This is a genomic window from Dactylosporangium sp. NPDC050588 (assembly GCF_040654975.1).
Classification (GTDB): Bacteria; Actinomycetota; Actinomycetes; order Mycobacteriales; family Micromonosporaceae; genus Dactylosporangium; species Dactylosporangium maewongense.
The window spans coordinates 1-57671 of the sequence record NZ_JBFAJA010000011.1; the positions used below are offsets into that span (position 1 = coordinate 1).

Annotated in this window: 46 protein-coding genes and 1 pseudogene (1 of these 47 running past the window's edge); 25 read left to right on the forward strand and 22 right to left on the reverse strand. The window is 68.2% G+C overall.

What is annotated here, in order from left to right:
• Positions 1 to 219, forward strand: a pseudogene (locus AB0I21_RS09240) (chitinase); the annotation flags it as partial.
• Positions 220 to 253: 34 nt separating this feature from the next.
• On the opposite strand, the gene AB0I21_RS09245 reads toward AB0I21_RS09240, so the two are convergent.
• Positions 254 to 1216 (reverse strand): LysR family transcriptional regulator, encoded by a 963-nt coding sequence (locus AB0I21_RS09245; RefSeq protein WP_360559844.1) that lies wholly within the window; start codon positions 1214 to 1216, stop codon positions 254 to 256.
• A 167-nt stretch (positions 1217 to 1383) separates the two neighbouring features.
• On the opposite strand from AB0I21_RS09245, the gene AB0I21_RS09250 reads away from it, so the two are divergent.
• Together AB0I21_RS09250 and AB0I21_RS09255 are read left to right on the forward strand one after the other, a co-directional pair.
• A complete protein-coding gene (locus AB0I21_RS09250) occupies positions 1384 to 2040 on the forward strand; it encodes a DUF998 domain-containing protein (protein WP_360559845.1) in 657 nt (218 codons plus the stop codon).
• Positions 2037 to 2840 (forward strand): SDR family NAD(P)-dependent oxidoreductase, encoded by an 804-nt coding sequence (locus tag AB0I21_RS09255; RefSeq protein ID WP_360559846.1) that lies wholly within the window; start codon positions 2037 to 2039, stop codon positions 2838 to 2840. Before AB0I21_RS09250 ends, AB0I21_RS09255 begins: the two co-directional genes overlap by 4 nt.
• Positions 2841 to 2863: 23 nt before the next feature.
• On the opposite strand, the gene AB0I21_RS09260 is transcribed toward AB0I21_RS09255, so the two are convergent.
• Positions 2864 to 3352 carry a helix-turn-helix domain-containing protein gene (locus tag AB0I21_RS09260; protein ID WP_360559847.1) on the reverse strand — a complete coding sequence of 163 codons (489 nt, stop codon included), beginning with the start codon at positions 3350 to 3352 and terminating at the stop codon, positions 2864 to 2866.
• 66 nt (positions 3353 to 3418) lie between these two features.
• On the opposite strand from AB0I21_RS09260, the gene AB0I21_RS09265 reads away from it, so the two are divergent.
• The 7 genes from AB0I21_RS09265 (at position 3419) to AB0I21_RS09295 (ending at position 13118) form a co-directional block, all read left to right on the forward strand.
• A complete protein-coding gene (locus AB0I21_RS09265; RefSeq protein WP_360559848.1) occupies positions 3419 to 3925 on the forward strand; it encodes a PaaI family thioesterase in 507 nt (168 codons plus the stop codon).
• Positions 3926 to 4187: 262 nt separating this feature from the next.
• A complete protein-coding gene (locus AB0I21_RS09270; protein WP_360559849.1) occupies positions 4188 to 5906 on the forward strand; it encodes a S8 family serine peptidase in 1719 nt (572 codons plus the stop codon).
• Between the two features lie 31 nt (positions 5907 to 5937).
• Positions 5938 to 8427 carry an EAL domain-containing protein gene (locus AB0I21_RS09275; protein ID WP_360559850.1) on the forward strand — a complete coding sequence of 830 codons (2490 nt, stop codon included), beginning with the start codon at positions 5938 to 5940 and terminating at the stop codon, positions 8425 to 8427.
• A gap of 11 nt (positions 8428 to 8438) precedes the next feature.
• Positions 8439 to 9134, forward strand: a complete 696-nt coding sequence (locus tag AB0I21_RS09280; protein WP_360559851.1) for an NRDE family protein — start codon at positions 8439 to 8441, stop codon at positions 9132 to 9134.
• A gap of 122 nt (positions 9135 to 9256) precedes the next feature.
• Positions 9257 to 11314: a glycosyltransferase family 39 protein gene (locus tag AB0I21_RS09285; RefSeq protein ID WP_360559852.1), complete on the forward strand. Its 2058-nt coding sequence runs from the start codon at positions 9257 to 9259 to the stop codon at positions 11312 to 11314.
• A gap of 189 nt (positions 11315 to 11503) precedes the next feature.
• Positions 11504 to 12721, forward strand: a complete 1218-nt coding sequence (locus AB0I21_RS09290; RefSeq protein ID WP_360559853.1) for a glycosyltransferase — start codon at positions 11504 to 11506, stop codon at positions 12719 to 12721.
• Between the two features lie 199 nt (positions 12722 to 12920).
• Positions 12921 to 13118, forward strand: coding sequence for a hypothetical protein (locus AB0I21_RS09295; RefSeq protein ID WP_360559854.1), 198 nt, complete (start codon positions 12921 to 12923; stop codon positions 13116 to 13118).
• A gap of 94 nt (positions 13119 to 13212) precedes the next feature.
• Here the strand turns inward: AB0I21_RS09295 and AB0I21_RS09300 are convergent, their stop codons facing one another.
• The 3 genes from AB0I21_RS09300 to AB0I21_RS09310 form a co-directional block, all read right to left on the reverse strand.
• On the reverse strand, positions 13213 to 13980 hold the full coding sequence (locus tag AB0I21_RS09300) for an enoyl-CoA hydratase-related protein (protein WP_360559855.1): 768 nt from the start codon (positions 13978 to 13980) through the stop codon (positions 13213 to 13215).
• Positions 13974 to 15443: a glutamate--cysteine ligase gene (locus AB0I21_RS09305; protein WP_360559856.1), complete on the reverse strand. Its 1470-nt coding sequence runs from the start codon at positions 15441 to 15443 to the stop codon at positions 13974 to 13976. The genes AB0I21_RS09300 and AB0I21_RS09305 overlap by 7 nt, the downstream gene beginning before the upstream one ends.
• A 207-nt stretch (positions 15444 to 15650) precedes the next feature.
• On the reverse strand, positions 15651 to 20021 hold the full coding sequence (locus AB0I21_RS09310) for an AAA family ATPase (protein WP_360559857.1): 4371 nt from the start codon (positions 20019 to 20021) through the stop codon (positions 15651 to 15653).
• A 355-nt stretch (positions 20022 to 20376) separates the two neighbouring features.
• On the opposite strand from AB0I21_RS09310, the gene AB0I21_RS09315 reads away from it, so the two are divergent.
• Positions 20377 to 21684, forward strand: coding sequence for a hypothetical protein (locus AB0I21_RS09315; RefSeq protein WP_360559858.1), 1308 nt, complete (start codon positions 20377 to 20379; stop codon positions 21682 to 21684).
• Here AB0I21_RS09315 and AB0I21_RS09320 read toward each other — a convergent pair.
• Complete coding sequence (locus AB0I21_RS09320) at positions 21681 to 22397, reverse strand: hypothetical protein (RefSeq protein ID WP_360559859.1); 717 nt, start codon at positions 22395 to 22397, stop codon at positions 21681 to 21683. The genes AB0I21_RS09315 and AB0I21_RS09320 overlap by 4 nt on opposite strands.
• Positions 22398 to 22730: 333 nt before the next feature.
• Here AB0I21_RS09320 and AB0I21_RS09325 point away from each other — a divergent pair, with 333 nt between their 5' ends.
• The 5 genes from AB0I21_RS09325 to AB0I21_RS09345 all read left to right on the forward strand — a co-directional run bounded on the left by AB0I21_RS09325 (position 22731) and on the right by AB0I21_RS09345 (position 26895).
• Positions 22731 to 23186 (forward strand): GNAT family N-acetyltransferase, encoded by a 456-nt coding sequence (locus AB0I21_RS09325; RefSeq protein ID WP_360559860.1) that lies wholly within the window; start codon positions 22731 to 22733, stop codon positions 23184 to 23186.
• 106 nt (positions 23187 to 23292) lie between these two features.
• Positions 23293 to 23580, forward strand: coding sequence for a GNAT family N-acetyltransferase (locus tag AB0I21_RS09330; protein ID WP_360559973.1), 288 nt, complete (start codon positions 23293 to 23295; stop codon positions 23578 to 23580).
• A 21-nt stretch (positions 23581 to 23601) separates the two neighbouring features.
• A complete protein-coding gene (locus AB0I21_RS09335) occupies positions 23602 to 24813 on the forward strand; it encodes a DUF4407 domain-containing protein (protein ID WP_360559861.1) in 1212 nt (403 codons plus the stop codon).
• 43 nt (positions 24814 to 24856) lie between these two features.
• Positions 24857 to 26446 carry a family 10 glycosylhydrolase gene (locus tag AB0I21_RS09340; RefSeq protein WP_360559862.1) on the forward strand — a complete coding sequence of 530 codons (1590 nt, stop codon included), beginning with the start codon at positions 24857 to 24859 and terminating at the stop codon, positions 26444 to 26446.
• A gap of 35 nt (positions 26447 to 26481) precedes the next feature.
• Positions 26482 to 26895, forward strand: coding sequence for a hypothetical protein (locus tag AB0I21_RS09345; protein WP_360559863.1), 414 nt, complete (start codon positions 26482 to 26484; stop codon positions 26893 to 26895).
• A gap of 60 nt (positions 26896 to 26955) precedes the next feature.
• Here the strand turns inward: AB0I21_RS09345 and AB0I21_RS09350 are convergent, their stop codons facing one another.
• Complete coding sequence (locus AB0I21_RS09350; protein ID WP_360559864.1) at positions 26956 to 27159, reverse strand: CsbD family protein; 204 nt, start codon at positions 27157 to 27159, stop codon at positions 26956 to 26958.
• Positions 27125 to 27739 (reverse strand): VTT domain-containing protein, encoded by a 615-nt coding sequence (locus AB0I21_RS09355; RefSeq protein WP_360559865.1) that lies wholly within the window; start codon positions 27737 to 27739, stop codon positions 27125 to 27127. Before AB0I21_RS09355 ends, AB0I21_RS09350 begins: the two co-directional genes overlap by 35 nt.
• Before the next feature lie 188 nt (positions 27740 to 27927).
• Between AB0I21_RS09355 and AB0I21_RS09360 the strand changes: the two genes are divergently transcribed.
• Positions 27928 to 28629, forward strand: a complete 702-nt coding sequence (locus tag AB0I21_RS09360; RefSeq protein WP_360559866.1) for an RluA family pseudouridine synthase — start codon at positions 27928 to 27930, stop codon at positions 28627 to 28629.
• Here the strand turns inward: AB0I21_RS09360 and AB0I21_RS09365 are convergent.
• The gene (locus AB0I21_RS09365) at positions 28613 to 28969 is read right to left on the reverse strand and encodes a YciI family protein (RefSeq protein WP_344501422.1); all 357 of its coding nucleotides are present in this window, start codon (positions 28967 to 28969) and stop codon (positions 28613 to 28615) included. The two genes, AB0I21_RS09360 and AB0I21_RS09365, sit on opposite strands and share 17 nt — an antisense overlap.
• A gap of 152 nt (positions 28970 to 29121) precedes the next feature.
• Between AB0I21_RS09365 and AB0I21_RS09370 the strand changes: the two genes are divergently transcribed.
• Complete coding sequence (locus tag AB0I21_RS09370; protein ID WP_360559867.1) at positions 29122 to 29511, forward strand: CPBP family glutamic-type intramembrane protease; 390 nt, start codon at positions 29122 to 29124, stop codon at positions 29509 to 29511.
• 21 nt (positions 29512 to 29532) lie between these two features.
• On the opposite strand, the gene AB0I21_RS09375 is transcribed toward AB0I21_RS09370, so the two are convergent.
• From AB0I21_RS09375 to AB0I21_RS09390, 4 genes are all read right to left on the reverse strand, one after another.
• Entirely contained in the window at positions 29533 to 30585 is a 1053-nt protein-coding gene (locus AB0I21_RS09375; RefSeq protein ID WP_360559868.1) for a hypothetical protein, read from the reverse strand.
• A complete protein-coding gene (locus tag AB0I21_RS09380; RefSeq protein ID WP_360559869.1) occupies positions 30582 to 31190 on the reverse strand; it encodes a SigE family RNA polymerase sigma factor in 609 nt (202 codons plus the stop codon). Before AB0I21_RS09380 ends, AB0I21_RS09375 begins: the two co-directional genes overlap by 4 nt.
• 202 nt (positions 31191 to 31392) lie before the next feature.
• On the reverse strand, positions 31393 to 33213 hold the full coding sequence (locus tag AB0I21_RS09385; RefSeq protein WP_360559870.1) for a DEAD/DEAH box helicase family protein: 1821 nt from the start codon (positions 33211 to 33213) through the stop codon (positions 31393 to 31395).
• Between the two features lie 173 nt (positions 33214 to 33386).
• Positions 33387 to 33764, reverse strand: a complete 378-nt coding sequence (locus AB0I21_RS09390; RefSeq protein WP_360559871.1) for a hypothetical protein — start codon at positions 33762 to 33764, stop codon at positions 33387 to 33389.
• Between the two features lie 59 nt (positions 33765 to 33823).
• Here AB0I21_RS09390 and AB0I21_RS09395 point away from each other — a divergent pair, with 59 nt between their 5' ends.
• Together AB0I21_RS09395 and AB0I21_RS09400 are read left to right on the forward strand one after the other, a co-directional pair.
• On the forward strand, positions 33824 to 34132 hold the full coding sequence (locus tag AB0I21_RS09395; RefSeq protein ID WP_360559872.1) for a calcium-binding protein: 309 nt from the start codon (positions 33824 to 33826) through the stop codon (positions 34130 to 34132).
• Between the two features lie 3 nt (positions 34133 to 34135).
• On the forward strand, positions 34136 to 35290 hold the full coding sequence (locus tag AB0I21_RS09400; RefSeq protein ID WP_360559873.1) for a hypothetical protein: 1155 nt from the start codon (positions 34136 to 34138) through the stop codon (positions 35288 to 35290).
• Between the two features lie 257 nt (positions 35291 to 35547).
• On the opposite strand, the gene AB0I21_RS09405 is transcribed toward AB0I21_RS09400, so the two are convergent.
• Positions 35548 to 35703, reverse strand: coding sequence for a hypothetical protein (locus AB0I21_RS09405; RefSeq protein WP_360559874.1), 156 nt, complete (start codon positions 35701 to 35703; stop codon positions 35548 to 35550).
• A gap of 69 nt (positions 35704 to 35772) precedes the next feature.
• A complete protein-coding gene (locus tag AB0I21_RS09410) occupies positions 35773 to 35982 on the reverse strand; it encodes a DUF2191 domain-containing protein (protein WP_360559875.1) in 210 nt (69 codons plus the stop codon).
• A gap of 106 nt (positions 35983 to 36088) precedes the next feature.
• On the opposite strand from AB0I21_RS09410, the gene AB0I21_RS09415 reads away from it, so the two are divergent.
• Positions 36089 to 36562 carry a hypothetical protein gene (locus AB0I21_RS09415; RefSeq protein WP_360559876.1) on the forward strand — a complete coding sequence of 158 codons (474 nt, stop codon included), beginning with the start codon at positions 36089 to 36091 and terminating at the stop codon, positions 36560 to 36562.
• 75 nt (positions 36563 to 36637) lie between these two features.
• Here AB0I21_RS09415 and AB0I21_RS09420 read toward each other — a convergent pair whose 3' ends face one another.
• The 7 genes from AB0I21_RS09420 to AB0I21_RS09450 form a co-directional block, all read right to left on the reverse strand.
• Entirely contained in the window at positions 36638 to 36793 is a 156-nt protein-coding gene (locus AB0I21_RS09420; protein WP_360559877.1) for a hypothetical protein, read from the reverse strand.
• A 20-nt stretch (positions 36794 to 36813) separates the two neighbouring features.
• The gene (locus AB0I21_RS09425) at positions 36814 to 37128 is read right to left on the reverse strand and encodes a helix-turn-helix transcriptional regulator (protein ID WP_360559878.1); all 315 of its coding nucleotides are present in this window, start codon (positions 37126 to 37128) and stop codon (positions 36814 to 36816) included.
• Positions 37125 to 37370, reverse strand: coding sequence for a type II toxin-antitoxin system RelE/ParE family toxin (locus AB0I21_RS09430; protein ID WP_360559879.1), 246 nt, complete (start codon positions 37368 to 37370; stop codon positions 37125 to 37127). Before AB0I21_RS09430 ends, AB0I21_RS09425 begins: the two co-directional genes overlap by 4 nt.
• A gap of 156 nt (positions 37371 to 37526) precedes the next feature.
• Positions 37527 to 40658, reverse strand: coding sequence for a type ISP restriction/modification enzyme (locus AB0I21_RS09435; protein WP_360559880.1), 3132 nt, complete (start codon positions 40656 to 40658; stop codon positions 37527 to 37529).
• A gap of 767 nt (positions 40659 to 41425) precedes the next feature.
• The gene (tcmP, locus tag AB0I21_RS09440) at positions 41426 to 42520 is read right to left on the reverse strand and encodes a three-Cys-motif partner protein TcmP (protein ID WP_360559881.1); all 1095 of its coding nucleotides are present in this window, start codon (positions 42518 to 42520) and stop codon (positions 41426 to 41428) included.
• Between the two features lie 78 nt (positions 42521 to 42598).
• Positions 42599 to 43375, reverse strand: a complete 777-nt coding sequence (locus AB0I21_RS09445; protein WP_360559882.1) for a phage Gp37/Gp68 family protein — start codon at positions 43373 to 43375, stop codon at positions 42599 to 42601.
• Positions 43376 to 43586: 211 nt separating this feature from the next.
• On the reverse strand, positions 43587 to 45764 hold the full coding sequence (locus AB0I21_RS09450) for a hypothetical protein (RefSeq protein ID WP_360559883.1): 2178 nt from the start codon (positions 45762 to 45764) through the stop codon (positions 43587 to 43589).
• A 613-nt stretch (positions 45765 to 46377) separates the two neighbouring features.
• Between AB0I21_RS09450 and AB0I21_RS09455 the strand changes: the two genes are divergently transcribed.
• The 4 genes in view from AB0I21_RS09455 to AB0I21_RS09470 are tightly spaced (at most 22 nt apart) and all read left to right on the forward strand, a layout consistent with a single transcriptional unit that may run on beyond the window.
• Positions 46378 to 49806, forward strand: a complete 3429-nt coding sequence (locus tag AB0I21_RS09455) for a helicase-related protein (RefSeq protein WP_360559884.1) — start codon at positions 46378 to 46380, stop codon at positions 49804 to 49806.
• Positions 49807 to 49828: 22 nt separating this feature from the next.
• Positions 49829 to 52642 carry a DUF1156 domain-containing protein gene (locus AB0I21_RS09460; protein WP_360559885.1) on the forward strand — a complete coding sequence of 938 codons (2814 nt, stop codon included), beginning with the start codon at positions 49829 to 49831 and terminating at the stop codon, positions 52640 to 52642.
• Positions 52642 to 54324: a DUF262 domain-containing HNH endonuclease family protein gene (locus tag AB0I21_RS09465; RefSeq protein WP_360559886.1), complete on the forward strand. Its 1683-nt coding sequence runs from the start codon at positions 52642 to 52644 to the stop codon at positions 54322 to 54324. Before AB0I21_RS09460 ends, AB0I21_RS09465 begins: the two co-directional genes overlap by 1 nt.
• Before the next feature lies 1 nt (position 54325).
• Positions 54326 to 57671: the 5' portion of a Swt1 family HEPN domain-containing protein gene (locus AB0I21_RS09470; RefSeq protein ID WP_360559887.1), read on the forward strand. 71 nt of this gene lie beyond the right edge of the window; only the first 3346 of its 3417 coding nucleotides appear in the window; it begins with the start codon at positions 54326 to 54328; the stop codon falls past the right edge of the window.

The following is a 57671-nucleotide window of genomic DNA, read 5'->3' on the forward strand; positions in this document are numbered from 1 at the left end:
TCCGGCATGAACGGCCTGTCCGACCAGCAGGAACTCACCTCCGTCGCCTACTGGCAGCAGATCCGCGACTGGGCCCAGTCCAAGCACCTCGCCCGGCTCGCCTTCTGGTCCGTCAACCGCGACCGCCCCTGCCCCGGCGGCGGCGTCGTGTCCAACTGCAGCGGCATCGCCCAGAACAACTGGCAGTTCACCCAGATCACCGCCACGTTCACCGGGTAACCGCGCGAACCGAGCACAGCGAGGGCTGGTCCTGCTACAGGGCCAGCCCTCTTCTGTCGGGGTGGCGCCCCAGCCAGGCCGTGTAGCGGTCGTTCTTGCGCACGGCGTCGGCGTAGGCCTCGATCGCATACGCCCAGACCTGCCCCGCCACGTCGGCGGCGGGCCCGTCGGGCAGCCAGCCGAGCATCTGCCGCCAGTGCAGCGGCGCGCCCGCGATCGGCACCGCCGCCAGGCCCGCCATCGGCCGCAGCGTCGCCTGGCACAGGCCGACCGCGTCGCCGGACTCGATGAGGTCGATCGCGCCGCGGACCTCCGTCTCGAACAGGACCCGGGGCGTGAACCCGGCCCTGGCGCAGGCCGCCGCGTGGCAGGAGGAGAAGCAGCCGTCGCCGGGCGCGGCGACCCACTGGGCGTCGGCGAGCTCGGCCAGGTCGACCTCGTCGCGGTCGGCGAGCCGGTGCCCCTCCGGCAGCAGCAGGAACACCGGGTCGGCGGCCACGACCCGCCAGGCGAGCCCGTTGTCGGTCGCCGGGGGCGCGTCGCCGCAGGCGCCGACCAGGACGAAGTCCAGCTTGCCGGCGAGCACCTGGTCGCCCAGCTCGGCGGCGGACCACGACGCGTGCGTGCTGACCTGGGCACCCGGATGGTTGCTGCTGATGCGGTGCACCAGGCCGCCGAGGATCGGGCCGTTGACCGCGCCGATCCGGTACCGCCCGGCGCGGTCCGTCGTGCTGGCCAGCCGGGTCGCCTCGTCCTGGAGCCCCTTGACGGCCGGCAGCAGCACCCTGGCCCGCGCCAGCACCAGCTCACCCAGCGGTGTCGCGCGGGCGCCCCGCCGGTCCCGCTCGAACAGCAGCCCGCCGAGCGCCCGCTCGATGCGCTGCAACTGCGCGGTCAACGCCGGCTGGGCGAGGCCCAGCACGGAGGCCGCCTTCGTGACACTGCCGGCATCCGCGATCGCGCACACGACCCGCAGGTGCCGCAGCTCCAGATCCATATGCAGACGGTAGGACGTCCGCCGGATGGGGAGAAGACCCCGGAGCCATCGAGCCTCACCGTTTTCGCAGATCGACACATCTGCGAAACGTGCCGGTCGATCATCATATACCGGGGGCGGGTATGCGGCGATGCTATGGAACCGGGCCGCCTGGGTACCCTGGACGGGTGCTCTCCCCCCGCCGCTGGTGCGCCGGTACCGCCACCGCGACCGCGGCGACCGGCGCGATCGGGCTCGCCTTCGCCGTGGCCGGCTCGGCGCCGTGGCGCTATGTGAGCGAGTCCGGCGTCGCCGGCGCGCCCCACCCGACGCTCTACCGGGTCAGCATGCTGCTCCTGGCGGCGTCGCTGGCGTTCCTGGCGGTGCCGGCCCGGCACACCGCCCGCCACGCCCTCGTCGCGCTCCCGTTCGTGCCCGGGCGCGTCGCCGCCCTGGTGCCGGCGGGGCTCGCCGCGGCGGCGATCGCCCTGGCCGCTCCCCTGGCCGCCGTCGCTGGCGCGGTGACCTGCTCCCCGGGGTGCCCGCTGCCGCCGTATGAGTCGCCCCAGCCGCGGGACCTGGTCCACGCCGCCGGCGCGATCGGCGCGCTGCTGCTCCTCGCGCTGGCGATTCTGGTGTACGCCACCCAGCCCGACCACTCGACGCTGCGCCGTGCGGGGCGGCTCGGGGTGCTCCTGGCGTTCCCGCCGCTGATCCTCTCCGCGATCGGCATCCTGTTCCTGGGCCGGGGCCTCTTCACCGGCCTGATGGAGCGGGCCGCCCTGGTCGCCGTGTCGGCATGGCTGGTGCAGACCGCCGCCGTCCACGTCCGCGCCAAGCCGTGACCCGCACCGTCGTCGTCACGGGGGCGAGCGCGGGGATCGGCCTCGCCGCCGCGAAGGGGTTCGCCGCCGCCGGCGACCGCCTGATCCTCCTCGGCCGGAATGAGCACCGCCTGGCCGCCGCCCTCGCCGCCGTGCGCGACGCCGGCGCCGCCGACCCCGTGGCGGTGCGGGCGGACTTCGCCGAACCGGCCCAGGTGCGGTCCGCGGCCGCCGAGGTCCGCGCCGCATGCGACCGCATCGACGTCCTGGTGAACAACGCCGGCGGCCTCTTCCGCGGCCCCGCCTGCCTACAGGTCAACCACCTCGCCGGGTTCGAGCTGGCCCACCTGCTGCTCGACCGGTTGCGGGACCCCGCCCGGCTGATCACGACCGCGTCCCTCGCCGAGGCCTGGGGCGTGCTGGACGTCGACCGGCCGCTGCGCGCCTCGCTCTGGCACCGCAGCCGGTGGCTCGCGTACGGCTCCTCGAAGCAGGCGAACATCCTGTTCACCCTGGAGGCGGCCCGGCGCTGGACCGCGCGCGGCGTCCTGCCCGTGGCGTTCTTCCCGGGTCTCGTGCGGAGCCGGTTCGCCACCACCAGCCCGCTCTTCATGCTGGGCAAGCTGATCCCGGTCCTGTTCAGCTCCCCGCAGAAGGCCGCCGACACCCTGCTGTGGCTGGCCGGCGCGCCCGCGGAGGCGCTCGTGCCCGGCGGCTACTACTTCCTGCGGCAGCCCTTCGCCGCGACGCCCCGCTCCACCGCACCGGCGCGGGCCGCCCGCCTCTGGGAGTCCTCCCTGGAGGCCGTCAAGCGGCGGTGACCACCTCCGCGAGCCGGAGGCCGTCAGGCGTCGGTGACCGCGAGCCGGCGGCGGGCGCCGCGGCCGGGGCGGGGCACGACGTCGCGCGGCGGGACCTGGGCGTGGCCGGACTCGCAGACCAGCACGGCGTGCACGGGCGCGCCGCAGCCGCGGTGGACCGTCTCCAGCGGCGGGCCCTCCGGCCCGGCCAGGTACCGGTCGCCCCACTCCAGCACCGCGACGAGCAGCGGATACAGGTCGAAGCCCTTCTCGGTGAGCCGGTATTCGTCGCGGACCCGCGAGCCGGGCTCCCGGTACGGCACCCGGCGCAGCACGCCGTTGTCGACGAGCATGCCGAGACGGTTGGTCAGCACCTGCCGCGGGATGCCGGTGCGCTCCCGCATGTCGTCGAAGCGGTGGATGCCGTTGAAGACCTCGCGCAGCACGACGACGGTCCACTTCTCACCGAGGATCGCCATCGCCGCGCCGATGGTGCAGTTGTCGACCGACCAGTCCAGTGCCGCAGGTCTCATCCCGTCAGGCTAACCGGCACCTGAGTCTGGTTGACAGATCCAGCTGTCGCCCGACAGGCTGCATCCATGACGCAGACTCAGAACGAGGTCCGTAGCCGCACGTTCACGTGGTCCGACCCGATGCTCAACGCGGCCGAGATCGGCCGGCGCAGCGGCCTGGAGCTGCTGCAAGCGATGGCACGCGGCGAGCTGCCGGCGCCGCCGATCACGCACCTCATGGGCGCCGGACGGATCGAGGCCGAGCTGGGCCGGGTCGTCGTGACCCTCGAACCGCAGGAGTTCCACTACAACCCGCTCGGCAGCATCCACGGCGGGGTCCTCGCGACGCTGCTCGACACGGCCGCCGCCTGCGCCGTGCACTCGACGCTGCCGGCCGGCGTCGGGTACACCTCCCTCGACCTCAGCACGAAGTTCCTGCGCCCCGCGTCGATCGCGTCCGGCACCCTGACCTGCGAGGGCACCGTGCTGTCGAAGGGCCGGCGGACCGCCCTCGCCCAGGCGGTGATCACCGACGCCCGCGGCGGCATGGTCGCCCACGCCACGTCGACCTGCATGCTCTTCGACCTGACCTGAAGGCCACACCTGGAGGCCTGCACCCTGGAGGCCTGCACCCTGGAGGCCCGCATCTGGATGCCGCACCTGGAGGTGCGTGACCGACACCACGCTGCGTGAGGCTTGATCCGCGAAGAGTGTCCGACCTGGTGACAACGCCACGCTACCGGCTGCCCAACCATGGATCACGGCGAGTCGTCGACCCATGGAAGGGGACCGAATGCCAAGCAGAAACCGGAGCGCACTGAGTGCCGCCGCGGCAGCGATCATCACGATCGCCGGCGTGGCCGCACCGGGCGTGCCGGCGACCGCGGCACCACCGGCGGCATCGGCCGCCGACCAGCTGACCCGGGTGATCGTCGCCTACGACGACGCCGACGCGGCAGCCCGGGCGGTCGACCGGGCCGGCGGGAAGGTCGGCCGGGCGCTGTCGATCGTGGAGAGCTTCGCGGCCGAGATACCGGACACGCAACTGTCCGCCCTGAGGACTGCCCCCGGCGTGCGGTCCGTGACCCTCGACGGTGAGGTGGCACTCCAGGCCGAACGATGGCGCGCCGACGGCGACGCCAACTCGATGTTCAGCGTCGTGCGCGCGACCGGCGCGCTGGACGTGTGGAAGAAGACCGACTCCAGCGGCCGGCCGATCGGCGGCGCCGGCGTCGGCATCGCCCTGATCGACTCCGGCGTCTCGCAGGTCACCGGGCTCAACGACCCGGGCCGGATCGTCAACGGGCCGGACCTGTCGTTCGAGTCGCAGTCGCCCAACCTGCGCTACGCCGACACGTTCGGGCACGGCACCCACATGGCCGGCCTGATCGCCGCCCGCGACCCGGGCACCAACTTCATGACCGTCGACTCGCCGACCAACTTCACCGGCATGGCGCCCACCTCGACGCTGATCAGCGTCAAGGTCGCCACCGCCGACGGCGCCACCGACGTCTCGCAGGTCATCGCCGGGATCGACTGGGTCGTCACGCACCGCAACGACCCAGGCCTGAACATCAAGGTGCTGAACCTGTCGTTCGGCACCGACAGCTACCAGGACGAGAAGCTCGACCCGCTGTCGCACGCGGTCGAGGCGGCCTGGAAGAAGGGCATCACGGTCGTGGCCTCCGCCGGCAACGACGGCAAGACCCGCACCGCGCTGTCGATGCCGGCGGCCAACCCGTACGTCATCGCGGTCGGCGCCGCCGACTCGAAGGGCACCGAGTCCCGCTCCGACGACGTCCTCGCGGACTTCAGCACCCGTGGCAACGCCACCCGCTCCGCCGACCTGACCGCGCCCGGCCGCTCGATCGTCGGCCTGCGCGACCCGGGCTCCTACGTCGACGTCAACTACCCGACGGGGCTCGTGCCGGGCGACACGACCGGACGGTACTTCCGGGGCAGCGGTAGCTCGCAGGCCGCGGCCATCACGTCCGGCGCCGCGGCGCTGCTGCTGCAGCAGCGCCCGAACCTCACGCCCGACCAGGTCAAGAAGCTGCTCGTCAGCACCACCGACGCGATGACCGCCGGCGACGTGCTGGGCCGCGGCTCCGGCCAGCTCAACATCAAGAAGGCGATCGAGGCGCCGACGCCCGCCGCCACGCAGACGTGGGCGGCGTCGACCGGCACCGGCACGCTGGAGGCCTCCCGGGGCTCCGCGCACGTGGCGGACCCGGTCACCGGCACCGAGCTGACCGGCGAGACGGACATCATGGGCCGGGCCTGGACGCCGGCGACGTGGGCGAAGGCATCGACCGCCGGCACCGCATGGACCGGCGGCACCTGGAACGGCGCGACCTGGACCGGCACGTCGCTGAGCGGCACGGCCACGACCGGCCGCAGCTGGGTCGCGGTCGGCTGGTCCGGCACCAGCTGGAGCGGGCGCACCTGGAGCGGGCGCACCTGGAGCAGCGCCGTGTGGGACGGCCGCACATGGAGTGGCCGAACTTGGTCAGGTAGCACCTGGAGCGGCCGAACTTGGAGTGGAAGCTACTGGTCAAGCTCCATCTGGCAGTAACCCTCATGAAAAGGGCGATTCCGGGACGGTCATGAAGAAAGCACGCGCGTGGACACGCCCGGACGCACGGGTGGCGGCGCTCAGCCTGTGGCTGGGCGTCGCCACCGTCGTGGCCCACGGTCTGCGCATCCACCACGGCGGGCTTCCGGCGTCCCCCGATGCCCTGCCGCTGATCCTGCTCGCCGTCGCGTTCGCAGTCACCGAGGGGTTCGCGGTGCACATCCGGGTCCGCCGCGGCGGCCACGCGATGAGCCTCAGCGAGATCCCGATGGTCCTCGGGCTGCTCTCGGTCGACCCGACCCTGCTGCTCGCCGTCCGGCTCCTCGGCGGCGGCCTCGGCCTGGTGGTCCTGCGCGGCCAGCGCGGCGTCAAGCTCGGCTTCAACGTCGCCCTCCTCGGCGTGCAGACCACCGCGGCGTCCGTGATGCTGCGCGCCCTCACCGGCCCCACCCTGCCCGACGTCGGCCCGATGCAGTGGCTGGACGTGCTGCTCGTCATGCTCGTCGCCGACGTCGTCGCCGCGGTGCTGGTCACCGCCGTGATCGCGCTGCACGACGACCCCAGCGAGTGGAAACGCCTGCCGAGCGCCCTGCAGGGACTGCCGCTCGTCGCGATCACCACCAGCATCGGCCTGATCAGCACCCTCGCCATCGACCGCGACCCGAGGGCGATCGCCCTGATCGCGATCGTCTCCGCGGTCACGTACCGGGCCTACCGCTCGTACGTGAGCCAGAGCCAGGGCCACGAGCAGGTCGAGGAGCTCTACGCCTTCACCCGCGCCCTCGACGGCGTCCTGGACACCGGCGGGGTCGCCCGCATCGTGCTCGAGCAGGCCCGCGACCAGCTCCGCGCCGAGCGGGCCGAGCTGATCATCCCGGGCGCCGACGGCTCCCAGATCCGGATGCGCATGCACGGCCGGCACCAGCTCGACACGACCGTCATCGACGCCCTGCCGGAGACCGCGTGGTGGCAGCCGGCGCGCGCCGGCACCCCCGTCCTGGTCGCCAAGGGCAGCCGCGTCGTCGGCTCCATCGTCGACGGCATCGCGGTGCCCGTGCCGCTCAACGACGGCGCGACCGGCGTGCTGTTCGTCGCCGACAGCCTCCCCGACATCCCGACCTTCGGCGAGCATCATGTCCGCCTCTTCCAGGCGCTCGCCAACCACGCCAGCCTGTCGCTCACCAAGGCCCGGCTCCTCGACGAGCTGCGCCGGGAGGTCGCGGAGAAGGAGCACCTGGCGCTGTACGACCCGCTCACCGGCCTGCCCAACCGGCAGCGCTTCCAGTCGCTCACCGACGCGCTGCGCGCCCAGGGCACCCCGGTCGCGATGCTGCTCATGGACCTCGACCGCTTCAAGGACGTCAACGACGCGCTCGGCCACGACATCGGCGACACGCTGCTGCGGCAGGTCGGCGACCGCCTGCAGGGCCGCCTCGGCGACCGCGGCACCGTCGCCCGCTTCGGCGGCGACGAGTTCGCCGTGCTGCTGCCCGGCATCCGCACCCGCGAGGTCGCCGTCGCGATCGGCGACGACCTCGCCGCCGCGATGGAGCAGCCGATCGCGATCGGCCACCTGCGCCTCAACGCCCGCGTCAGCATCGGCATCGCGCTCGCCCCCGAGCACGGCCACGACGCGAAGACCCTCATCCAGCGCGCCGACGTCGCCATGTACGTCGCGAAGACCACCCGCACCGGGGTGCGCGTCTACCAGCCCGACGACGACCGCAACAGCCCCCGGCGCCTCGCCATGGTCGCCGACCTGCGCGAGGCCATCCAGCGGCACGACCTCGTCGTCGTCTTCCAGCCCAAGCTGGAGACCGCCACCGGCATCGTCCGCGGCGCCGAGGCCCTCGCCCGCTGGCACCATCCCGCGCACGGCTTCGTCCCGCCCGACGAGTTCATCCCCCTCGCCGAGACGTCCGGCCTGATCCGGCCCCTGACCCTGCACGTGCTGGAGGTCGCGCTGCGCCGCTGCGCCTCGTGGCGGCGGATGGGGCACGACATGCACGTCGCCGTCAACCTGTCGCCCAACAGCCTGCAGGAGGCCGACCTGCCCGACATCGTCGCCCGGCTGCTGGGTCAGGCGGGTGTACCGGCGAGCGCGCTGACCCTGGAGATCACCGAGAGCAGCATCATGGACGACCCGGCCGGCAGCCTCGTCACGCTCGACCGCCTGCACGCCCTCGGCGTCAAGCTCGCCATCGACGACTTCGGCACCGGGTACTCCTCCCTCGGCCGCCTCCGCGAGCTCCCCATCCACGAGATGAAGATCGACAAGTCATTCGTGCAGCGCATCGCCGTCGACCACCGCGACCGTGCCGTCGTCCGCTCCGCCGTCCAGCTCGGGCACGCCCTGGACCTGGAGGTCGTCGCCGAGGGCGTCGAAGACGAGCAGACCCTCCACCACCTGCGCACGGAGGGCTGCAACCTGGTCCAGGGCTACTTCATCTCCAAGCCCCTGCCCGCCGACGAGTTCGCCGACTGGCTGGCCGCACGGGTGCCGCAACTCGGACAGGCATAACCTTTTCCCGCATGTGCACCGTGCTCCTCCGCTTCGACCCCGCCGCCACCTTCCCCGTCCTGCTGGCCGCGGTCCGCGACGAGTACCTCGCCCGCCCCTGGGAGCCGCCCGCCGAGCACTGGCCCGGCTTCTGGGGCGGCCGCGACAGCACCGCCGGCGGCACCTGGCTCGCGGTCGACCCCGCCGCCCCGGCCGTCACCGCGCTGCTGAACGGCTTCCCGCCCCTGCCGCCCCTCGGCGACCGCCCGACCCGCGGCGCCCTCCCGCTGACCCCCCTGCCGCAGGACCTCTCCGGCTTCGATGCCTTCCACCTGGTGCGGGCGACGCCGGCCGAGGTCACCGTCCTGTCCTGGAACGGCACCGACCTCACCACGCACACCCTGCCCCCGGGCGACCACGTGATCGTCAACCAGGGCGTCGACGTCAACGACTTCGCCCCGCTCCACGCCGCCGCCACCCCTCCCCTCGACCCGGACACCCCGACCCGCGAGGCCTGGGGCGACTGGGTGCCGCTGCTCGCGGGCGGCACGTTCACCGGTGTCGCCCCGCGCACGCTGCTCGTGCGGCACGAGGTCGACGGCCTGGAGTACGGCTCCGGCTCCGCCAGCCTGGTCGCCCTGGGCCGAGACACCGTCCGGTACGACTTCGCCACCACCCCCGGCCCCTCCGCCACCTGGACCCGGATCCCCGTTCCCCCGTCCCGCTGACCGGCCGCCACGGTGGGCCGGTCCGCCACGGTGGGCCGGTCCGCCACGGTGGGCCGGGACTCACAGGTGGCGTACAGGTGGGGCCCAAGGTGCTGGCAGGGGCGGGCCGCAGTCTCGGGAGCATGACGACGACGCTGGTCCGCCCCGCTGACCTTGCCGACACGCCCCCGCAGACGCCGCCGCCCCGGGATCCGGTCTGGGTCCGGCCGGCGTTGGGGGTGCTCCTGGTCGGCACGCTGGTGGCGTACGTGTGGAACCTCAGCGCATCGGGTTGGGGCAACGCCTTCTACGCGGCGGCGGCGCAGGCGGGCGGCGAGAGCTGGAAGGCTTGGTTCTTCGGCTCGTCCGACGCGTCGAACTTCATCACCGTCGACAAGACGCCCGGCGCGCTGTGGGTCACGGGACTGTCGGTGCGCGTCTTCGGGCTCAGCTCCTGGAGCATCCTCGTGCCGCAGGCGCTGATCGGGGTGGCGACGGTCTGGCTGCTGTACGCGACAGTGCGGCGCTGGCACGGCCCGGCGGCCGGGCTGCTGGCCGGGGCGGTGCTCGCCACGACGCCGATCGCGGCGCTGATGTTCCGGTTCAACAATCCTGACGCCCTGCTCATGCTGCTGCTCGTCGCCGGCGTGTACGGCATGGTCCGCGCGCTGGAGCGGGGCAGCACCTGGTGGCTGGTGTTCGCCGGCGGCAGCGTCGGCTTCGGCTTCCTGACCAAGATGCTCCAGGCGCTGCTGGTGGTGCCGGCGTTCGCGCTGGCGTACCTGCTGTTCGCGCCGACCGGCTGGGGGCGGCGCCTCGTGCAGCTGCTGGTCGCGGGCGCGGCGGTGGTCGTGTCCGCCGGCTGGTGGGTGGCGACCGTCGAGCTGATCCCGGCGTCGTGGCGGCCCTACGTCGGCGGGTCGCAGAACAACTCGATCCTGGAGCTGACCCTCGGGTACAACGGCCTCGGCCGCATCACGGGCAACGAGACCGGCAGCGTCGGCGGCGGGGGCGGCGGGGGCGGCGGGGGCGGCGCCAACGGTGGCCGCTGGGGCGAGACGGGCTGGTCGCGGCTCTTCGACGGGCAGACCGGCGGGCAGGCGTCGTGGCTGCTGCCGGCGGCGCTGATCTTCCTGGTCGCGGGCCTGGTCTGGTCGACGCGGAAGGCCGCCTACGTGCTGTGGGGCGGCTGGCTGGCGGTGACCGCCGTCGTCTTCAGCACCATGCAGGGCATCTTCCACGACTACTACACCGTGGCCCTGGCGCCGGCGATCGGCGCACTGGTCGCGATGGGTGCGGCCACGCTGTGGCGCCGCCGCGGCAACGTGTACGCGCTGCTCACCCTCTCCTCGGCGGTCGCGGTCAGCGCGATCTGGTCCTACGTGCTGCTCGCCCGCGCCACCGGCTTCCAGCCGTGGCTGAAGGTCGCGGTCCTGCTGGCCGGCGCGGCCGGCGCGGCGGGCCTGCTGGTCAGCCAGCAGCTCGGCCGCGGGATCGGGCGGCGGGTCTCGGTCGCGGCGGCCGCGGCGGCGCTCTTCGCGGTGCTCGGCGGGCCGGTCGCCTACTCGTCGAACACGATCGCCACCCCGCACTCCGGCTCCATCGTCACGGCGGGTCCGGCGGTCGCCGGAGGCTCCTTCCCGGGCGGCGGCCGCGGCGGTACGGGCGGCGGCCCTTCCCGGAACGGAGGCTTCCCAGGCGGCGGTTTCCCGGGCGGCACCGGCACCGGCGGCACGGGCACTGGCACTGGCGCCGGCGGTTTCCCCGGTCCCGCCGGCGCCGGAGGCGGCTTTCCTGGCGGCGGTGCGGGGCAGCGCGGTGGCATGGGTGGGGGTGGCATGGGCGGGCTGCTCAACGCCACGACGCCCAGCGCGGAGCTGGTCGCGCTGCTGCGGGAGGACGCGGCCAAGTACACGTGGGTCGGTGCGGCCGTCGGGTCCAACAGCGCCTCCGGGTACCAGCTGGCGACCGAGCTTCCCGTGATGGCCATCGGCGGCTTCAACGGCAGCGACCCGGCACCGAGCCTCGCACAGTTCCAGCAGTACGTCGCCGGCGGCCAGATCCATTACTTCATCGGCGGTGCCGGCGTCGGCGGGCGCAGCAACGGCGGCAGCAGCGTCAGCGCGGAGATCGCCGCGTGGGTGGCCGCCAACTACACCGCGCAGACGGTCGGCGGCGTCACGGTGTACGACCTGTCCTGACTCCGCCTCCCGTCTCACGAGGGCCGTCCCGTTTCCGGGGCGGCCCTCTTTCCCAGGCGGGGTGCCGGCTCGCTTTATCGCAGGCGGGGTGCCGGCTCGCTTGTCGCAGGCGGGTGCCGGCTCGCTTTCACAGGTGGGGTACAGGATCGCCACAAGCTGCCGGAAGCAACGGAGCCGAACTTGGTTGGCATGACGACAACGACGCTCCCGCGCGCAGCAACCACCGACGTCACCGCCGCCAGCGCGGTCCTCGACGTCGTCGTCCCCGTGTACAACGAGGAGCGCGACCTCGGCCCGTGCGTGCGCCGGCTGCACGCCCACCTCAGCGCGACGTTCCCGTACCCCTTCCGGATCACCGTCGCCGACAACGCCAGCACCGACGGGACGCTCGCGGTCGCCACCGCCCTGGCCGGCGAGCTGGCCGGCGTCGAGGTGCTGCACCTGACCGAGAAGGGTCGCGGGCGGGCCCTGCGGGCCGCGTGGGACGCCTCCGACGCGCCGGTCCTCGCGTACATGGACGTGGACCTGAGCACCGACCTCAACGCGGTCCTGCCGCTGGTCGCCCCGCTGCTGTCGGGGCACTCCGACGTCTCGATCGGCACGCGGCTGGCCCGCGGCTCCCGTGTGGTGCGCGGCGCGAAGCGGCAGTTCATCTCCCGCTCGTACAACATCCTCCTCCGCGGCACGTTGCAGGTCGGCTTCTCCGACGCGCAGTGCGGGTTCAAGGCGATCCGCAAGGACGTCGCCGAACAGCTCCTGCCGCTGGTGGAGGACACCGGCTGGTTCTTCGACACCGAGCTGCTCGTGCTCGCGCAGCGGGCCGGCCTGCGCATCCACGAGGTGCCGGTCGACTGGATCGACGACCCCGACAGCCGCGTCGACATCGTCGCCACCGCGCTCGCCGACCTCCGTGGCATCGCCCGCCTCGCCCGCGGCCTGATCGACGGCTCGCTGCCGCTGCAGTCGCTACGCTCCCGCTTCGGCCGGGAGCCGCTCGCCGCCGCGGGCGTGCCGGCGTCGATGCCGTCGCAGCTGCTGCGCTTCGCCGGCGTCGGGGTGCTGTCGACGGTCGCGTACCTGCTGCTGTTCGCGCTCCTGCGCCCCGCGGCCGGCGCGCAGGCGGCCAACTTCGCGGCCCTGCTGATCACCGCGGTCGGCAACACCGCGCTCAACCGGCGGCTGACCTTCGCCGTGCGGGGCGCCACCCACGCCGGCCGGCACCAGGCGCAGGGCCTGCTGCTGTTCGCCCTCGGCCTCGCGCTGACGTCGGGCTCGCTGGTCGCGCTGGACGCGGCGGCGCCGGCACACCCGCACCTGCTGGAGATCGCCGTCCTCGTGCTCGCCAACCTGGCCGCGACCGTGCTCCGGTTCGTGCTGATGCGGGTCTGGGTGTTCCGCAAGGCCTGATACCCGGCTACACCGGCGCCTTCCACAAGCCGTCCCCGCACCGGATCCCGATGGCTGTCACGGCGCCCGCCCGGCAGCTCGACGCACCTGCCCGGCAGCTGGACGCGCCCGCCGACAGCTCGCCCGGCAGCTCGCACTGGAGATCGACGGCCGGCCGCTGCGTGGCGAGTCCCTCACCATCGGCCGCACGGCCAACACGATGGTCGACCAGCTCGACGCACCCACCGGCACCTCGCCCAGCAGCTCGACGCGCCCGCCGGCAGCTCGCCAGCAGCTCGACGTGCTCGTCCGGCTGGTCGACATCATGCTGGCCGCCCTACTGGACACCCGGCCCGTCGTCGACGGCGCCACCGCCCGAGGTCGCGTGCCCTGGGTTCCGCTTCCTCCAGGACCTTAGCCCACGACAGGAAATTGATCTCCGACGTCGTCGCTGTCCGTAGTTTAGCCTGCCTGCAACACGAATACCTGGGGCACTGAGAGGCACAGGAAGGCTACGTCGGGTAGTCGGATGGCCAGGTCGGGGGACGGCGGTCTCTGAAGGCGGCCAGGCCCTCCGCCACCTCGGCGGGGTCCTGCCGGGTGGGGCCTTCCCGGCCGTCGATGAACGCCTTGGCCGCGCGGACGCTCAGCTGGGAGCGGGTGGTGATGGTGGCGGCGGTGTCCCGTACCGACGCCGCCAACGCGTCTGGAGCGACGACGGTGTCGACAAGGCCGATGGCGAGGGCGGCCGGGGCGTCGATCAGGTCGGCGGTGAAGAGGAGCAGCTTCGCGCGGGAAGGGCCGACGAGGTCCGCCAGGCGGCGGGTCGTCGAGCGGGGGTAGACGATGCCGAGCTTGGCGGGCGTGATGCCGAAGCGGCTGTCGGTGGCGGCGAAGCGCAGGTCGCAGGCGACGGCGAGCTGGCAGCCGCCGCCGACGCAGAAGCCGTCGATGCGGGCGATGGTCGGCTTCGGGAACGCGGCGAGGGCGAGCTCGGCCTGGACGGCGACGCTGTCCTCGCCGTCGGCGGCGATCGCCGCGGCGTCGTCGATGTCGGCGCCCGCGCAGAAGGTGCCGCCGGCGCCCTCGACGACGAGGACCTTGACGGCCGGGTCCGCCTCCAGGTCCTTCAGCAGGACCGGCACGGCGCGCCACATGGCGGCGGTCATCGCGTTGCGCTTGCCGGGGTTGTCGATGGTCAGCGTCGCCACCGGGCCGTCGACCGAAACCCGGACCGCCTCGACGCCGTGACCGGCGCCGGCGCCGGAAGCGGTCACCACTCGTGGACGGGGACGTTGGAGTGCATCCGTGGAAGGTACTCCTCCAGCAGCTTGCGCATGGTGTCGTCGCGGTCGATCTGGCCGGCGCCGGTGATGCGGTGGACGGTGTCGACCTGCCAGGAGGCGCCGTTGCGGGCGGTGAGGCAGCGCTGCTCGATGATGCCGAGGAGCCGGTCGCGGTGGGCGGCGTCGACGCCCCAGCCGTCGAGGCCTTCGCGGGCCATGGGCAGGAGGCGGCGCAGCACGAGCTCGGTGACGGGGACGGAGCCGAGGCCAGGCCAGAAGAGGGAGGCGTCGATGCCGTGGCGGGCGCCGCTGTGGAAGTTCTCCTCGGCGGCGCCGAAGGACATCTGGGTCCAGACGGGCCGGTCCTGCTCGGCGAGCCGGCGCACGAGGCCGAAGTAGAAGGCGGCGTTGGCCATGCTGTCCACGACGGTCGGACCGGCCGGGAGGACACGGTTCTCGACGCGGACGTGTGGCTTGCCGTCGACGACGTCGTAGATGGGGCGGTTCCAGCGGTACACCGTGCCGTTGTGCAGCCGGAGCTCGCCGAGCTTCGGGACGCCGCCGTCGTCGAGGACGGCGATCGGGTCCTCGTCCTCGCAGATGGGTAGCAGGGAGGGGAAGTAGCGGACGTTCTCCTCGAAGAGGTCGAAGATCGAGGTGATCCAGCGCTCGCCGAACCAGACGCGGGGGCGCACCCCCTGGGACTTCAGCTCCTCGGCGCGGGTGTCGGTGGCCTGCTCGAAGAGCGGGATGCGGGTCTCCCGCCACAGCTCGCTGCCGAAGAGGAAGGGCGCGTTGGCGCCGAGGGCGACCTGGACGCCGGCGACGGCCTGGGCGGCGTTCCAGTGCGCGGCGAACTGCTGCGGGCTGACCTGCAGATGAAACTGGACGCTGGTGCAGGCGGCCTCGGGCGCGATCGAGTCGCAGCGGACGTGGAGCCGCTCGACGCCGTCGATCGCGATGAGCAGGTCCTCGCCGCGGGCCGCGAAGATCTGCTCGTTGAGCAGCGCGTAGCGCGGGTTCGCCGACAGGACGTCGGGCGTGAGCTGGTCCCGGCGCAGGGTGGGCAGGATGCCGATCATCGCGAGCCGGGTGTCCACGCCGGCGGCGTGCTCCTCGGCGGCGTTGAGGCTGGCGCGGACCTGCTGCTCGAACCCGGCGAGCCCGTCACCGGCGAGCCGGCGTGGCGGCACGTTGATCTCGATGTTGAACTGGCCGAGCTCGGTGACGAACGCCGGGTCGGCGAGGGCGTCGAGCACGCGCTGGTTGCGCAGGGCCGGGTCGTGGTGCTCGTCGACGAGGTTGAGCTCGATCTCGAGCCCGCTCATACCGTCGCCGTCCTCGAAGTGCGCGTCCGAGAGCATGCGCGCGAACGCGTCGAGGCATTGACGCACCTTGTCGCGGTATCGCATCCGGTCTTCGCGGCTGAACTCGGTCGTTTCGACGTCCTTGCCCATGGGCCGTCCACCTCCGAAGCCGTCGGTTCATCTGGCATACCACGAGTCGCGGTTTTTTACTCACACGTCCCAACCTGACGCGGGCCCGGTCGCCTTCCAGTACGGAGGAGGTCACGTGCGTGAGTAACTGGTACGCGAGTACGTGGAGTACCTGAAGGCACAGATGCCGCAGCTGCGCCGGCTGGCGGCGGTCCCTCAGGCCCGTCATCACGGAGCCAGCGACCCGAACAGATCAGTGTCGAGGCGGAGACGCGCTGTACCGGCGATGCCGCCGATCAACAGCATCTGTGTGTCGCCGTCCGGAGCTGGGCTGAAGGTCATCGAGAGCACCGGCGAGCCCACGACGACACGGTGGAGCTCGGTCGAGGTTTCGACGTCCCAAAATCTGACATCTTGGGCATCGGACGCGGATGCGATCACAGGCCGCCCGGCCACCACACCGGCGGCAACTGCGTTGACCCATCCCGTGTGCCCACGCAGCGGTGGCCCAACCGGCTCGCCGGTGTCGAGATCCCAAAGGCGAATGCTCCGGTCATCGCTACCGGAAACAACGACTGTCCGATCGCCGATGTCCAACGTTGCGAGGTCCAGAATCCAGTCGTCGTGACCGGTCAGCGGCGGCACCGTAAGCGTTGCGGTCGCGGCGTCCCAGATACAAACGACGCCATCGTCGCCTCCAGTCACGATCAGCGTGCTGCCGGGCCGCTCTACAACGCGAAGCGCTCGCACGGGGCCGTCATGGCCCCGAATCGGAGCGCACCACAGATCACCAGTCGCCGCGCGCCACAGACGAACTGCGCCGTCCTCATAAGCAGAGACCACGACGAGGCTTTCTTGTATGAAGCCGATCCCGACCGCGTTCACAGGTCCGCCGACGCCGTCGAACGACCTGCTCGTCGCAGTACCGTCGGCCAACGCCTCTGTGAGAATGACCAGTCCGTCTTCCGCTCCCGTCACCGCGAGCAGCGACGCGCCATGCTGTCGTGTGCTCAACCCGTTCACCCCGCGGCTGTGCCCAACGGCGATTCGATGGAGCACCGCACCTGAGTCGAGGTTGAGTATCTGAAGGGAAGCGTCGCTGCCGGCCGACACGACGACCGGCCTTCCCGCAAGCGTGCCGACGTCGATGGAATTGATGATGTCCGGCGAGCCCAGCAGCGGACCCTCGATCTCACGGAGGTTCTGCGCGTCCCACCTGCGGACGGTGGTGTCCAGCGACGCCGAAACCGCCACCGGCTGCCCGTATCTCAGCGCCGCCGCCAGCACATGGACGCCACGCTCGTGACTTGTCCAGGCAGGCGTCAGCTCCGCCCGCGTTTCAAGATCCCAAACCCGGATCTCCCGGTCTGCTCCCGCCGAAAGCACCGTCGGCCTGCCGTCGCGCTGCACGATGCTGACACTCCAGATGCCTGCACGATGCGATGTGAAGGGAGCCCCGACCGGCGCCCCAGTTTCAAGGTCCCAGATCGCGACGGTACCGTCCTCCGAACCGGAGACGATCACATTGCGGCCGCCGGACCACGCAGTCGCCATCGTCCTGATCGGCTTGGTGTGCGCCGCGATCGGAACGCCCGGCCGGGGGCCCTCGAACACACGCCAGTGGCGGATCGTTCCGTCCGCTGCACCCGCGACGACGACGGGCTCTCCGTCCTCCCATCCCCCCGCCAGCGCGCGGATGGCCGGCCCGGAGGCGACCAGTGGGTCACCAAAGCGTTCGCCGGCCGTCAGGTCCCACAGCAGCACCGCACCATCTTCCGAACCGGACGCGACGATGTCGATGTCGCCGAGACGGACGACGGTCAACGCGGTGACCGGACCCTGATGGCCCGTCAGCGGCATCGAGACAGGGTGGCCCGTGGCGATCTGCCAGATCCTGACCGTGGCGTCGTTGGCCCCGGACAGCAGCACGTCCACACCCTCGCGCCTCGCCTGCGCGAAAGCGCGTACACGGCTGACGTGCCCTAGCAGCGTCGGGCACAGCTCCCGGCCGGTGTCGAGATCCAGCAGTTTGATGCCGCCGTCCGCGCCCGACGCAGCGATGACGCATTGCCCGTCGTCGGCGGTCAACGTCGCCAGCGCCCAGGTCGGACATCCCCAATTGCCGACCTTCGTGAAGTCGTCACGCCAACGCACCCAGTCGGCGGTGACCATCGGACGAAGACTGGTGAGCTCGCTGCTTCGCCCCGCGGCCTTCAGCTGGAACGCCAGCGTCGATGCGCGCGAAGCCGTGTCTGCGTCATCGGTGAGCGACTCGACCAGCGCCCAGGCCTCCAGAGCGGCCGCATCCGATGCATTCCCGGCCCGGGCCAGGAGGCGACGTACGTCGCCTCCTGATTCCCAAGGCAGAAACCACGGGGGAACGACTGTGTCGCTGAGGACGCCGCCGAGAGCAGCGTGGCGCACAAGGTGCCGTCTGACGTAAGCATGTGGCGCCTGCGGTGCGCCTCCTTCACCGAGCAGCGACAGCAACGCCATGGCAACAACGGCGTGGCCGTGCCGATCGGCTGACGGGTCATCCACTGGTGGCGCGCCTGCGAGCGTCGCCACCACGAGCTCCGGATTTCGACGGAGGATCTCGCCGATTCTTGCGTGCGCCGGCCGGTAGACCAGACGATCGTCTGCCACATCGGACGCCAGATATCCCGAAAGGCGGCCACGCTGCACCGCCGCGATGACTGCGTCGATGTCGACTGCGGCGGCCTTCGTATCCGTGTCCGGCATGAGCGCAGCGGCGACAGTCGACCATACATTGGCCCATGGAAGGCCGGCACCCAACGAAAAGGCAACGGCTCGGAGCACTGCGACCACGTGATCGACCGCAAGGTCGAGTCGTTGCGACTCTTCCTGGATATCCGCTTTCAACAGCGAGACGGTGCCGGCGCGCAGGCGACCGAAGAAGGCGGCAGATGACTCCTCGGGCCTTCCGCCTGCCATTTTGAGTCGTGCGGCGGCGAACCGAGCGTCAAGAAACGACGGGCTGACTTCTTCGGCGATCAGCTCGGCGCTCCTGAACGTCGCTCGAAGCCGGCTCACCGGAAGCAAGCCCGGGTCCTCCCCTGACAAGAGAATCCGCTGCACGTATTCCGTGATGTCATGGACGACATCCGCCGCCGAGTCTGTCCGAATCAGCGCCCAGATGGCATCCGGACGGACATTTTCCGCCACCTTCATGAGCATGTCCAGCAGACCCTCGCCGCGCAGGACGGTGCCACTGGGACGGTCCGACCGGACACCGACGATCAGGCGGACGAGTGGCTCACCGGCGTCGTTCCCGACTGCCAGTAGTCGGCTCAGGAGACCAGACACGATCAGCTCAGGCTGCGCCGCCTCGTCGACACCGTCAATGACGATCGAGATCGTCCGATCTTCGGACCGGAGCCGCTCGACGATGGCGTCGAGGACCGTCCCATCGGCGTGGGCGTCTGGCGGCTCCACGGCGAGGCACGAGGCAAGCTGAGCAGCCAGGTCGATGAACGTGGCATTGCGTGCATACAGGGCCACGTCCACTGACCCCAGCGGCGGAACCGCATCCGCGCCGAGACCTCGGACGGCCTCGTGAAAGGCTGAGTTGTTGCGGAACGTCGGGTCGCTCAGCACTGTCACCTGGGCCAGAATTGCGGACTTTCCGCTGCCTGCCTCGCCGGTGACAACGACGACGCCAGACCCGCGGCCGAGGAAGTCGCACAGGGTCCGCAACTCGTCGCGGCGTCCAGAGAAGTACCAGGCACCCGGTTCGTCGGAGTATCGACCTGAGGCCCGAGAGTTCCAGTACGGCAGAGCGGACAACTCCTGTGCGAGCTGCCGGCGGACCGCCTCGACAGGTGGACCGACTGGACGGTAGCCCGGGTTCGGAATACACCGGGTGGCTTCAGGGGTCGGCGACGAACGCGGCCATACCCACAACGGCTCGAGGAGCGAGTTTTCTTCCTGGAAAAGATTCGCCATCTCAACTGCGAGGTCCTGAAACGACAGGTATTGCCGCGCATAACCGCTCTGCGGGCTGCGGAACCGCTCGTACAGCCTGGACAACACCGTGGCGAACTCGCCGACGCGAGGCTTCTCATCGAAATCACCGACCGTGATGACAGCAAGTGTCCTGAGCCGCCTGCGGTCGGGTGGCAGCGACCGCAACCGCTCGGCGAGTTCGGCGTGCAGCGCGCCCGAATGGCAGGAGTCGACGAAAACGAGAATCTGCTCGGCACTCGACGACAGGACACGCTCCACGAGGTCCGCCGTGACGAGCGCAGTGTTGCGCAGGTTCGCCTCCTCGGAGCCTGGCAGCAGGAGGAAGTGGCGGCGCGAAGAGTCCTGCACCCCGTGCCCTGTGATGTACAGGACAGTCGGCTGGTCACGATGGAGGCCTGCCAGGCCCTCCGCCCGGACGAGGTCTTCCAGCTCGTCCAGGCTGTGCGGATGCAGGATCGAGAGCCTGCACGCCTCACTTTCGACGGTCGACTCGCCGAACCAGCTGACAACGACATCAACCTGCTCGTCGAGTGCAATTCGAAACTCGTCGTCGAATGCCGGATAATCCCTCGGGGCAATCACCACGACGCGACGTGGGCGCTCCGTGGTCATTTCGAATTGCCGAGAGGCGGAATTCTTGCATCAGTCTTGATCCCGACGCATCTCGCGGGAATCCGCCACGGCATGCATCGATCCCGCGCTTGCGTCACGATGTGTTACCTCCTGATGCGGCGGCCAGCGCCACCATGCTGCGCATCGGTCCGTCGAATAGTCTAACCGCGTCACGGCACCGCCTCGACGGCACGAGACCACGAGAGCCGCGGTTGTTGCCAACTCTTTGATCCGATATTGACACATTCCTGACGATCGTCACTTCCGGCACGTCGCCGGCGGAACCTTCGAATGTAGTGACAACATCGCTTCTCGCTGATGTGGTGGACAAACCCAACTCGCAGCGGAGGCCCCCATGCTCGAACTGTTGGACCTCACTCATAGCGGCACCACAATTGCGGCATCGATCGGGCTCCTCGCGGCGATCGCCGGTACGCGAGGACGGCAGTTGCAGTGGGGACACTCGGCCCTGACCGCCGCAGACGACTCCACAGCAAGCATCCGCGTCATGAACAGGGGGCCGGCGCCGTATGCCCCCCGCCCGGCGATCCGCGACGTTCTCGTAGCCTCCCCAGCCCCGGCACACAGGCCACCGCAGGTGGAGGCGGAGGCACCGAAGATCGATGCCGTGATCGTGCCGCGCCGCGACACGATCACGCCTTTGGACAACGCAATCCGGACCGCATCCGCCGCAGGCGCTCCACTGGTCGTGTTGGACTCGCCGGACGGCATGGCGGCAACGTCGGCAGACAGCGTCGAACTGCGCGCGGCGCTCACCTCAGGCACTGCGGTGCGACTGACGCTGCCCGAAGCGTGGAACCCGGCCGCGACATTGTCCACGTCGAATCACGGGTCCTCGGATCGACATCGGGACACTCCAGCGAAACGGAACGCAGGGATGCTGCTGGCAAAAGCTGCCGGGTGGCGGCATGTGCTCTTCATGGACGATGACATCGACCTGCTCGGCAGCGACCACCTCGACGCCACGCGGCAGGCGCTCGCCGGGCGTGGCAGTGCAACCCCGCCGCAGATCGCGGCATGGGCATTCGTGGACGCGCACGACCGGTCCGTTGTCGGTCACGCCTGTGCGACCGCTGGCATGCCGACCGTTTCGCTGATTGGTGCCGGAGCGATGGCAATCGACTGCCGGTCAGCCGTGTCCTTCTTCCCCGCCCTGTACAACGAAGATCTTCTGTTCGCGGTGACCTCGGCAACACTCGGCGGCGTCGGCATCACACCTGTGGGCACTTCGCTGCGCCAGCGCGCTCGACGGGTGGGCACCTTCACGTCGCCGTCGCTGGCGGTACGCCAGGAGTTCGGCGAGCTTCTGGCAACTGGCCTCATGGAGGCGGACCTGGGCAGCGAGGGGCTGCACATCCAGACACAGGTCGGCTTCTGGCGGCACGTGGTGAGCGAACGGAGCGCCCTGCTCGTCCAGCTCGCCGTTCGGCTGCGGGCAGGACGTCACGCCGCCGCCGCGCGTTGCGTCGCGGAAGCAGCAGCCTGCCATACCCCTGAATTGCCTGCGCGGTTGGCCGGCTACACCACTCAGCTGATCCGCGACCACGAGACCTGGCAAACAATGCTGGAACGCCCCGTTCAGACGCTGGGGAAGCATGCCGAGCCGTGGCTCAAGGCGCTGGAAACAAACGTCCCGGGCTAGCCGGCCTGCCGACGCACCTCAATTCGATCGAAGGACGGCTCGCCAGGTGGGACGTAGACGGTGAAGATGTCGCGCGACCTGACCAGGACGAACCGCCACACGCCTGTCGCAGTGCGCTGCTCCTGTCGGACGGCGAACCGATCCACGTGCGGTGCGTGCTCGGGCCATGCGTCGGTGACAGCACCGAGCGCCGCCGCCAGTGCATCGGCCCGCGCCAGGGGAGCATCGGCCGTCGCATCTGGCCGCCCCGGCGCCGACCGCCGACCGCGGTAGCTCGCGACCGCGCGCTTCAAGAGGTCGTGCGCGACATTTCCGGCTACGCCGCTGGCCAGCACACCGGCAAGATCAACGGCGATGTCGACGGCCGGACCAAGATGCAGATCCCCGTAGGTCACCGCGCCGTCTTCAACCTGAAGACGATCGAGATTCCGCAGACCTCGCTCCGCGGAGAACATCGCAACAACCGTCGACCTGCTCGGCGCATGGACGAGCCATTGGGTCAACAGCAAAAGGTCGGCATCTCCGATCGCCTCATCATCACGCGCGGCGCGCAACTCGGCCGAACGACGGAGCACCAACGCTTCTTCCGACGTGTCGTGCTCTGTCCAGGACGCGGTGCCCGCCAGCGCGGACCATCGGTCAACGACATCAAGGCCGGCGTCCGCGAACTGCCGCACGACAGGCACGGTCCAGTCCTTCTCGCCCGGAATCACCCGAGATTCCAGAGAACCACCGTTGGGCGAAGTCGCGTATTCGTGTCCACAGATCACGCATCGCCAGGCCGGCGGGGCACCGATCCGCACCAATCTGCGGAGCGGCGGACGGGGGGAACACCGATGCCGCGTTTCACCTGTGGCACTGCCCTCGGGCACCATTTCCTGGTGAATGAGCGCCTCCGTCTGATCAGAACCTACAAATATCGTAGCGCGCGGATGCCATAGAACGGAACCCAGCCCGCTACAGGGGGCGACACCCACGTCGCGTGCAGGCATCATTGTGGGATGCCAATTGATCAGGTGCGGACGTCGCGAGCAACGGACGCCGACATGGATCGAGTGATCGCAGCGCTCGGCGGCGCTTCGTTCGTTGCCGAGCGTCAGCGACAGCTCGCCGGCGACGGCGGGGTCCTGCTCGCGGCGTGGCACGAAGCGGAGGCCGTGGGCTGCGTCTACATATCGTTCGAAGCGGCGGACGAGGCAGAACTTCGCGAGCGACTGCCAGGCACGCCCGTCCTGCACCGCCTCTTGGTGGTTGAGCACCTACGCAGGCAGGGCATCGGGCGCCACTTGATGCAAGCCGCGGAAAGCCTCGCTCGCGAGCGAGGGTGTGCCCGCCTGGCGCTCGGACTCGACCTCGACAACATCGACGCGGAGCGTTTCTATCGCGGCCTCGGATACACCGAATGGCCATATGGCCTGCTTGACACTTTCTATATCGCGACCATCGACGGTCGAGAGGTCCGGGTCCCCGAGCAATGCCGAGTGATGGAAAAGCGACTTTGACGGCCGAACATCGTTAAACCTCCCTCCACACCCACGTCAAACCACAATTTGGTAACCGGATGTAACGCAAGTTCCGCGCCGATCGAGAGCCGGCGATCAAACCCGGCTGCGGGTCGTCGAGCGGCTGCGCAACCGGCGGATCGGGACCGCGCTGGTGTGCGCCGCCGAGCAGGTCGTGCGCGAGCGGGGGCACGCGCAGCTGGCGCTGGGCATCGGGCTGGACAACGCCGACGCCGAGCGGCTGTACCTGCGGCTCGGGTTCGCCGAGTGGCCGCACGGGCTCGTCGACACGTACAACGTGGTGTTCAAGGACGAGCGGGAGGTGCGCGAACCGGAGTTGTGCCGGATCCTGGTGAAAGAGCTGAATCAGGAAATGCCCCTTAAACGCGACTAATGTTCGCGTACCGTCAGGCGCATGGCCGACCGTTCGCTGCTCCTCCGGGTCGCCAACGTGAACCCCGCCAGCGTGCGGACCCACACCGACCGCGCGCTGTACCGCTCGATCGCGGTGTTCATCCTGCTGTACGGCGTGTACGCGATCGTCGGCGCCGCGACCTTCGTCGACGCCACGGCGAACTACACGCACCCGTGGTGGCAGTGGCTGGTCGGCCCGCCGGTCGCGGCCGCCGTGATCGCCTACGACCGGGCCGTCGTCGGGCGGGTCGCGGTCAGCTACGACAACCTCGACTCCCCCGACCCGAAGCACCTGCTGCGGCGCGGCACGTTCGGCCTGTACGCGGGCCGGCTGCTGCTCGCCCTGCTGTTCGCCGTCGTCATCACCGAGCCGCTCATGCTCGCCAGGTACAAGGGCGAGATCGACGCGTACCTCGGCACCGTGCACAACCGCCAGCTGATCCAGCTGGAGCAGTCGGGCGCGATCGCCACGTTCGCCGGGCAGGTCGACGCGCTGCGCCGGCAGGACGCCGCCGACGACAAGGCCGTGGCCGACCTGCACCAGCTCGCCGCGACGAAGCGGGCCGAGGCCGCCGAGGTGTACGACCGTGCCCTCGCCGACTCCCGCGCCGACGGCGTCACCCAGCGGGCCGGCTGCCCGCCCGGCGGGTTCTGCGACACGCTCGTGCGACAGTCCAGGGCATTGACCGCCGAGGCGACCCGCCTGGACGACGAGGCGGCCGCGCTGCAGAAGACCCAGGAGAGCGCCCGCCTCGACCGGGCCAGGCAGGTCGCCGCGCTCAACGAGCAGATCACCGAGCAGCGCACCGACAACCGGCGGTCCGTGGAGGCCGGCGCGGGCTTCGGCGCCCGGACCACCGCGATGTGGCACCTGGTCAAGAGCGACTTCTGGGGGTTCGGGTTCTTCTACCTCGGCGTCGCGGCGCTGCTGGTCTGCCTGGACTGCGCGGCGGTGTGGCTCAAGCTGGTCTCGCACGGTAACGCGTACGAGCGGACCGAGGCCCGCGACGCCCGCCGCCGCGAGCTGACCGCCACGAAACGCCACGAGCAGCAGCTCAAGGTCGCCGCCGCGGCGCAGGAGGTGGCCGGCGACGGCCTCGACACGATCGTCGCGGAGCGCCGGCTCGTCGACGCCGCGGTCGAGCAGGCGACCGCGCGGCTCATGGCGGAACTGGAGGAGCAGTCCCTCCCCTCTTCGTCCAGAAGTTCCTGAATCGCTTGCAATGGGGGCTTCGGCACCCGGCAGACTGGTCGACGTGCGTCACAGCCTCCCCCGCCGCCCCCCTGTGCTGCCGGTCGTGATCGGCATCGTCCTGGCGGTGGTCGCCGGGGTGGGCGCCGTCAGGGCGGTGTGGGTGAGCTCGACGTCCTCCAGCGCCACGCCCGACGGCCGCGGCGGTGAGCGTGCCGACCGGTCCAGGCCGCGCACCGACCTGCGGTGCGACGGGGTGCCGCTGAACGCGCCGCGGGAGCTGCGCGGCATCTGGATCACCACGGTTGAGAACATCGACTGGCCGAGCCGGCCGGGGCTGCCCGACGAGCAGATCAAGTCGGAGTACCTGGGCTGGCTCGACCTCGCCGGCAAGCGCAACCTGAATGCGGTGTTCGTCCATGTACGACCCAGCGGCGACGCGCTGTGGCCGTCCGCCTACGCTCCCTGGTCGGAGTGGATCACGGGGGTACGGGGGAAGGCGCCCGGCTTCGACCTGATGCGCTGGATGATCGACGAGACGCACGCCCGCGGGCTGGAGTTCCACGCCTGGTTCAACCCGTACCGGGGCAGCCAGCCAGCTCCGGGCGGCGCCGGCTCCGACATCAACGCGCTCGCGCCCGACCACCCGCTGCGCAAGCACCCGGAGTGGGCGGTCGTCTACCCGGCGGCCGGCACCACCGGCAGCCGCCTGCACTTCAACCCGGGCATCCCGGCCGCCCGCGAGTTCGTCGAGGACTCGATGCTGGAGGCCGTCAAGAAGTACGACGTCGACGGGGTCCACTTCGACGACTTCTTCTACCAGTACCCGGTCGGCAAGCAGGACTACCCGGACGCCGCCGCCTACGCGCAGTACGGCAACGGCCTCAGCCGCGCGGACTGGCGGCGCGACAACGTCAACAAGCTCGTCCAGGAGATGCACGACAAGATCCGCAAGCTGAAGCCGTGGGTGAAGTTCGGCATCAGCCCGTTCGGCATCTGGCGCAACGACCGGACCGACCCGGCCGGCTCCCCGACCCGCGGGCTGCAGTCCTACGACGAGATCTACGCCGACACGCGGCTGTGGGTGCAGCGGGAGTGGCTCGACTACATCGTCCCGCAGCTGTACTGGAACATCGGGTTCGACGTCGCGGACTACGCGAAGCTGCTGCCCTGGTGGGCCGGCGTCGTCAAGGACACCGACGTGCAGCTGTGGATCGGCCAGGCCGACTACCGCGTCGGGCAGTCCGGTGCCTGGTCCGACCCCGGCGAGCTCGACCGCCAGCTCGCCCTGAACCGGAAGTATCCGCAGGTCACCGGCAGCGTCCACTTCAGCGCCAAGAGCATGCGCAGCGACGCCCTCGGCTCGGTCTCCCGCTACGCCGCCAGCTTCTACTCCACGCCGGCGCTGCCGCCGGTCATGGCGCAGCTGCCCGCCGACGTGCCCGCGCCGCCGTCCGTCTCGACGTCCGGCACCACGCTCACCTGGAAGGGCAAGGGCGTCAACTCGGCCGTGTACCAGGTGAAGGGCTCCTCGGCGAAGCTGCTGGCGGTGCGCCGCGGCGGGGACGGCTCGCTGACCGTGCCGGACGCCGCCGCCACGTACTGCGTGACGGCGCTGGACCGCTCCTGGAACGAGAGCACTCCGGCGAGGTGATCCCGGGTCATCCTGGGCCCGACGAGTCTCAGGCGATGACCAGCTTCATCTCCGACCAGGACTTCACGACCCCCGCGCACGTCCGGGCCACCGCCGACTTCCAGGAGCGCGAGGAGCGCCGGGAGTCGTCGCCGGCCCCGTTCCTGGCCGTGGTGTTCCTGGCCGCCGTCTGGCTGGTGGTGTCCGCGGTGCCGATCGGCTACATCGGCGCCGCCCGCTACGACGTCTTCTGGAGCGACGCCGTCGTCGGGATCGCCGTCGCGATCGTCACCATGGTCCGGCTGCTGCGCCCCATTCCCGCGCTCACCTGGGTCACCGGCGGACTCGCCGGCTGGCTGCTGCTGGCGCCGCTCGTGCTGCAGTACGGGTGGAGCGGCCCCACCGCGAACGACCTGATCGTCGGGCTGGTCATGCTGATCTGCACGGGTCTGTCCGCTTCCTCGTCCTGAGCAGCCTTCGGGGCCACCCCCATGGTGCAGGGGTGGCCCCGAAAACTGTGGCAGTCAGGCTCAGCTCGTGTGGTGCGTGAAGGCGTCCTTCACGTCCGCGCCGGCGTCCTTGACATGGTCGCCTGCCTGCTTCGCCTTGGCGGCGGCACGCTCGGCGGCGCCTTCGGCCTGCAGCCGCTCGTTGTCCGTCGCGTCGCCGTACTTCTCCTTGGCGGCGCCCTTGAGCTCTTCAGCCTTGTGCTCGACCTTGTCCGCGAAGCTCATCGCTGATCCTTCCCTTCGATCCGTCTCGCACCTGCTGGGGTGCCCGGATCCGCGCAACGGCAAACACCGCCGTCACTGCGATGGACACCGCGCTGCCCACCCCGGCCGCCGTGTACGGCTGGTCGAACACCCTTCCGCCGAGGTACCCGAGCGACACCATGTAGCAGCTCCACAGCACCGCACCGACCAGCAGCGCGGGCACGAACCTGCGACGCGGGAACCGCGCGTAACCGGTCGCGATCGCCACCGCGGTGCGTCCCATCGGCACGAACCGGCCCGTCGCCACGATCGCGCCGCCGCGCCGCTGCAACGCCCCGCTCACCTTGGCGAGGACCCGCCGCGGCTTCCCCCGGCCCGTCCACCTGCCGAACAGCCGGCGCCCGCCCCGCCGCGCCGCCTCATGGGTCAGCAGATCCCCGGCCGCGACCGCCGCCACCGTCGCGACCAGCACCACCGGCAGCCTGAGCTGCCCACCCGCCGCCAGCGCACCCCCCGCGATGACGCTCGTCTCCGCCGGCAGGAACGGCAGGAGACAGTCCCCCACCAGCAACACGAAGATCACAACGTAGGCCCACTGCATACCTCAACGGTGCCCGCGGCACGCTTTTTCGACACCGGTGCCAGCCCGCCGATCCACGGTAGGGCTTTCCCCACCACCGGCCCGCCTCTACCACCGGTCGAAGAGGGCCTCGTGCAGCGAGCCCAGCATCCGGTAGCAGTGGACCTCCAGCTCGCGGCGGTACTCCTCCACCACCGTATGTTAGGGCGATGTGGACGGACTACCGCAAGCGCGTGCTCTTCGAGGACGACGCGGTGCTGGTGCTGGACAAGCCGGCCGGGGTGTCCGTGATGGGCGAGCGGCACGAGTCCGATCTGGTCAGGATGGCCGCCGAGGCCGGCGAGACGCTGTTCCCGGCGCACCGCATCGACAAGGTCACCTCCGGCGTGATCCTGTTCGCCAAGGACCTCGCCGGGCACGGGGCACTGACGCGGCAGTTCAACAAGCGGACCGTGCGGAAGTCTTACCTGGCGGTCGTGGCGCCCGGCGGGCTCCCCGCGACCGGCACGATCGACCTGCCGCTGAGCGTCGGGCGGAAGAACCGGGTGCGGATCGCGGCGCCCCGGGAGGCGATCACGCTGTCCGGTGACGTCTGGTCGGTGCCGGCCGAGGCGGTGTTCGACCAGGTCCCGACCTATCCGTCGGTGACGGAGCTGCGCGTGCCGTGGCAGGACGAGCAGCGCGCCCTGGTGGTCGCCGACCCGTTGACGGGCCGGCGCCACCAGATCCGGGTGCACCTCGCGTGGATCGGCCACCCGATCGTCGGCGACCCGCTGTTCGACAAGGCCGCCACCGGGCGGACGCACCTGCACGCGTGGCGGCTGTCGTTCGACCACGCCGGGACCCGGATCACCGTGGAGGCTCCGGCGCCCGAGGAGTTCCCGGCGTTCGACGTCAGCCTGCTGGACTGAACACCTGGTGCACCTCGGCCTCGCCCTCCCAGCCGGGCCACAGGTCGCGGTGCAGCTTCATGAACCGGCTGGTCCACTCCGTCGCCTCGGCCTTCGTCCGCACCTGGTACAGCGCGTAACTGATCATCTCCTTCGTCTCCGCGAACGGCCCGTCGACCACGTCGAGCGCGCCGCCGGTGACCGTGACCCTGGCGCTGTTGACGCTGGGCGCGAGGCCTGCGGTGTCCAGCAGCGCCCCGGCGGCGGTGGCGTCCTCGCCGAGTTGCATGATCGCGGCCATCAGCTCAGGCGGAGGCGGGGTGCCGGGGGTCGTCCCCTTCAGCAGCACGAGATAGCGCATGTTCCACTCCTGTCAACGGGTGTCCTCGCCGGTACCTCGAACGGGCCAGGCCCGATCCGACATGCTCTTGAAAAGAGGTATGGCTGGCCCTACCCCTGACACGGTAGACAGCGGGCTGTATCCGGCCGCCCGCCGTTCGTAGCGTCACATCCATGACGATCGGCACGCTGTCGTTGCACCGCAGGCTTCCTCCGCGGCTGTACCTGCTGCTGCTGCCGAGCCTGTTCGCCATCGCGCTCGGGCTGGCCATGCTGTTCGGCACGGACCACCGACCGGCCGTGCTGCCGCTGCTGCTCCTGGTGGTGGCCGCGCCGCAGGAGCTGTTCTTCCGGGCGTACCTGCTGCCGCGGACGCCGCTGCACGGCACGCCGGCGATCCTCGCGTCGGGGCTGCTGTCGGCCCTGCCGTTCGCGCTGTCCGGCCTGTTCCCCTACATCCTCGTCATGCACCTCGTCCTGACGGCGGTGACCGTCCGGTTCGGCAGCGTCCGGCTCGGCATCGCCGCGCACTGCCTGCTGGCGCTCGCCGTCCTCGTCGCCTAGCTCGCTGTGCTCGTCGCCCGCCTAGCGGGTCGCCGACGTCGGCCACGCATCGGGGTTGGTCAGGTCGTCGTACACCTGCAGATGCTCGACATACCAGGCCGCCTCATCCTCGCTGAGCAGGTCGGCGCGGAATGCGGTCGCCTCCAGCACGTACAGGCTGACCGGCCCGAACTCCGGCACCCACAGCCCCCGCATCCCGTCGGTGAGCCACTGCGCGGACCTGCCGGCCACGACCCGGTCCGGCGCGAACCGCGCACCGTCCGCCGCCGCGGGCTCCCCCGCCCACAGCCGCACCCGCTCGACGTCCGCCTGCGCGACGACCAGCCCCGACCAGGCCCACTCCCCAGCCGAACGCTCCCGCCCGACCTTCATCGCCGTCTGGCACTCGACCCACCGCGCGCCCGCCGGCAGCTCCGACAGCCGCATCGGCGTCACGCACCGCTGCACCCGGTCCAGCCGCACCGCGCCGTACACCCGCTGCGCCGCCGCCAGGTCCCGCGCCCACACCGCCACGAAGATCCCGTCGACCGGCTCCCACCGCAGGTCGGTGAAGCGCTGCCCGTTCCCCGGGTCGAACGTGTCCGCCCGGCCCGGCCGCCCGCCGACCGTGACGTCGACGGCCGCCGAGCTCAGCGGCCGGAGCCCCCGCTTCAGGTCCACCACCGTCGGCGCCACGTACACCGTGGCGACCAGCTCGTGGTCCTGCCCGTACACGCTCACCGACTCCCGGTCCTCCCCGGAGACCCAGTCGACCACCCCTACGTCGTCGAACGCCTTCAGGTCCAGGTCCAGGTGCAGCAGCGCCGGGTCCGCACCGATCCCCTCCGGCCGGCTCAGTGCCGACGGCACCCCCAGCGCCACGGGCAGCGTCGTGTCCTTGCGTTGCGGCAGCATCGCCTGTACGCCCAGCGCCGCCCCTACGATCAGCACCACCGCGGCGGCCACACCAGCCGCCCGCCGGCGCGCCCGCATCCGGCCCGCCCTTCGCACCGCCTGTCGCGCCAGCTCCCCGACTTCGACCTGCGCCGCCCGCGCCGCGAGGCTCCGCACCAGCTTTTCCTCGATGCCGCTCATGCTTCCGCCTCGCTCTCGCTCGCGCTTTGGCTCTGGCTCTCGGTTTGGCTCTGGCTCTCGGTTTGGCTTTGGCTCTCGGTTTGGCTCTCGCTCTCGCTTTGGCTCTCGCTGAGTCGCCCGCGCAGCCTGTTCAGCGCGCGCATGGCGTGGGTCCGGACCGTCGTCTGCGAACACTCGAGCACCCGCGCGATCGCCGCGTCGTCGAGATCCTCGTAGTACCGCAGGACCACCACCGCCCGCTGCTTGAACGGCAACGCCGCCACCAGCCGCCACAGCTCGTCCCGGTCCGCGGCCTCCCCGCTCAGGTCACCCGCCGCGGCCGCGTCAGGCGCCCGCTCGACCGGCACCTCCCGGTTGGCCCTGCGCCGCCACCACGACCGCGACCCGTTGAGGATCAACCGCCGCACGTACACCTCAGGGTCATCGACCCGCCGGATCCCCTCCCACCGCAGGTACGCCTTCGCCAGCGCCTCCTGCACCAGATCCTCGGCCCGATGGTCATCCCCGGTCAGCAACACCGCGAACCGCACCAGCCCCACCCCCCGAGCCGCGACGAACGCCTCAAACCCCACGACGTGCACCTCGGACGGTTGCAGGGTCACCACGCTTCGTCTCCCTCGGTAGGCCTCCACCCCACAGAGTCCCCACACACCCCCACCTGTTGACCCCTCAGCCCAACAACTTTCCCGCGACCGCCGTGCCCCTGACGGACCGGCGTGCCACCGCGCCTTGTCCACGCAGGTTGTGGCTGGGATCGGCTTCGATAGACGACATCAACATGCCATCACTGTCGTTTCATCAACATGCCTAGGCGCTGGTGAAGCCGAGCGCGCGGTACCCGGGCATGCGGCGTTGCAGTGATGCGGCGAGGATCGGGGTGGCGCGGTCGTGGTAATCGTGGACCTCGGCGACGTCCTTGCCTGGCGCGGCACGGACAACCCGGCCGGCGCACTGGACCAGCAGCCCGTCGTATGAGACCGGCGCAGCCAGGAACAGCGTGTCGAGGGCAGGCGCGTCGAAGCCTTCACCGATGAACGGTGTGGTGCCGATGACCAGCACACCGTCGCCTGCCTTGGCGTCGGCGAGCCGGCTCACGATGGCCCGCCGGTCGCTGGTCGACATGCCGCCCCGCAGCACGAACGCCCGATGTCCGCGCGACGAGAACGCGGAGTCCAGCGCTTCCACTTGTGCGACTCGCCTGGTGAGCACCAGGCAGTTGCGTCCCCGTCGCAGGGCGGCGGTCACGTCGGCGATGATCTGGGCGTTGCGCGCCTCGTCGACAGCGAGGGCGCGATGCGCCTCGGCGATCGCGGCAGACGGCTCGGCGTCGTCGGAGCGGAACTCGAAGGCGGTCTGATGGAGGTACAGCAGCCGCCGTGGTCCGGCGTCGGACTCCCAGGCCTCCAGCAGTGTTCCCTGATCGTTGCCGGGCGGGTCATGGGTGATGGTGTGCCGGACTGGTCCGAGCTGCCAGAGGACGAGTTCGCCGAGACCGTCCCGCCGGGCGGGGGTGGCGGTGAGGCCCAGCCAGAACTGTGCGGCCATGCTCTTGACCGAATGGTCGTACGCGGCGGCCGCCAGATGGTGGCATTCGTCGACGATGACGTGCCCGTAGCCGTTGGTGAGTTCGGCGACGTCGTCACGTCTGGCCAGGGAGGGCAGCATGGCGATGTCCACCACCCCGCTGAGCTTGCGCCTGCCGCCGCCGACCTGCCCTGGCTTGATGCCCAGGAACTGCTCGATCCGGGTGCGCCACTGCTCGGCCAGGGCCTTCCGGTCGACGAGTACGAGAGTCGCCGTCCCCCGCTCGGCGATCACCGCGCAGGCCATGACTGTCTTGCCCGACCCAGGCGGTGCGACGAGGACGCCATCGTCATGCGCGAGCAACGCGCCGACGGCCATGCTCTGTCTGGTGTCGAGCTGTGCGGTACAGGCAACGTCGATCTCGCGGCCGGGATTTCGCACATCCGTGATGGCGAGGCGTGATCCGGCGCGCTCGACGATCGCTTCGACGGTGTGGCGCAGCCCGCGTGGCAGCACCAGGCGGTCGTCGACGGTGAGGTCGTACCCGCGGATGAACCGCGGCGTGTCCCACGTGGATTTCCGTAGGCGCTGGAGTTCGTAGAACTTCGGGTTGGCCATGGATGCCGCGTGCTTGAACGTCGACAACGCCGCAGGCGTCAGCTGGGCCGCGTCGACGCTCAGCCCGGCGCCGAGCTCCGCGTGCAGGACTGCGGGAAGCGGCGGATGCACCTTCGTGGCGTCGGATCTGCTCAGCGTGGCGACGTCGGCGCCGACGACCGCCTGTTTCGCGCGCCGAGCGACCCTGGTCGCGTCGCCTGGGCTGAGCCGGTCGAGGGTCGACAGGAACGCCCACTGGTCCTCGTGCGGCTCCAGCGTCGCCAGGTCGAGGAACGCCGTCAACCCGTCCCTGCGCCGGCGGCCCTGCAACGGCGCGGCGATCAGGTTGCCGAAGCCGCCCTCGGGCAGTACGTCCTGGTTCGGGAACAGCCGGTCGTAGGAGCGTAGGTCCATCGTGCCGCGCAGCACCGTGGCCTCGTGGATCATCGCGGTGCCGACACAGCGGGCAGTGGCTGCGGAGATCGCTTCGGTGAAGAACACCCACACGTGTGCGCCACGCCCCGACTGGGAAATCTCGAGCGCCGCCGGTACGCCACTGGCGCGTGCTGCCTTGGTGTAGGCAAGCGCGTCGAGCATCGCGGCCGGGCCGTCGAAGTCCGCTACGAGAAAGTGACATGTGTTGTCGCTGAGCAGTGGGTACAGCCCGATGAAGACGTCGCCTACCAGGTGCGCCGAGAGGGCCTCGCGGTGAGCGGGAGATACGTGGCAGCGCTCCGATCGGCTCCCGTGCGCCAGCCGCCGGCGACGGCGGGCATCCATCCGCTCGTGCCGATTCGGTTGTTCTCCCAACGAATTGCGTACACGTCGGCTCGGGCCCGGAACCGGTCGGCGTACAGGGTCAATTTGTCCGCCACCGGCGACGCCATATCGACCAGGCCCGGCGGTGCGATGGCCGCCGACAGCTGCTCCGGCGCCGGAGCGGTGTCCTGACCCCGCAGGTTCAGCAGACGCGACAGGCGGACGTTCTCTGCCCGCAAACGCTCCAGTTCACGGCGCAGCCGGGCAAGCTCGCTCTCCACCGTCGCGTCGGCGCCCATGGCAGGATCGTCGCACGCTCTTCATCACCGCTACCGATGGTCTCCGCTATCCTCCGGCGGTGGGTTCGCTGAGCCGGAAAGAACTCGATGCGTTGGTCGAGGACGCGACCGTCGACTGCTACAACGAGGACGAGCAGCTGTCCGGCCTGTACACCATGATCGAGGACAACCTCGCCATGCCGTTCACGACGCAGGTCCTCGGCGTCGAGGTCACGGTCCGGAAGGTGGACCTGCGGGGCTGGCGGATCGTGGCGATCTGCCACCGAGGTCGGGAGCGGCAGGCGATCACGATCCTCGACCTCCCGCTGCCGGATCCGCCGCCGGGCGGTTCGGAGTGGATCGAGGCGTACCGGCACTGGGGTGGATGACTCTTGAGCGAGTACCAGTACTACGAGTTCGTGGCGATCGACCGGCCGCTGACCGCCGCGGAGCAGAACGAGCTGCGGGCGGTGTCGACCCGTGGCCGGATCAGCGCGTCGAGCTTCGTCAACACCTACGAATGGGGCGACCTGAAGGCCGATCCCCGCGACTGGATGCAGCGGTACTTCGACGCCCACCTGTACCTGGCGAACTGGGGCACCCGCCGGATCGCGCTGCGACTGCCGGTATCGCTGCTGGATCCGGCGTTAGCGGCAACCTACTGCGTGGGTCACGCCGCATCGTCGCTGAGCACGGGCGAGCATGTGATCCTCGACCTGCACAGCGAGGACGAGGACGGCGACGAGGAGTGGTGGGAGGACGAGGCCGCCCTCGCATCGATCGTCCCCGTCCGGGCGGAACTGGCCGCCGGCGACACTCGCCTGCTCTACCTGGCGTGGCTGCTGTGCGTGCAGAACGAGGAGCTGGACGAGGATTCATTGGAGCCGCCGGTACCGCCCGGCCTGGCCACGCTGTCCGGGCCATTGCGTAGCTTCGCCGGCTTCCTCCGCCTGGACGAAGACCTCCTTGAGACAGCGGCCGAGGCCAGCACGCCGCTGACCACGAAAGCGCCCTCCACAGCGGCGTTGACCAAATGGGTGAAGCGCCTGCCGGCGGCGGACAAGGACCAGGTCATCGTGCGGCTGCTCCGCGGTGACGGCGCGCATCTTCGGGCCGAGCTGCTGCGTCGGTACGGCGGCGGCGCGCCTACCGAGGTCGCAGGCGGCGGCCGTACGGTGGGCGAGCTGCTGGCCGGAGCGGAGCGTCGCTGGGCAGCACGGGAGCGGCAGACCCAGGAGCGCAAGGCGGCCGAACAGGCAGGCCGGGAAGCGGCGGCCGCAGCGGCCCGCGAGCAGCGCCTCGACGATCTGGCCACCGACCCGGAACGGGCGTGGCAGCAGGTCGCCGACTTGATCGCGACCAAGAAACCCAAGGAATACGACGCCGCGGTCGCGCTGCTGGCCGACCTGAAGGCACTCAGCGAACGCGACGGCCAACGCAAGACATTCCGGGCCCGGATCCACCAGTTGTGTCAGGAGCACGCCCGCAAGCCGAGCCTGCTGGACCGACTGGAACGCGCCGGCCTGTACGTCAGCACAGCCAGTTGAGCAGGCCCAAACCTGATCGAGAGAAGCTACCGATGACCTCGGAACCGCATGCCGCTTGCGCCCCTGTGCCGATCGGCGCCGACGACACCACGGTGCGGTGGGCGGAGGAAGCCACCTTCGACCCGAACGATCCCACCGTGGAGCTGGGCGAGGTCGCTGCCGGCAGCGGGCGCGCCTTGCTCCACGCCGCCCACATCGCGGACGAGCAAGTGCCAGGCCCACCACGTAACCACACGCGCGGAAAGTCGATGCCCGGGTCAGTCGATCGAGCCGGGAGTCGCCAGCCAGGTGGTCGGTTGCTGAGTCGTCCGCGCGATCGTTTCGAACTCGTGGTCGTAGTGCAGCAGCGACAGGTCCGACAGTTCAGCGGTCGCCGCCACGACCTGACGCCGGCCCGCAGCTGCGGTTGCCACAGCTCCTGCACCCGCGGTTGCGCAGCAGACGCTCGACGGCACTCGTGTCGGCAAGGAACCGGACTGCGCTCACGGCCGATAGTTCCCCTTGTCAAGCAGGTGATCGAACGCGCCGGTGGCGGCGATCTCGGTCAGCTCATCCAGCGCCTTGGCACGACAGTGGACGGCGGCAACCGCACGGAGCGCGGTGTTGATGGTGTCCTTCGGCGTCTTCGTCCCGAGCAGCGCTGTTGCCTCCACCAGCGCGTCCAGGTCGATGTCGATGAGCTTCCTGGTCACAGCAGCCTCCGTGTATCCACTTCGGTTGACAGTACGTACGTTTGATCGGCGCTTAACGAGTACTCGGCGACGGACGTCGCCACGCCACTGCCATGATTTCGCCGTGATGATCGTGCGCGCGACCAAGAAGCTCCGCGACCGAATAGGCCCGCCAGACCTGCACGTGGGCGAGCGGTCGACCACCGCGCTCGGCGAGTGGTACGCCACTCGATTCGCGTGGCGACCAGACGTGTTACTGCTGGTCAACGAGATGACCCTGCTGCCGATCCTTCTTCCGCTCGCACCCGCCGCCACCGCGCTGTCCCGTGCCGCCAACCGCATCGCCGCGATCATGGCTGCGTACGGCGCTGATAACGAGCTGGTCGCTGCCGAGGTCGAACATATGAGCAACCGGCGGATCGCCCCGACCGCCAACCGCAGCGTCGTCGGGATCATGACCGAGTTCACGTTCCTCGCCGAACACGGTAGGGGACGGGAGCTCGACGACCTGGAGGCATGGCTGGCCGCCACGCCGTGCAGCCCGCTGTACCGCACCCACACCACTCCGAAGAACGCCTTCCGACACCTCCTGGCTCGATGAGCGCTCAGGCACGGCAGCAATCAGGACTCGTCCACGGGTGAAACGGCATCAAACGTCTGCTCGCGTCACGCCGCGCTACTGGCGAATGTCAGTCAGTTGAGCGCCGCTTACCCAGGCCAGCATCTGCTCTCGCATCTCCTGGCGCCGGGCCACCCGCTCGGCGCTGTCCCAGGTCCGGTCGGCAGCTCGAGCCCATTCCTTGACGTCCCGCCAGTTCGAAGCCTCGATCACGGCGCCCTTCCTGGCACAATTTAGGCGATCTGTCGCAGGTCGTCGCCGTAGTCGAAGATGATGCGGAGCCGGGCACCCAGCGCCTGCGCGTACCGACTGAGGGTGGCGACCTCGTTGACGTCCAGGTCGCCGTTCTCGATCTGGCTGACCCACCCGGGCGTGACGCCCATGAGATCGGCGACCTGCCGCTGCGCGAGTCCGAGTCGCTTGCGTTCTTCGGCGAGGTGGAAGGCACTGATCCACGCCTCGGTCCGCGCCCGTTCCGCGTTCAACGCGTCGATGTCGCCGTCGTCAAGCTCCGCCCGGATGTCGTCCCAGTCGTGGAACTCAGTCATGAGTCCTCCCTCCTCTTACGTTCGAACGCCAGCCAGCTCTCGTAGGCGACCTCGGCAACCGGGATCGCCAACTTGTACCACCCGGACCAATCGCCGGCCTTGTTCCCGGCGACCAGCAACACCGCCTGCGACCACGGGTCGAAGACGAAGAGAACGCGGATCGCAACGTCACAGCCCGACCTTGGCCGCAGTTCCTTCAGGTTGGCAACGCTCGAGCCCTGAAGCGTGTCAACCGCCACCACGCCCTCAATCCCAACCGCTCGCTGGCCCTGCTCGGCGTCACCTAATGACTTTGCCGGGACCCTGGGCCCCGGCCTGGCATCCAAATCCTGCCGACCCCGCCGAACCCATAGTTGGAGCACGACGTGGTGACGGTCCAGCACAAGTTGATGATGAGCTCAGAACAACGGTGGCGCCCCATCGTCGTCGAGCGCGGAGAGCTTGTTGACGCCCGAGGCCGGGAGTACTCCTGCGGCCTTCAGATCGGCAACGGGCACGAGCGGGCTGGAGCATATGCGTTCGAGGAGGCTTTCCTGCTGCGACTCCAGCGCAACGCACCGGTTCAGAACGGCGAGGACCTCAAGCAGTTCGTCGGTAAGGCCGGGACTCCACCCGGAGATCATCTCGTCGTCGAGAGGTGATGACCTGCGCCGGTACTGCTGCTGCGCACTGCGGTAGTTGAACCAGTGCCTGATCACTCGCATCCCACCGACGTCGTACTCCCACACGCGCTGGCTGACCGGACGGATGCGCCCGTTTCCCACGAGCAGAGTCTGACTGTCGGGGTCGTAGGCGATGCTTTCCGGCAGGGCGTCTTGCCCGTCAGCGATCTCCGTGACCACCTTGGGTCCGGTGTGCTCCACAAAGTCCGAAAACCTGCGTCGACTCCTTCCGCCATGGGCAGTGCTCTGGCCGAACGTGTGCAGCCACAGGATCTCGTAGCCGGCATCCATGGCCTCAGCCCAGAGAGCCGGATCAGAGGTCAACGGCACGCGTACCCCGGGATGCTCCAGTTCTCTTCGAAACCGCAGCGTGTACCCCTCATGCGCCACGGTCGCAGCGACATAAGCGAACAAGTCTGGGGCACTCACCGGATGTTGCAGCACCGACTCCAGGAATTCACACAGGCCGGGCGTCGTATTGGGCCGTCCGGTCGACGAGTCGCAGTACAAGGGGAAGACCCGCCCGCTTCGGCCGTTGTAATGATGAAGATCTGGAATGAGTTGCGCGAACGCGATGCCGGGCCCGCTCTCGATTGCTTGGCTGTTCTGCTCGGTCAGATAGATTTGATCCTGAGAGCGGACCGCCCACAAAGGCGGCCTGGGCATGACCATCAGCCGGCTGTCGGGAATGAGCCATTGACGGTCGAAGGCTCGGTAGGCGACTTGGATGGGCGGCAGAGGCGGCCCTGTTTCGGCAGCCAGCGGGGTCCTCCTTGCAGGGAAGCCCGGCAGCGGCTGGACGATGGTTTCGACCGTTCGGTCACGGGACTCGGGGAGCATCTGGCGACGCGCGGAAAGTCCACTGTGGATGAACTTGCGCCATCGCCGGTGCAGTGTCTCGGCGTCCGGCGCGTAGATCCAGGTACGTCCGGTCGTCACGCCCCGTGAGGATTCAGGGAAGAGGTCTTTGAGACCCGGGTACTGCTCCCAAGCCGTTCCGCCGAGTGCGAGGAACGGCTGTTCCCACTCCACGCGACAGGTCTCCCACTCCTGATCGGTGAGGTGCAGTGCCTGAAGGCGGAGCAATTTATCGGCGCTCGTGCCGGTGAGCGTGATCCTGTGAACCGTCGCTGGTGTTCGCCGGTCTCCCGTGCCGTAGCGAGCGAAGATCGCGACACACAACTGTCTGCCCACATCCGCACCGAACAGGCGAGTGTCTTGTTGAGGCCGGTTACCTTCGGGCGAAAGCTCGATGATCCAGCCTTCATCGCAAGTGCGACGTAGATACTCCCGCATGCCCTCGAACGACTTGCCCTTGATGAAGCTTGCCGGCGTTATGAACGCGACTATGCCCTGCGGCTCAGCAGGATGCGCCTCGAATGCCTTCCACAGCGCCCAACGCCAGAAATACCATGGTAGGCCATGAAGATCCGACTCATATTTACTGTTTCCCGGACGGCGGAACTCATCCAGCGACGGATGTACGGGATCTGAGCCGGACTGCAGAGGCACTTTCCGACGACCCTCGATCCACGGCGCTCTTCCCTTTGCGTTCTCGACGTGAGGAGGGTTACCGACCACCACCATGACCGGCACATCGCGCTTGATGTGGTTGGCCCTCTGCCGCGCGAGCTCGATCACCCTGTAACTTGCTCGCATCCTGGTCTGCTGGTGAACCGGGTCCTCCAAGGCATCGGTCAGAAACCGAACCTCCGAGGCCGGCAGCTCGGTCGTGAACCGAGTCTTCATCGCCTGGTGGAGCCGAAGTTCGGCGACGGCGTAGGGTGCGGCCTGAATTTCGAAACCGACAAGCCGATCTTCGAAGAATTTTCGAAGCCGCGGTGGTCGTGCTCCTCTACCCTGCCGTGCCTCGATGGTCTCGGCGACTGACCGAAGGACCTCGACCAGGAACGTTCCGGTGCCCATGGCCGGGTCGACCACCGTCACGTTGTCGGCCGCGAGACCCCAAGACCGATCGAAGCGATCGCGGAGGATTTCATCGACGAAGTCGACCACCGCACCTGCGACCCCTTGAGGGGTGTAGTACGAACCGCTGCGTCGCCGCAGTGCTGGGTCGTAGATTGAGAGGAACCGCTCGTACAGGTCGGAGTGGATATCCGTACGGCCGTTGTCGACCGCATTCCAGTCGACACAACCAATCACTCTGCGCAGGGTTCCGATCATGCGTAGCTGTTCGGTGGCGTCGTTATCCGTCAGCACTGCCAAAGCTCTACCCATAAGCGAGTGCTTCTTACCGAGCAGTCGGGCGATCTCGTGCAGCGGTGTCTCGTCGAAGGGGATGCCGTCCACGCGGGCGAGCAGGAGCGCGAAGGTGACGGTCTGGGCGTACGCGTCGGCGAATCCAAGGTCGTCGAGACCGGGAAAGAGCAGGTCGCGCCAGTCCGCGGCGAGCAGACTCAGTTCGTCATGCACGATCTCGTGTGACGAGTCCGCCAAGATCGCGGCAACCTCGTCTCGCAGGAGCCGACACAGGCCGGCCACAACCTTGATCAGTTGAGCAAGCGTCCGTGGCTGTTCGGGCTGCCAAAGAAGAAACTCCTCGACGAGACCCTCGAAGGCAGACCCGACGACCTTCAACGGTCGACGTCGATCGAAGATGTCCCCCTCGAACTGGACGACGGGGCCGGTGAGTTCACCGTACGTATAGCGCCCCCAGGTCAATCCGTCGGAGTACAGGACGTTGGGCAACGCCTTCAGCTTTTCCCACTGCTCCCGTTCCCGCTTTTCTGGCCGGCGCCACGTTGTCGGGATGCCGCGGCCCGGGGCCTTGAGCTCGATGTAACCAACTCTCACCCCGCCGACATCGACGGCGAAGTCTGGCCTGGCGCGGATTGCCTTGAGCTGCACCTCCCCATAGGGAGTTGCGCGAACGCCCATTTGCCGCCCCATGCGGCGTAGCAGGTCCTCCAGCGGGCCCCGCAACTGCTCCTCTTGATCCCCGCCTCGGCCGAGCTTCTCGGCGACCGCCGCGCCAAACGCTGCGACAGCCTCAGCTACGGGATCCGCGACGAGCCTTAAGGATGGGACGCGCGATCCCGGCGTTCGACGGTGTGCGGGACTCGCCATAAGCGCCCCCTGCGGCCGTGGCATTGACCATCAGCATGACGTTGATCGATGCATGGACACAACCTGCAATTGAGTGATAGCAACGCGTAGTGAGTTGCTGTAGCCTGGAGGGGTTGACCAAAGTCCGGTTGTTGGCGTTCTGGTCTAGCGAGTGATCGGCGAGGCGGCCCAACCAAGGTCACGGCGAGCCAACCGGGCTTACCGGACGGAACCGCCCATCGCAAACGCCGATTGTGTGATCGGTCCCCGCTCCCACCAGCCCGAACGAATCCAGGTCGCGCCGGGGTGGGATATGCCGACGCAGGTCAACGTGGGCGTCGGTACACTGTGCTCCGCGCCCTCGTAGCTCAGGGGATAGAGCAACGGTTTCCTAATTCCGCTCCGATACCGGCAATCGGTAGAATATCCTGCACATTCACGGCAGCGATTAGCATTTCTGGGTCACGGATGATCCCCGTGCGATCAGCGAGATACCTATGTCGGTCCGCGACGAAAAGGTCGGGGCGCCCGCCGCTGACGATCGACAGGTGGGGCCAACCAACAGTGACCTACCGAGCCGTCGCAGATACAAGCGAGACGAACGCGGTTCTCCGAATCGCCCCGCCTCCTTCCACGGCCAGCACCCCGCGGTCGACCAGCGGTTTCAAGGCCCTGATGACGTGTTCTGGGCGGTACACGGTCTCGAACAGAGCGAAGTCCCGCAGATGCTCCACGACCTCTCGCTTTTTGTCTCGCAACCTCTGCTCGAGTAGTCGGGTCAGAGGCCCCAACTGGGGCTCGTCTATGTTGAACAGCGTCTCCGCTTGCTCATCACGCGGATCCCGGAAGCCGACGCCTTGCGTGCGGTCAACCTCCCAGAGGCTGTCCTTCATCTTGCTTACCCCCAGCCGATGGCGGGTGCCGAAAACAAGGTAAAGCGGCTGACCTCTCCTTGGGATCAACTCAAAGTCCAGCAGATACGGGAAGCCGGCCGCTCGAAGCGCTGCCCGGTAGCAGGTCAGGATGTGCCGGCTCTTTGCCTCGGGCGCGAGGTCGGTAACCGTTCGCCAGTGAGGATCGCCGCCGAATACGTCGTCGGCAGCCGGACCCGAATTCTCTACGAATCGAACAAAATGTTGCGGAAACAGCGTAACGATGACCTCGCTCGACACATTGGCGGCCAGCCGCCGAAGGAACTTGTGCGGAACTGGGGCATTCCCCCAGGAGTCGAGGTTTGCGAAGATCGGCTGCCCCCAGGCGCCTACTTCGTCGAGGGCGGCCTCCAGGTTAGGGGAGCACGTGCCCTTCACTATTTTGACGGGCATTGCGGCTTTGGGTCGCGGACGGCTGGGGAACACCTTCAGAAGCGTCCGCTCAAGTATCTCGACGCAACGCTGGTCGTCATCGACGAACACGAAGCGAGCGATGCCTTTCTCGGGCCGAACCTTGCTCGTCAACGCTTGTATCGCGATTACGGGTGAGCCGAGTTCGCCGCCGCTGTAGATCCCGGGCCCGGAGAAGCCTTCAGCGTACGTAACTGATGGATAGGCGTTGGAGCCAGCGAGCAGGATCGGAAACCATCGTTCCAGGTAGCGGCGATAGATGTCGTGTTTGGCGCCAGTATGTTCCTCGCACGGCCACGGCACTTCACCCTTGACTGGCATCCGACCTCCTGATGACTCATCGTCATCAGTCAGTGTCTCACTGCAATGGAAGCAGTGGAACTCCCTGCGCGACCGTCTTCAGGCCGTCAGCGCGGCCTGCGCGATCCTTGGCGTGATCGACCGAAGGGGCATCTCGGAGTGCTCGCAACCATCTAGCTCGCGGCCGCCCGCCTTCGGGGTGCGACCACCCCACTGCTTGAAGAAGAACGCCGTGCCGAGCTCGTTGCACTGGTTCCGAAGGGCTCGGACCCATGCCGGGTTCATCGGTCGACAGTGTGGTCCGGACTCGCCGCCGGCGATAACCCAGTCGATACCGGCAAGATTCAGGTCATCCAGCGGCCCGAGGAGGGGCTCAGCAGACACGAACCGCACAGCGGCTGGAACCTGTCGCAGGTCGTCGACGCGGGCGACCTCGCTGGCGTCCTCGACGCTGACGCCCATCCACACATTCAGCGGCCAGTCGAGCTTGGATGCTACTTTCGCCAGCCTGGCGGATCGCTTCGTTAGAACCTGGTAGGTATGCCGGGGCGTTTCCCGCATGACCTCGAACACCCGTTGTACGTAGCTCAACGGAACCCGGGCGTGGAAGAGGTCGGACATCGAGTTGACGAACACAACTCGTGGATCTCGCCAGCGGTGCGGTACGTCCAGCACGTCCTCGTGGATAGCCACCCCGAATCCAGGCCCGGAGGTTCGAGGATCTCCGTCGGTCTGATACTTCGCCGATCCCATGGCCTTCAGCCGCTTGGATAGGGTCAGGGCGTAGCAGTTATCGCACCCGGCGGAAATACGATCACAGCCCGTCGTAGGGTTCCACGTCGCCTCAGTCCACTCGATGCTGCTGCGGTCAGCCATCAGACTCACCTCCCGAGATCATATATCTTGTCGAACATTCGTACGGTATGGAAGAGTCCACTCACGGTAATGTTCGACGCCGCGCCGACAACTTGGCTGCTGAAGCCATAGATCGCCCCGTACCAGGCAGACAGCATCATCGAGCGTCGAACTTGAGCGAGCCCGTCATGCCATCCCTTCGTCAGGACCCTGTCACGGGCCGAACGACGGTTCAGGCGAAGTTGGCAGTCGGCAGATGGTCACCGATGTACCCGACGTATACCTTGCCAGTCTGGCCGCCCGCGTCGTCGTGGAAATGGATCCGGGGACATGGGGAGCCGCCTTGCTGGATCTTGATGTGCGGCGCCATGTAGACCATCCCTGATGGGTCCACCGCGATCGGCACCTCGAACGTCCGGGCGGTGCGCAATTTCGGCATCGTGTCCGTCGTCTCGGACTCTTTCAGCGCCACCCAGGTGGTCGGAATGGCGGCGCTGCCGGGTGGTGGCGCCTGGCACCAGGCATGGAACGAGTTCGACCACGCCCCGGTCGAACGTGCGCGCGCATAGTCGTTGAGCGCGACGAGTGCCTGCCAGATCTTGATCGCCCACCGCTCCCCCTGTGGATGTACGTCCAGATCCGCAGCCGTCTGCGCGGTGTCGCCGAGCTCCAGGTACGGCAGGTGGATCGGTGCGAACTCGATCGCGTCCGCGACGCTGGCCGGCGGGTCCGGCAAGGAGTCCTTGGGGGATTCGACGCCGAACACGTGCTGACCCGACTTGGCGAGTTCGGTCTCGAGCCAGCGAATCCTGGCCCGCAGTCTGTCGGCTTCGCGTTCAGCTTCGGTCAGCTCAAGTTCGGCGAACTCTCGTTCAAAGCGGAGGCTTTCCACCTCGCTGACCGACTTCTGCTGTTCCCGGAGCTGGTCGCTAAGGACCTCGATCTCGGCGTAGAGCAGCGTGTTGGTTTCTTCGGACTCCGCCAGCTTGCTGGTGAGCATGCTGTCCTGGGCGAGGTCAGCGGCGGCTGATCGTGCACTGCTGGCGAGGCCGAGCACGACCTGCTGGAGGGCCCGGTGCTCCGCTTCGACAGATTGTGTGTTGCTGCGCGGTGTGGTCGGCAGTACCGCGGAGAGGTCGACACCAGCCGCACCCAGCACGGTCCGCAGAGCAACGTTCGCCTCGTGCGTGGCGACTGAGGGGGTAAGGGTGATGTCCTGGTCTCCAGGAAGCCGCTCGTCCAGGCCCGGCAACGTCGCCTGCTCCGGCTGGACGTCGATCAGCGCAGGCTGGTGCGACGTCGGCCGGCGGGCGGGCTGCAGGCCCTCTGTGCGACGTCGATGCGCAGACTTCCGCGCCAACAACAGTTGGACCATCGGGTACGAGGACGGCGGCGTGCGGCGTGTGGACAACGACAGCACCTGGTCGCGGACGGCATTGGCGGCTCGCGGACCCAGCGCCCGCATCGTTGCCGCGGAGAGCACCCGGTGGCGTTTCGGGAACGGTTCGTTGGGCTGCAGGCCCGGCAGGTACGTCCGCATTGCACCGCCGTAGACCTGCAGATGCGGGCCAACGCTCCGCGAGAACGCCGAGGCTGCGGCCACGTCCACGAGCCGGACGACGACAGCGACTCCGGCCACGTCGCGGGCGAGCCGGTTGGCGAAGCGCTCCTGCGCATCGGGGTGTGCCGGATCCGGGGTGAAAACGATGACCGGCACCCGCCGCGTGGTATCGAATAGCCAGCCGCGCAGTTCGTTGACGTGGTTCTCGGTAATGTCCAGCACGTCCGAGGTAAGCGGCAGCGCTCCATCGGTGCCTTCGACCGTCGCCAACAGGTCACGGACGAGCCGTGGGCTTCCGGGACGGATCGGGGAGCCGTCTGCTGGGAGGTGCTCCAGATCGAGCCAGACCCATGGCTGTTCCGGCCACAAGGTCGTGTCCGGCGTGAGCTCGAAGAGCTGCTGCGGCTCGCGCGCCGGGTCCGTGAAGAGGGTGCCTTGCTCAGCGACTACCGGCGTCGCGACGGTCAATGACGTGGTCCACACGCTGCCGTCACGGAAGCGTTCGGTCAGCCGAAGCGCTACGGCGCGCAGTTCGCGTTGCCGGCCGCGATCGACGAACGTGGCGGTACTTCCCCGTGCAGTGCGTTGTGTGCCGTCCGTAGCGACGGTCTCCGCACTCGCCCCGTGGAGCAAGGAATCGGCGGTGATGGGCAGCCCTTTGCTCCCTAGCCAGGCGCTGAACTGTTCAGCTGCCTTCCGCCGCAGCTCGGGAGCGTGGGTCGAGAAATGGGTACGGTAGACAAGTGCGGTCCCCGGCTGGTGCGCGGCACGGGTCATCTCCACCGACATGCAGTCATCCTTCGCGGAGCCGAATTGCTCGAACTTGAGGGTCTTGGCATTCTCCGTCACGATGCGCGGCTGTCGTCCGGGAAACACTCGGCCTAACGGCATTGATCTCCACCCGGACGTCCATGCTGCGATCCTTCCGAGCCCGCCGACAAGTCCATCTGGGCGACCTGGACAGTCGTGGCTGTGGCGTTCGGAGTTTGGACTCGTCTGCACAGTGCCGAAGAATCAGCCGAGATCCCGCTGTACCGACGGCAGGGCGGGGACGTTCTCGGAGCGACGGCGGTGTCGGCCACAGCCGCCAGGACAGCCCTGGTCGAAAGACCCAGACGGCGTCTCGCGCTGACGGTGCCCGGCTGGCCGGGACCACACCTGCTTGGCAATTGCGTCGATCTCGGACGCGACGGCATCGATAACGCGGTCCAGCGAATCGACACGGCTGCCGAAGTCCGCCACGAGGCGACGGATCTGTTCGCGACCTGTCTCGTTCATCGCTCGCTACACAGGTCGATGGTATTAGCGGAGGTACAGTGAGGCACACCCCACCCGACGAGAACGACCTCCAAGGACATCGTCAGGTCAGTGACCCCAAAGAGCTACAGCACCCTGTGGTACAGCCTGTGCCGATGTCGTGCTCGTCAGTAAGCTTTGCAGGCTGTCGAACTGGAGGTAGCTGGTGAGGCTCGAGGATCTGTCGTCCGGTGTCCGGGTGACCGGGGTGGTTCCTGGTGAGGCGGTCTCGGTGATCGCCGCGCAGTGGCACGGCTCCGACGCTCTGGAGCTGACTTACAAGACCCTCGACGGGGGCCTTCGCCAGCAGGTGCTCTTCCGGACCGACGAGGCCAAGGTGAGTCTCTCCGACGCGGGCAGCCGGCCGTTCGACGCCGATGCCCAGGAGTTCCGGCTGGTCGCCGAGGCGCAGCGGATCTCCTTGGCCGGACTGTTCGACCCGATGCTGGCGGTGGCCACGAGCGACGTGCAGCCGCTGCCCCACCAGATCCGGGCGGTGTACGGCGAGATGCTCGATCGCGCGCCGCTGCGGTTCCTTCTGGCCGACGACCCCGGCGCCGGCAAAACAATCATGGCCGGTCTCTACATCAAGGAGCTCCTGCTCCGCGACGATGTGAAGCGCTGCCTGATCGTCGCCCCCGGCGGACTCGTCGACCAGTGGCAGGACGAACTCTTCTTCAAGTTCGGTCTGCGCTTCGACATTCTCACCACGACCATGGTCGACGCCGTGCTCGGGTTGAGCGTATTCGAGCAGTATCCGCTGCTCATCGCGCGGATGGACCAACTCGCACGCAACGAGGATCTGACTGCCCAGCTCGAGGACGCTGAGTTTGACCTGGTCGTTGTGGACGAGGCCCACAGAATGGGTGCGCACTACTTCGGCGGCAAGCTGAACAAGACTCGACGCTTTCAACTCGGCGAGAAGCTGCGCGACCGCACCCGTCACCTGCTGCTGATGACGGCCACTCCACACGCGGGCAAGGAGGAAGACTTCCAGCTCTTCCTCACGCTGCTTGACCGCGACAGCTTCGAGGGCAAGTTCAAGGCAGGCGTATACAACGCGGACACCAGCGGGCTCATGCGCCGCATGGTCAAGGAAGACCTGCTCACATTCGAGGGCAAGCCCCTCTTTCCTGAACGTATCGCCCAGACCGTGCCCTACGAACTCACGGAAGACGAGCAGGATCTCTACGAGCGCGTTACTGAGTACGTACGCGAGGGGATGAACAGGGCCGCACGGTTGGACGACAAGCGCCGCAACACCGTGGGTTTCGCGCTCACGGTGCTCCAGCGGCGCCTAGCCTCCAGCCCCGAGGCGATCTACCAGTCGCTGGTCCGGCGTGCCCAGCGACTCAAGCGCCGCCGTGACGACCTGATCCAGGGCCGCGGTGTCGCCGACGAACCCGCCCCGATCGATCCGGGCGCCTGGGACGATGACGAGCACAGCGCTGAAGAGGTCGAACAGCTCGAGGAGGAGTTGCTGGATTCGGCCACCGCGGCCCGTACCATTGAGGAGCTCAACGTCGAGCTGGCCGATCTCGACAAACTCATCCACGTCGCCCGCCGGGTCCGCAACCTCGACACCGATCGCAAGTGGGTCGAACTGCGCAAGATCCTGGAGGACAACGACCTCATCCACCCCGGCGCCGAGAAGCCACGCAAGCTGATCATCTTCACCGAGCACCGCGACACCCTCGACTACCTGGCCCGCAAGATCCGCTCGCTCTTCGGCAAGCCCGACACGGTAGAGGCCATCCACGGCGGTGTTCGACGTGCCGACCGACGTGCGGTCACCGAGGAATTCACTAAGAACCCGGCCTGCCAGGTGCTCCTGGCCACCGACGCGGCCGGCGAAGGTCTGAACCTCCAGGCCGCTCACCTGATGGTCAACTACGATCTTCCGTGGAACCCCAACCGCATTGAGCAGCGCTTCGGCCGCGTTCACCGCATCGGCCAAACCGAGGTATGCCGGCTATGGAACCTCGTAGCCGCGAACACCCGCGAGGGCGAAGTGTTCACTCGGCTGCTGCAGAAGGTCGAGGAGCAGCGCAAAGCGTACGGCGGCAAGGTCTTCGACGTCCTAGGTGCCGCCTTCGACGAGACGCCGCTGCGCGACCTGCTGATCGAGGCCATCCGGTACGGCGACCTCCCCGAGACCCGGGCCAAGATGGAACAGGTCATCGACGCCTCTGTCGCCCATGGGCTCAAAGAACTCCTCGAGGAACGCGCACTCGCCCACGACGCCATGTCGGACGACGACCTGGCACAGATGCAGCGACTTGTGGAAGAGGCCCGCGCCCGCCGCCTGCAGCCGCACTACATCGAATGGGCTTTCCGGCTGGCATTCCAACGCCTTGGCGGCCGGCTTACGCGACGTGAGCGCGGCCGCCACGAGATCACGCACGTCCCCGCGGCCGTGCGCGCCGTCACCAAGCACGGCCCCGTCGCCACCCGTTACGAGCGGGTCACGTTCGAACTGGACCGCATCGACGTCGACGACAAGCCGCGTGCCGACCTGCTCGCGCCAGGGCATCCGCTCCACGACGCCGTTGCCGAGCTCACCATCACGCAGCTGCGACCCACGCTTGAGCGTGGCACCGTGCTGGTCTCCCCGGAGGTCGAGGAGCCAACGCTGTTGGTCGGTGCCGTGGAGGAGATCGTCGACGGCACGGGGGCGTCCATCGCCCGCCGGTTCGGCTACGCCTACGTCGATGCCCCGGGCCAGGTCAAGCCCGCAGGCCCGGCACCGTATCTCGACTGCGTGGCCGCCCCGCATGCCCCCGCCGTGGCCGCGGCCATGAAGTTGGCCTGGCTCGGTGAGGCCGAGGCTCGTGCCCGCACGTGGATCATCGGCCACCAGCTCAAGGACTACCTCGCCGAGGTCTCACCCCGTCGGCTCGCGGAGGTCGAACGCACCCGGACACGGGTCGACCAGCGGCTGGTGTACGAGTCGAACCGACTCATTGGCGAGGCAATGGCGGCTCAGGAGAAGGAACAGGCCGGCGCAAAGCCGAAGGAAAGTTCCGACAGCCTCATGCGCAAAGCTCTGGAACTCCAGGCCCGCCGCGAGACCCGTTTAGCGCTGCTGGACCAGCAGGCCCAACTGGCCACCAAGCCGCCTCGCATCATGACCGCGGCGCTCGTGCTGCCACTGTCCATGGTGGATACCGAGATCGCAGCGGATGCCCCGATCCATGCCAAGGAGACGAAGGCCGTTGAGCGGCGCGGGGTCGACCTGGTACTGGCCACCGAGCGTGCCCTCGGCCGAGAGCCGCAGGAGCAGGCATTCAACAACCCCGGCTACGACGTGCTGTCCATCCCCACCGACGGCGGCCCTTCGATCCGCATCGAGGTCAAGGCACGCATCGAGAGCGCCGAGGACTTCTACGTCACCCACAACGAGGTCGTCACCGGCAAAAACGCCGTCCCCCACTACCGGCTTGCGCTGGTCACCGTCAGCGAGGCCGGCCCTGAGCACGACCAGGTACGGTACGTCGCTGACCCCTTCGCCGGCCTCGACTTCGGCGACCTCGCTGCGACCGGCATCCGCGCCAGTTGGTCGAAGACCTGGACCGTCGGCACTGCACCTTTCTGATCCACGGAACTAGAGGTAGTTGATGAAGCGCAAGCTGATCGAGGTCGCTCTCCCTCTGGAGACGATCAACCGTGAGTCGGCTCGGGAGAAGTCGATCCGCCATGGCCACCCTTCCACCCTGCACCTATGGTGGGCGCGGCGGCCGCTGGCCGCGGCGCGGGCGGTCCTGTTTGCTCAGCTCGTCGACGACCCGTCGTCACGTCCGGAAGAGTTCCCGACCGAGGAAGCACAGCGCGCCGAGCGCGAGCGGCTCCACGGGATCATCGAACGCCTCGTGGTGTGGGAGAACGTCCGCGACGAGCGCCTGCTCGCCGAGGCCCGTGCGGAGATCATGAAGTCCTGTGATGGCACCCCCCCACCGATCCTCGACCCGTTCGCCGGTGGCGGCACCATCCCGCTGGAAGCCCAGCGGCTGGGCCTAGAAGCTCATGCCTCCGACCTCAACCCGGTGGCGGTCCTGATCAACAAGGCGCTCATCGAAATCCCACCAAAGTTTCGCGATCGACCCCCGATTTCCCCCGGCCTGGACGAGTCCGAGATCCGGACCTGGACGGGCGCCGAAGGGCTGGCCGCGGACGTTCGGGCGTATGGCGCGTGGATGCGTGACGAGGCCGTGAAGCGTATCGGGCACGTCTACCCGAAGGCGAAGCTGCCCGATGGGTCCGAGGCCACGGTCATCGCCTGGATCTGGGCCCGCACGGTGACATGTCCCAATCCGGGCTGCCGCATTGAAATGCCTCTCGTACGGTCTTGGTGGCTGGGGAAGAAGAAAGACAAGGAAGCCTATGTCGTACCAAACACCGTCGCTGACCCGTCTCATCCTTCGGGCTTGAGAGTCGAGTTCAAGGTTGCAAGTGACAAGGCCGGAGCGCCGCCGCCCAGCAATGACGGAACGGTCGTGAAGGGCAGTGCGAGGTGTATTGCGTGCGACGCCACTGTGCCGAACCAGTATATGCGCGACCAGGCCACGTCGATCGGTTTGAGGGCGCGCTTAATTGCGGTCGTTGCCGAAGGTAATCGTCAGCGTACATACTTAGCCCCAACAGTTGAGCACGAGGAGGCCGCGCGTGTCTCCCGTCCATTCGACGTACCGAATGAACCGGTGCCATTCCCGAACCACGACGTTGATCGATTGCCAATGTACGGCATGCCGCGCTGGTCTGACGCTTTTACAAATAGGCAACTTTCGGCTTTGACGACTCTTAGCGACCTCATATCCGAAGCTCGTGAACTGGTCCTGCGCGACGCGCTAAAGGCAGGCATTGCCGAAGGTGAGAGGCTAGAGCCAGGCGGAACCGGTGCGGCAGCCTACGCCGACGCCGTGGCGTCCTACTTGGCCATGGCCCTGAGTCGAACTCTCAACAAGTCCACGGCGATCTGCACTTGGGATAGCAGTCCAAAGATGGAGGCGGTGCGTGGCCTATTTGCCCGGCAAGCGATTCCGATGGCATGGGACTTTGCTGAAGCCAATATCTTGGGGACCTCGTCTGGAAATTACGGTGAGGACCTGGAATGGGTGGCTCGATCGCTCGATCGGCTGCCGACAGTCGGATTTCAGGGCCACGCATCGCAAGGCGACGCCAGCACCCGCGACTACCGGGGAGCCTTGATCCACACAGATCCACCCTATTACGACAATATCGGATACTCAGACTTATCGGACTTCTTCTACGTATGGCTCCGACGCTCGCTCCGGTCCATCCATCCGCAACTCCTCAGCACGATGCTGGTACCCAAGGCCGAGGAACTGGTCGCCAACCCCTACCGTCACGGAGGCAGGGATGGCGCGAAACAGTTCTTCGAGGATGGCTTCCGTAGCGTCTTTGCCAACGCGCGGGCGAGCGCCAGGCAGGACTTTCCGATCGCCGTCTGGTATGCCTTCAAACAGTCCGACACCTCAGAGGAAGGCACGACCTCTTCAGGGTGGGAAACTCTGCTGGATGGCATGATCCGCAGCGGTTGGGCGATCACCGCGACGTGGCCCAACCGTAGCGAGCTCAGCAACCGGATGATCGCGAGCGGCACAAATGCTCTCGCGTCGTCGATCGTGCTAGCCCTGCGTCCAAGGCCAAATGATGCACCTACGACCGATCGTCGTGGCCTGATCTCGGCCCTGCAGGCGGAGCTTCCGGATGCCCTGCGCAAGCTTCAACAGGGCGCAATTGCGCCAGTCGACCTCCCGCAGGCTGCGATCGGCCCAGGTATGGCGGTATTCAGCCGGTATGCGAAGGTGCTGGAGCCGGACGGTATACAGATGACGGTGCGGTCAGCCCTGGCGCGTATCAATGAGATTCTCGACCAGGTCCTGAGCGAGCAGGAGGGCGACTTCGACTCCGCGACGCGGTTCGCGATCGCGTGGTATCGCCAGCACGGCTACAACACAGGCACGTTCGGCGACGCCGACAGCCTGGCCCGCGCCCGGAACACGTCGGTGGAGCGGATGGACCGCGACGAGATCCTAACTAGCCGCGCCGGCAAGGTCACGCTGATCAAGCCCGCTGACACCCCGGCCGACTACAACGTGCTCGCCGACGAGCACACCTCGACATGGGAAGTTCTGCACCACACGGTCCGGATCCTCGAGACCCAGGGTGTACCGGCTGCCGGTACGTTTCTGGCGACCGCGCAGAGCCGGACGGACGGCGCGGTCGACGCCGACTTGGTCAAGGAGCTGGCGTTCCTGCTGTTCTCCATCGCGGATAAGAACGGCTGGACCAAGGACGCCATCAGCTTTAACACCGTCGCCCAGTCGTGGGGTGATGTCGTCGATGCATCCAAGATCGCTCCAGCCATGCACGTGCAGGGTGAGTTCGACTACTCGGAGGAGGATGACTGATGCCGCTGAAGGCACATGAGCATCCGCTGAAGAAGATTTTTTCGGCCGACTTCGACTTCGTGATCCCCCACTACCAGCGACCCTACGCCTGGGGAACCGAGCAGGCCCTGCAGCTCCTCGATGACCTTGAAGACGCGCTCATGCGGAACGCGCCCGAGCCGTACTTTCTCGGCTCTCTCGTCCTCGTCAAGCCAGACGAGACCGCGCCGCATGCTGATGTCATAGACGGTCAGCAGCGTCTAACGACGCTCAGCATCCTGCTGTCCGTCCTGCGGGATCTGGCGGAGAACGATGAGGTCGCCGTCGTCCTACGTGACATGGTGCGGGAGCCAGGAGTGGCCCTCGATGGCATCCCCGCTAAGCCCCGCTTGCGGCTGCGCGACCAGGACGCCGTGTTCTTCACGAAGTACGTCCAGACCCCCGGGAAGCTGGATGGTTTGCTGAAGCTCACCGACCAGGCGGTGGCGAACGATAGCCAGAAGGCCATCCGAGACAACGCTAAGGCGTTACGGAAACGACTGCTGTCCTGGACCGACGAGAAGCGCAACGGCCTCGCGACTCTCGCTCGCAACCGGACTTTCCTCGTTGTGGTCAGCACTCCAGATCTGGCCAGCGCTCACCGCATCTTCAGCGTAATGAACGCCCGGGGTCTTGACCTTGAGCCCTCGGACATCTTCAAGTCCGACGTGATCGGCTCGCTGGACGTCGCCCAGCAGCAGGAGTACGCGAAGGCGTGGGAAGCTGCGGAGCAGAACCTAGGACGCGCAACCTTCGCGGAGCTGTTTCTACACATCAGGATGATCGAGGCAAAGGCTCGCGCCCAGCGCGAGCTGCTGATCGAGTTTCCCCAGCAGGTGCTCGACGCGTATATCAAGAATGGTCAGGCCGCGACCTTCGTTGACGACATGCTCATGCCGTACGCCACAGCTTATGCGCACTTGCTCGATCAGGACTACGACCATCACGATGTCGTTTGGTCCAAGGTCAACAACTGGCTGTGCCGCCTTACTCAGCTGGACAACAATGACTGGCGCCCGCCAGCGCTGTGGGCGCTGAAGAACCACGATGACAACCCGGTGTTCCTCGATGCGTTCCTACGCCGGCTGGAGCGGCTTGCGTCCAGCATGTTGGTGCGGCGCGTCTACACCACGCCTCGCGTGACCCGGTACGTCGATCTACTGAAGCAGCTCGGCGCTGGTGCCGGTGTTGATGCGGAGGCTTTCGACCTCACTGACGACGAGAAGCAGGAGACTCGAGAACGCCTCAACGGAGAGCTCTACAAGGTGCAGCCTGTGCGGAAGTTCGTGCTGTTGAGACTCGACGAGGTGCTGGCGAACGCCCCCAGTGTCTCATACCAGCACAAGGTCATTAGCGTTGAGCATGTGCTTCCTCAGAACCCTCGGAACGACAGCCAATGGGCCAAGGACTTCACCGAGGACGACCGCGCCTTCTGGACTCACCGCCTCGGGAACCTGCTGCTGCTCAACAGGAACAAGAACAGCCAGGCGCAGAACTACGACTTCGTGACGAAGAAGGAGAAATACTTCAGTCCAGCGGCCGGGGTCACCGGATTCGCCTTGACGACTAGCGTGATCACGGAGCCGGTCTGGACCCCGGATGTGGTCGAACGACGACAGGCCGAGCTCACGGGTATTTTGGCCAAGGAGTGGGAGCTCAACTGACATGGCGATCTCGAACCGCGACCGCATCGGCCAGATGTTCGACGCGATGTCTCCCGCACTGAGCGAATTCATCACGAGGGTCCTGTCCTCCCACCTATCGCAGGGCCATGACTGGACGCAGTTGGTCGCGATCAAGGACTCCAAAAACGGAGTATCGGGGAAGGTCTACTCGACAACGGACCCTCAACTGCAGCTGCGCATGCTGACTGAGAACATCCCGCATCAGGTCAAACCCGGCTGGTATCCGTTCGATGGTCAGCTTTCGAAGCTTCAGCAGTCTTACGCCAGCGAGTTGCGCGACGTGCGTAATGGCTGGGCGCACGGTAACTCGTTCAGCAACGACGACGCCTACCGGGCGCTGGACACCGCCGAGCGGTTGTTGTCGGGCATCGGCGCTTCCGCCGCAGCTGCAGACGTCGCCAAGATTCGGCTCAACCTCCGCCGGGTGACCGCGGAGAAGGACGACCGCCGCACCCTGAGAGCGGCGGCCGAGACGGCCGATTCGGCTGGACTGCGGCCTTGGCGTGAGGTGCTGCAGCCGCACGACGACGTCGCCACGGGCAACTTCCAGGCTTCGGAGTTCGCTGCGGATCTGTTCAAGGTGGCACAGGGGCGGGCCGACAACGACTACGCCGACCCGGTCCAGTTCTTCGCGCGCACCTACCTCACCGAGGGCCTGCGGGATCTGATTGAGCGGGCAGTGCGACGGCTGTCGCGAGACGACAATGCCTCACCCGTGATCAATCTGCAGACCAACTTCGGTGGCGGCAAGACCCACTCGATGCTCGCGCTGTGGCACCTGGCGGGCGGCACGCCTCTTGGCTCGTTCCCACAGGACACTCAGGATTTGCTAGGTCCCTTGGGTTACGACTCGATCACCGGTGCCCGTCGGGTCGCGGTGGTTGGCAACCACTTCGCCCCCACCGGCGAGACCAAGCCGGACGGCACCGTGGTCAGAACAGTGTGGGGCGAGCTTGCCTGGCAGCTCGGCGGTGCGGAGGCGTACGTGATCGTCGCCGACGCCGACCGGGCCGGCACCAACCCGGGCCGGGCGCTGCACGACCTGCTGGCGGCGTACTCGCCGGCGGTGATCCTGATCGACGAGTGGGTGGCCTATGCCCGCCAGCTGCCCGACGACCCCGATGAGGCGACCGCGGCCGGCGTCACCGGCGGCACGTTCGACACTCAGTTCACCTTCGCTCAGTCCTTGACGGAGGCGGCCAAGTCGGCCAGCGGAGTCCTGTTGGCGATCTCAATCCCGGCCTCGGAGACGGGTAAGGATCCCAACGACGTGGTCCCCGGTAACGCCGAGGAGGTCGGCGGTCGACGGGGGCTGGAGGCGCTGCAGCGGCTGCAGAACGTCGTACGTCGGGTGGCCGACCAGTGGCGGCCGGCCTCATCGGATGAGGCCTATCACATCGTGCGACAGCGGCTCTTTGTCACACCGGACGCGGCGGCGCTCGCCTCGATCGGTGCAACCGCCCGAGCATTCGTCGAGTTCTACCGGAAGCACACCGACGAATTCCCTCGTGAGGCCCGCGACGCAGCGTACGAGGACCGCATCAAACGCACCTTCCCGATCCACCCTGAGCTGTTCGACCGGCTGTACGAGGACTGGTCCAGCCTGGAGCGGTTCCAACGGACCCGCGGTGTGCTGCGGTTGATGAACACCGTCATCCACGCGCTATGGGTAGGGGAGGACAGCGGACCGCTGATCATGCCGGCGTCGATCCCGATCGGGACGTCCTCGGTCAACTCCGAGCTCACCCAGTACCTGCAGGACTCATGGAAGGCCGTCATCGACGCCGACGTCGACGGCCCGAACTCCGAGCCGACCAAGATTGACAACGAGAAGCCGCTGCTCCAGACCCGTCGGGTCACCAAGCGGCTGGCCCGGGCCGTCTTCTTCGGCGCCGCCCCGACCATCGGCTCGGCACACAAGGGGCTGGAGCGCCAGCGTGTCTTTCTCGGCACCGCGATCCCCGGCGACATCCCAGGCAACTTCCACTCCGCACTCGCGGCGCTGGGGGACCGGGCGACGTACTTCTACTCGGGGTCCGGGAAGTACTGGTACGACCTGCAGGCCAACATCACCCGCCGGGCCAAGGACCAGGCCGAGCGGCTGCACGTCGAAGAAGTTTGGGCGGAGGTGCGTCGCAGGCTTGCCGACCAGGCGCAGCGCCGCGGCGACTTCGCTGGCGTGCACATCTGCCCCGACGACACCGGCGACATTCCCGACACCGACGAGGCGCGGCTGGTCGTCCTGCACCCCAAGGTCACCCACAAGAAGGGAGACCAGGAATCAAGTGCCATGAAGTTCGCCCGGTCCGCGACCGATCACCGCGGAACCGCGCACCGGGTGCATCGCAACATGCTGGTCTTCCTGGCCGGTGACGTGAACCGCATGGAGGAGCTGGGATCGGCGGTGCGGGACTACCTCGGGTGGTCGCATGTACTGAACGACGCCGACGAACTCGACCTCACCCAGAACCAGAAAAACCAGGCGACGGACAAGAAGCGGCAGGCCCACGAAACCGTGGACTCCCGGCTTCTGGGCGCTTACCACTGGGCGCTTGTGCCGGAGGCTCCCGACCCGGGGTCACCGTTCGTCATCACCGCCACCAAGGCGGAGGGGCAGTCGACGTCGCTCGCGGATCGCGTCTCGAAACGACTCGGTGCCGATGGAGCCCTAGCGACCCAGCAGGCGGCTGCGGCAATCTGGCTCTGGCTCAACCGCCTTCCGAAGCTGTGGGAGAACGGTCACGTCAAGGTCGGCGATCTGTGGCGTCAGTACACGACGTACCCCTACATGCCACGGCTGCGGGACAGGTCCGTGCTTGCCCGTGGCGTCGCGGACCAGCCGCTGCTGTGGCAGCAGGAGGGCTTCGCTCTTGCCCTGTCCTATGACGGGGAACGCTACGAGGGACTCAAGCTGCCCTCAGATGGCGACTTCGGCCAGGTCACCGACTCCATGCTCTTGGTCAAGCCTGAGGTGGCGCTAGCGCAGCGGCAGCGAGAGACACCACTGAATCTTGTTCCTGAAAATGGCTCTGGCTCCGGGTCTGGTCCTGGCTCCGGGTACGGCACTGATTCCGGGTCTGGCTCAGGGCCTAGCTCCGGGTCTGGCCCTGGCTCCGGCTCTGGTACTGGCTCCGGGTCCGGCCCTAGTCCGAAGCCGAAGCCGGACTACTTCTTCGGTAGCAAGACTCTCGACGCGACGCACTACGGCCTGGACTTCAAGAAGCTGATGGACGAGGTGATCCAGCACCTAGCCGCCACACCCGGGGTTCATTTGAAGGTTCGCGTCGAAATCGAGGCCGAGGCCCTTCACGGGTTCTCGGAGTTCC

Excerpts from the sequence above, each read along its gene's own strand:
- AB0I21_RS09245 (WP_360559844.1), bottom strand. The coding sequence starts at position 1,216 with ATGGATCTGGAGCTGCGGCACCTGCGGGTCGTGTGCGCGATCGCGGAT.
- AB0I21_RS09260 (WP_360559847.1), bottom strand. The coding sequence starts at position 3,352 with ATGAGACCTGCGGCACTGGACTGGTCGGTCGACAACTGCACCATCGGC.
- AB0I21_RS09265 (WP_360559848.1), top strand. The coding sequence starts at position 3,419 with ATGACGCAGACTCAGAACGAGGTCCGTAGCCGCACGTTCACGTGGTCC.
- AB0I21_RS09275 (WP_360559850.1), top strand. The coding sequence starts at position 5,938 with ATGAAGAAAGCACGCGCGTGGACACGCCCGGACGCACGGGTGGCGGCG.
- AB0I21_RS09280 (WP_360559851.1), top strand. The coding sequence starts at position 8,439 with ATGTGCACCGTGCTCCTCCGCTTCGACCCCGCCGCCACCTTCCCCGTC.
- AB0I21_RS09285 (WP_360559852.1), top strand. The coding sequence starts at position 9,257 with ATGACGACGACGCTGGTCCGCCCCGCTGACCTTGCCGACACGCCCCCG.
- AB0I21_RS09290 (WP_360559853.1), top strand. The coding sequence starts at position 11,504 with ATGACGACAACGACGCTCCCGCGCGCAGCAACCACCGACGTCACCGCC.
- AB0I21_RS09295 (WP_360559854.1), top strand. The coding sequence starts at position 12,921 with ATGGTCGACCAGCTCGACGCACCCACCGGCACCTCGCCCAGCAGCTCG.
- AB0I21_RS09305 (WP_360559856.1), bottom strand. The coding sequence starts at position 15,443 with ATGGGCAAGGACGTCGAAACGACCGAGTTCAGCCGCGAAGACCGGATG.
- AB0I21_RS09310 (WP_360559857.1), bottom strand. The coding sequence starts at position 20,021 with ATGACCACGGAGCGCCCACGTCGCGTCGTGGTGATTGCCCCGAGGGAT.
- AB0I21_RS09315 (WP_360559858.1), top strand. The coding sequence starts at position 20,377 with ATGCTCGAACTGTTGGACCTCACTCATAGCGGCACCACAATTGCGGCA.
- AB0I21_RS09325 (WP_360559860.1), top strand. The coding sequence starts at position 22,731 with ATGGATCGAGTGATCGCAGCGCTCGGCGGCGCTTCGTTCGTTGCCGAG.
- AB0I21_RS09335 (WP_360559861.1), top strand. The coding sequence starts at position 23,602 with ATGGCCGACCGTTCGCTGCTCCTCCGGGTCGCCAACGTGAACCCCGCC.
- AB0I21_RS09345 (WP_360559863.1), top strand. The coding sequence starts at position 26,482 with ATGACCAGCTTCATCTCCGACCAGGACTTCACGACCCCCGCGCACGTC.
- AB0I21_RS09350 (WP_360559864.1), bottom strand. The coding sequence starts at position 27,159 with ATGAGCTTCGCGGACAAGGTCGAGCACAAGGCTGAAGAGCTCAAGGGC.
- AB0I21_RS09355 (WP_360559865.1), bottom strand. The coding sequence starts at position 27,739 with ATGCAGTGGGCCTACGTTGTGATCTTCGTGTTGCTGGTGGGGGACTGT.
- AB0I21_RS09360 (WP_360559866.1), top strand. The coding sequence starts at position 27,928 with ATGTGGACGGACTACCGCAAGCGCGTGCTCTTCGAGGACGACGCGGTG.
- AB0I21_RS09365 (WP_344501422.1), bottom strand. The coding sequence starts at position 28,969 with ATGCGCTATCTCGTGCTGCTGAAGGGGACGACCCCCGGCACCCCGCCT.
- AB0I21_RS09370 (WP_360559867.1), top strand. The coding sequence starts at position 29,122 with ATGACGATCGGCACGCTGTCGTTGCACCGCAGGCTTCCTCCGCGGCTG.
- AB0I21_RS09375 (WP_360559868.1), bottom strand. The coding sequence starts at position 30,585 with ATGAGCGGCATCGAGGAAAAGCTGGTGCGGAGCCTCGCGGCGCGGGCG.
- AB0I21_RS09390 (WP_360559871.1), bottom strand. The coding sequence starts at position 33,764 with ATGGGCGCCGACGCGACGGTGGAGAGCGAGCTTGCCCGGCTGCGCCGT.
- AB0I21_RS09415 (WP_360559876.1), top strand. The coding sequence starts at position 36,089 with ATGATCGTGCGCGCGACCAAGAAGCTCCGCGACCGAATAGGCCCGCCA.
- AB0I21_RS09425 (WP_360559878.1), bottom strand. The coding sequence starts at position 37,128 with ATGACTGAGTTCCACGACTGGGACGACATCCGGGCGGAGCTTGACGAC.
- tcmP (WP_360559881.1), bottom strand. The coding sequence starts at position 42,520 with ATGCCAGTCAAGGGTGAAGTGCCGTGGCCGTGCGAGGAACATACTGGC.
- AB0I21_RS09445 (WP_360559882.1), bottom strand. The coding sequence starts at position 43,375 with ATGGCTGACCGCAGCAGCATCGAGTGGACTGAGGCGACGTGGAACCCT.
- AB0I21_RS09460 (WP_360559885.1), top strand. The coding sequence starts at position 49,829 with ATGAAGCGCAAGCTGATCGAGGTCGCTCTCCCTCTGGAGACGATCAAC.
- AB0I21_RS09465 (WP_360559886.1), top strand. The coding sequence starts at position 52,642 with ATGCCGCTGAAGGCACATGAGCATCCGCTGAAGAAGATTTTTTCGGCC.